The sequence below is a fragment of the Pseudomonas sp. GD03842 genome, assembly GCF_029841165.1.
GTDB lineage: Bacteria > Pseudomonadota > Gammaproteobacteria > Pseudomonadales > Pseudomonadaceae > Aquipseudomonas.
The window spans coordinates 1-57671 of the sequence record NZ_JAOCEA010000007.1 but is presented as its reverse complement, the minus strand read 5'-3'; the positions used below and the strand labels follow the sequence as shown (position 1 = coordinate 57671).

At 60.7% G+C, this 57671-nt stretch carries 49 protein-coding genes and 1 pseudogene (1 of these 50 running past the window's edge); 25 read left to right on the top strand and 25 right to left on the bottom strand.

Going from position 1 to position 57671, the window contains the following annotated elements; genetic code table 11:
• A protein-coding gene (locus tag N5D61_RS11815) for a DUF637 domain-containing protein (protein ID WP_347881577.1) crosses the window boundary here: on the top strand, positions 1-1931 show its end. The gene continues 7183 nt to the left of window position 1, outside the view; the window shows 1931 of its 9114 coding nt (coding positions 7184-9114); its start codon lies beyond the left edge, outside the window; it ends in the stop codon at positions 1929-1931.
• 391 nt (positions 1932-2322) lie between these two features.
• Here the strand turns inward: N5D61_RS11815 and N5D61_RS11810 are convergent, their stop codons facing one another.
• Entirely contained in the window at positions 2323-2919 is a 597-nt protein-coding gene (locus tag N5D61_RS11810) for an RNA 2'-phosphotransferase (protein WP_279892821.1), read from the bottom strand.
• A 141-nt stretch (positions 2920-3060) separates the two neighbouring features.
• Between N5D61_RS11810 and N5D61_RS11805 the strand changes: the two genes are divergently transcribed.
• The 7 genes and pseudogenes from N5D61_RS11805 to katG all read left to right on the top strand — a co-directional run bounded on the left by N5D61_RS11805 (position 3061) and on the right by katG (position 10349).
• Positions 3061-3333 carry a hypothetical protein gene (locus N5D61_RS11805; protein ID WP_279892819.1) on the top strand — a complete coding sequence of 91 codons (273 nt, stop codon included), beginning with the start codon at positions 3061-3063 and terminating at the stop codon, positions 3331-3333.
• 43 nt (positions 3334-3376) lie between these two features.
• A pseudogene (locus N5D61_RS11800) lies at positions 3377-4853 on the top strand (DUF637 domain-containing protein); the annotation flags it as partial.
• A 622-nt stretch (positions 4854-5475) separates the two neighbouring features.
• On the top strand, positions 5476-5799 hold the full coding sequence (locus N5D61_RS11795; RefSeq protein WP_279892817.1) for a hypothetical protein: 324 nt from the start codon (positions 5476-5478) through the stop codon (positions 5797-5799).
• A gap of 637 nt (positions 5800-6436) precedes the next feature.
• A complete protein-coding gene (locus N5D61_RS11790; RefSeq protein WP_279892815.1) occupies positions 6437-6712 on the top strand; it encodes a hypothetical protein in 276 nt (91 codons plus the stop codon).
• A gap of 433 nt (positions 6713-7145) precedes the next feature.
• Positions 7146-7523: a hypothetical protein gene (locus tag N5D61_RS11785; RefSeq protein WP_279892813.1), complete on the top strand. Its 378-nt coding sequence runs from the start codon at positions 7146-7148 to the stop codon at positions 7521-7523.
• Entirely contained in the window at positions 7504-7881 is a 378-nt protein-coding gene (locus tag N5D61_RS11780) for a hypothetical protein (protein ID WP_279892811.1), read from the top strand. The genes N5D61_RS11785 and N5D61_RS11780 overlap by 20 nt, the downstream gene beginning before the upstream one ends.
• 206 nt (positions 7882-8087) lie before the next feature.
• Entirely contained in the window at positions 8088-10349 is a 2262-nt protein-coding gene (gene katG / locus N5D61_RS11775; protein WP_279892809.1) for a catalase/peroxidase HPI, read from the top strand.
• Between the two features lie 81 nt (positions 10350-10430).
• On the opposite strand, the gene N5D61_RS11770 is transcribed toward katG, so the two are convergent.
• Complete coding sequence (locus N5D61_RS11770) at positions 10431-11387, bottom strand: alpha/beta hydrolase (RefSeq protein ID WP_279892806.1); 957 nt, start codon at positions 11385-11387, stop codon at positions 10431-10433.
• 147 nt (positions 11388-11534) lie between these two features.
• On the opposite strand from N5D61_RS11770, the gene N5D61_RS11765 reads away from it, so the two are divergent.
• Positions 11535-12434 (top strand): LysR family transcriptional regulator, encoded by a 900-nt coding sequence (locus tag N5D61_RS11765; protein ID WP_279892805.1) that lies wholly within the window; start codon positions 11535-11537, stop codon positions 12432-12434.
• A 103-nt stretch (positions 12435-12537) separates the two neighbouring features.
• Positions 12538-13170: a glutathione transferase gene (gene yfcF / locus N5D61_RS11760; protein WP_279892804.1), complete on the top strand. Its 633-nt coding sequence runs from the start codon at positions 12538-12540 to the stop codon at positions 13168-13170.
• A 380-nt stretch (positions 13171-13550) separates the two neighbouring features.
• On the opposite strand, the gene N5D61_RS11755 is transcribed toward yfcF, so the two are convergent.
• Positions 13551-15455 (bottom strand): sigma 54-interacting transcriptional regulator, encoded by a 1905-nt coding sequence (locus N5D61_RS11755; protein WP_279892803.1) that lies wholly within the window; start codon positions 15453-15455, stop codon positions 13551-13553.
• A 239-nt stretch (positions 15456-15694) separates the two neighbouring features.
• On the opposite strand from N5D61_RS11755, the gene N5D61_RS11750 reads away from it, so the two are divergent.
• The 7 genes from N5D61_RS11750 (at position 15695) to N5D61_RS11720 (ending at position 21696) form a co-directional block, all read left to right on the top strand.
• Positions 15695-16177, top strand: a complete 483-nt coding sequence (locus N5D61_RS11750) for an MSMEG_0572/Sll0783 family nitrogen starvation response protein (protein WP_062387355.1) — start codon at positions 15695-15697, stop codon at positions 16175-16177.
• A gap of 150 nt (positions 16178-16327) precedes the next feature.
• Complete coding sequence (locus tag N5D61_RS11745) at positions 16328-17305, top strand: Nit6803 family nitrilase (RefSeq protein WP_279892799.1); 978 nt, start codon at positions 16328-16330, stop codon at positions 17303-17305.
• A complete protein-coding gene (locus tag N5D61_RS11740) occupies positions 17292-18374 on the top strand; it encodes an MSMEG_0568 family radical SAM protein (RefSeq protein WP_279892797.1) in 1083 nt (360 codons plus the stop codon). Before N5D61_RS11745 ends, N5D61_RS11740 begins: the two co-directional genes overlap by 14 nt.
• A 69-nt stretch (positions 18375-18443) precedes the next feature.
• Entirely contained in the window at positions 18444-19016 is a 573-nt protein-coding gene (locus N5D61_RS11735; RefSeq protein ID WP_279892795.1) for an MSMEG_0567/Sll0786 family nitrogen starvation N-acetyltransferase, read from the top strand.
• Entirely contained in the window at positions 19009-20037 is a 1029-nt protein-coding gene (locus tag N5D61_RS11730; protein ID WP_279892793.1) for a sll0787 family AIR synthase-like protein, read from the top strand. Before N5D61_RS11735 ends, N5D61_RS11730 begins: the two co-directional genes overlap by 8 nt.
• A 1-nt stretch (position 20038) precedes the next feature.
• A complete protein-coding gene (locus N5D61_RS11725; RefSeq protein WP_108238597.1) occupies positions 20039-20359 on the top strand; it encodes an MSMEG_0570 family nitrogen starvation response protein in 321 nt (106 codons plus the stop codon).
• Between the two features lie 56 nt (positions 20360-20415).
• Positions 20416-21696: an MSMEG_0569 family flavin-dependent oxidoreductase gene (locus N5D61_RS11720; RefSeq protein WP_279892790.1), complete on the top strand. Its 1281-nt coding sequence runs from the start codon at positions 20416-20418 to the stop codon at positions 21694-21696.
• Positions 21697-21752: 56 nt separating this feature from the next.
• On the opposite strand, the gene N5D61_RS11715 is transcribed toward N5D61_RS11720, so the two are convergent.
• Together N5D61_RS11715 and N5D61_RS11710 are read right to left on the bottom strand one after the other, a co-directional pair.
• A complete protein-coding gene (locus N5D61_RS11715; protein ID WP_279892788.1) occupies positions 21753-23081 on the bottom strand; it encodes an endonuclease/exonuclease/phosphatase family protein in 1329 nt (442 codons plus the stop codon).
• Between the two features lie 42 nt (positions 23082-23123).
• Positions 23124-23924 (bottom strand): hypothetical protein, encoded by an 801-nt coding sequence (locus tag N5D61_RS11710; protein WP_279892786.1) that lies wholly within the window; start codon positions 23922-23924, stop codon positions 23124-23126.
• Between the two features lie 311 nt (positions 23925-24235).
• On the opposite strand from N5D61_RS11710, the gene N5D61_RS11705 reads away from it, so the two are divergent.
• The 3 genes from N5D61_RS11705 to N5D61_RS11695 all read left to right on the top strand — a co-directional run bounded on the left by N5D61_RS11705 (position 24236) and on the right by N5D61_RS11695 (position 27301).
• On the top strand, positions 24236-24967 hold the full coding sequence (locus N5D61_RS11705) for a GntR family transcriptional regulator (RefSeq protein WP_108238601.1): 732 nt from the start codon (positions 24236-24238) through the stop codon (positions 24965-24967).
• Between the two features lie 133 nt (positions 24968-25100).
• On the top strand, positions 25101-26390 hold the full coding sequence (locus N5D61_RS11700; protein ID WP_279892783.1) for an MFS transporter: 1290 nt from the start codon (positions 25101-25103) through the stop codon (positions 26388-26390).
• A 65-nt stretch (positions 26391-26455) separates the two neighbouring features.
• A complete protein-coding gene (locus N5D61_RS11695) occupies positions 26456-27301 on the top strand; it encodes an amidohydrolase family protein (RefSeq protein ID WP_279892781.1) in 846 nt (281 codons plus the stop codon).
• Positions 27302-27469: 168 nt separating this feature from the next.
• Here the strand turns inward: N5D61_RS11695 and N5D61_RS11690 are convergent, their stop codons facing one another.
• Genes N5D61_RS11690 through N5D61_RS11680 form a run of 3 tightly spaced genes read right to left on the bottom strand, consistent with a single transcriptional unit; the run spans position 27470 to position 33264 of the window.
• A complete protein-coding gene (locus N5D61_RS11690; RefSeq protein WP_279892778.1) occupies positions 27470-28888 on the bottom strand; it encodes an efflux transporter outer membrane subunit in 1419 nt (472 codons plus the stop codon).
• Complete coding sequence (locus N5D61_RS11685) at positions 28872-30038, bottom strand: efflux RND transporter periplasmic adaptor subunit (protein WP_279892776.1); 1167 nt, start codon at positions 30036-30038, stop codon at positions 28872-28874. The genes N5D61_RS11690 and N5D61_RS11685 overlap by 17 nt, the downstream gene beginning before the upstream one ends.
• Positions 30028-33264 carry an efflux RND transporter permease subunit gene (locus tag N5D61_RS11680; protein WP_279892774.1) on the bottom strand — a complete coding sequence of 1079 codons (3237 nt, stop codon included), beginning with the start codon at positions 33262-33264 and terminating at the stop codon, positions 30028-30030. Before N5D61_RS11680 ends, N5D61_RS11685 begins: the two co-directional genes overlap by 11 nt.
• A 217-nt stretch (positions 33265-33481) precedes the next feature.
• Here N5D61_RS11680 and N5D61_RS11675 point away from each other — a divergent pair, with 217 nt between their 5' ends.
• Positions 33482-33895, top strand: coding sequence for a hypothetical protein (locus tag N5D61_RS11675; RefSeq protein ID WP_279892772.1), 414 nt, complete (start codon positions 33482-33484; stop codon positions 33893-33895).
• A 111-nt stretch (positions 33896-34006) separates the two neighbouring features.
• Here the strand turns inward: N5D61_RS11675 and N5D61_RS11670 are convergent, their stop codons facing one another.
• From N5D61_RS11670 to N5D61_RS11635, 8 genes are all read right to left on the bottom strand, one after another.
• On the bottom strand, positions 34007-35398 hold the full coding sequence (locus N5D61_RS11670; protein WP_279892771.1) for a HAMP domain-containing sensor histidine kinase: 1392 nt from the start codon (positions 35396-35398) through the stop codon (positions 34007-34009).
• Positions 35376-36059: a response regulator transcription factor gene (locus N5D61_RS11665; RefSeq protein ID WP_108238608.1), complete on the bottom strand. Its 684-nt coding sequence runs from the start codon at positions 36057-36059 to the stop codon at positions 35376-35378. The genes N5D61_RS11670 and N5D61_RS11665 overlap by 23 nt, the downstream gene beginning before the upstream one ends.
• A gap of 158 nt (positions 36060-36217) precedes the next feature.
• Positions 36218-37111, bottom strand: a complete 894-nt coding sequence (locus tag N5D61_RS11660; protein ID WP_279892769.1) for a formate/nitrite transporter family protein — start codon at positions 37109-37111, stop codon at positions 36218-36220.
• Positions 37112-37277: 166 nt separating this feature from the next.
• Positions 37278-37922 (bottom strand): bifunctional nicotinamidase/pyrazinamidase, encoded by a 645-nt coding sequence (gene pncA, locus N5D61_RS11655; RefSeq protein ID WP_279893072.1) that lies wholly within the window; start codon positions 37920-37922, stop codon positions 37278-37280.
• Between the two features lie 5 nt (positions 37923-37927).
• Complete coding sequence (locus N5D61_RS11650) at positions 37928-38893, bottom strand: D-2-hydroxyacid dehydrogenase family protein (RefSeq protein ID WP_279892768.1); 966 nt, start codon at positions 38891-38893, stop codon at positions 37928-37930.
• Between the two features lie 133 nt (positions 38894-39026).
• A complete protein-coding gene (locus tag N5D61_RS11645; protein ID WP_279892766.1) occupies positions 39027-39680 on the bottom strand; it encodes a DUF1345 domain-containing protein in 654 nt (217 codons plus the stop codon).
• Positions 39681-39788: 108 nt separating this feature from the next.
• Positions 39789-41132: a glucarate dehydratase gene (gene gudD / locus N5D61_RS11640; protein WP_279892764.1), complete on the bottom strand. Its 1344-nt coding sequence runs from the start codon at positions 41130-41132 to the stop codon at positions 39789-39791.
• Positions 41133-41197: 65 nt separating this feature from the next.
• Positions 41198-42547 (bottom strand): MFS transporter, encoded by a 1350-nt coding sequence (locus N5D61_RS11635; RefSeq protein WP_256600783.1) that lies wholly within the window; start codon positions 42545-42547, stop codon positions 41198-41200.
• 327 nt (positions 42548-42874) lie between these two features.
• Between N5D61_RS11635 and N5D61_RS11630 the strand changes: the two genes are divergently transcribed.
• Positions 42875-43588: a FadR/GntR family transcriptional regulator gene (locus N5D61_RS11630; protein WP_108238613.1), complete on the top strand. Its 714-nt coding sequence runs from the start codon at positions 42875-42877 to the stop codon at positions 43586-43588.
• A 27-nt stretch (positions 43589-43615) separates the two neighbouring features.
• On the opposite strand, the gene N5D61_RS11625 is transcribed toward N5D61_RS11630, so the two are convergent.
• Positions 43616-44728 (bottom strand): alpha/beta fold hydrolase, encoded by a 1113-nt coding sequence (locus tag N5D61_RS11625; protein WP_279893071.1) that lies wholly within the window; start codon positions 44726-44728, stop codon positions 43616-43618.
• 218 nt (positions 44729-44946) lie between these two features.
• Here N5D61_RS11625 and N5D61_RS11620 point away from each other — a divergent pair, with 218 nt between their 5' ends.
• Positions 44947-46032 (top strand): sugar diacid recognition domain-containing protein, encoded by a 1086-nt coding sequence (locus tag N5D61_RS11620; RefSeq protein WP_108238615.1) that lies wholly within the window; start codon positions 44947-44949, stop codon positions 46030-46032.
• 20 nt (positions 46033-46052) lie between these two features.
• On the opposite strand, the gene N5D61_RS11615 is transcribed toward N5D61_RS11620, so the two are convergent.
• From N5D61_RS11615 to msrB, 5 genes are all read right to left on the bottom strand, one after another.
• A complete protein-coding gene (locus N5D61_RS11615) occupies positions 46053-47003 on the bottom strand; it encodes a VTT domain-containing protein (RefSeq protein WP_279892759.1) in 951 nt (316 codons plus the stop codon).
• A gap of 102 nt (positions 47004-47105) precedes the next feature.
• Entirely contained in the window at positions 47106-48545 is a 1440-nt protein-coding gene (locus N5D61_RS11610; RefSeq protein WP_108238617.1) for a catalase, read from the bottom strand.
• A 343-nt stretch (positions 48546-48888) separates the two neighbouring features.
• A complete protein-coding gene (gene msrA, locus N5D61_RS11605; protein ID WP_279892757.1) occupies positions 48889-49608 on the bottom strand; it encodes a peptide-methionine (S)-S-oxide reductase MsrA in 720 nt (239 codons plus the stop codon).
• A gap of 27 nt (positions 49609-49635) precedes the next feature.
• Positions 49636-51456, bottom strand: coding sequence for a cytochrome c biogenesis protein DipZ (locus N5D61_RS11600; RefSeq protein WP_279892755.1), 1821 nt, complete (start codon positions 51454-51456; stop codon positions 49636-49638).
• A gap of 43 nt (positions 51457-51499) precedes the next feature.
• Complete coding sequence (gene msrB, locus N5D61_RS11595; RefSeq protein WP_108238620.1) at positions 51500-52018, bottom strand: peptide-methionine (R)-S-oxide reductase MsrB; 519 nt, start codon at positions 52016-52018, stop codon at positions 51500-51502.
• Between the two features lie 171 nt (positions 52019-52189).
• Between msrB and N5D61_RS11590 the strand changes: the two genes are divergently transcribed.
• Together N5D61_RS11590 and N5D61_RS11585 are read left to right on the top strand one after the other, a co-directional pair.
• Complete coding sequence (locus N5D61_RS11590) at positions 52190-52912, top strand: response regulator transcription factor (protein WP_108238621.1); 723 nt, start codon at positions 52190-52192, stop codon at positions 52910-52912.
• Positions 52912-54411, top strand: coding sequence for a HAMP domain-containing sensor histidine kinase (locus tag N5D61_RS11585; protein WP_279892752.1), 1500 nt, complete (start codon positions 52912-52914; stop codon positions 54409-54411). Before N5D61_RS11590 ends, N5D61_RS11585 begins: the two co-directional genes overlap by 1 nt.
• A 60-nt stretch (positions 54412-54471) precedes the next feature.
• Here the strand turns inward: N5D61_RS11585 and N5D61_RS11580 are convergent, their stop codons facing one another.
• The 3 genes from N5D61_RS11580 to N5D61_RS11570 all read right to left on the bottom strand — a co-directional run bounded on the left by N5D61_RS11580 (position 54472) and on the right by N5D61_RS11570 (position 57394).
• Positions 54472-55104, bottom strand: a complete 633-nt coding sequence (locus N5D61_RS11580; protein WP_279892750.1) for a response regulator transcription factor — start codon at positions 55102-55104, stop codon at positions 54472-54474.
• 31 nt (positions 55105-55135) lie between these two features.
• Positions 55136-56494, bottom strand: a complete 1359-nt coding sequence (locus N5D61_RS11575) for a cache domain-containing protein (RefSeq protein ID WP_108238624.1) — start codon at positions 56492-56494, stop codon at positions 55136-55138.
• Between the two features lie 267 nt (positions 56495-56761).
• Positions 56762-57394 carry a LysE family translocator gene (locus tag N5D61_RS11570; RefSeq protein WP_279892747.1) on the bottom strand — a complete coding sequence of 211 codons (633 nt, stop codon included), beginning with the start codon at positions 57392-57394 and terminating at the stop codon, positions 56762-56764.
• Positions 57395-57671: the final 277 nt, after the last annotated feature.

The following is a 57671-nucleotide window of genomic DNA, read 5'->3' as shown; positions in this document are numbered from 1 at the left end:
CTGTCAATGTAATCAACAATAAGGGCAATTTAGGGGCTGCGCTAAAAGAAACATTCAGCAGTGAAGCATTAAAAAATGCGGCTATTTCGGGAATGGTCGCTGGATTTACTACCGGTGTCATCGACGCAAAGCTAGGAGGTACAACTAAGCCATTCAACAGCCTGACTAAAGGATTCGACCTAACAACAGTTGAAGGTGTTCGAGGCTTCGCACTTCATCTAGGCGCCCAAGGTGTAACGTCGGCAGTCATTGAAACGGCGGTTAAAGGCGGAAGCCTTAGTGATAACTTACTGGGAAATATTGCCAGTCAAGCCGGCGTTGTCGCTGCCGCTGTTGGATTCAGTCAGGTAGGTGACTTCGCCCAGAAACAGTACCTCACAGCGCTCGGAAATAACGACCCGGCTGGAATGGCTCTTTGGGGTGAAGGCGGTGCCGGTAGAGTCTTCTTACACGCGCTTATGGGTGGCGCAGTGTCAGCAGCAACGGGCGGGGACTTTGCGACCGGTGCTATAGCTGCAGGCGCCAGTCAAGCCTCGGCTGGTGCTTTGAAAGCAATGTTTGACAACAATCCCGAGTTGCGCCAGGGCATGGCTCAAATTGTGGGGCTTACAGCCGCGGGTTTGAGCGGCAACGATGTGAATAAGGCGGCTTGGATTTCATTAATGGCGGATCAATACAACCGCCAAATGCACCCGGATGAAATCCCGCTTATCAAAAAAGAAGCTGCCCAATTTGCTCAAGAAGCAAACATCAGCCCAGCGGAGGCTGAACAGAAACTTGCCAAGGCACTGGTGTACTACACCGATAGGGATTGGAATGGCCTGCTGACCCAGCAGGGAGAAGTGCCGAGCGACCTGACGCTGAAATATCTGGGAATAGCGCTGGCGCCTTTAGCGGGCACCTATGCTCCTCCTGGTGGAGACATACCATCGGTGGGGCCAGAGCGAACCTATTCATCGGCGGACACGATAGTGCTGCTCGCAAACTACCGAAGCAATCACGCGGCTGAGTATGCGGATAGCTCCATTAATTTACTGAATCTTCAAAGTATCTACTCCGGTGATCTCCTTGGCGAATACGCGGCGTTCTACAGGAACAATCTGGCCGTCACGCCCGATTTCTCTTCCGCCGCATCAAACGTGGCGAATTCGGCTAGCGGAGCCATCGCAGGTGCAAATGCTGGATTTACGGGCTCACTAGCGTCGGCCTGGGCAGCACTGATGAACCCTAGTGCCGTGACAAACGGCATCATGGGACTGTCCAAAAATCCGTTCGAAAGCTTGGGGGCAGCAGTAGAGACCAGTCAGACCAAGGAAGCGCTGGCGAAGTTGTACGACATGCAAGGGAATTATTTTGCGAGCGCCGAGATCAGGGCGCAAAGCGATGTAGAATTTGCGTTGAATTTTCTTCCAGCCAATCGTATAAAGACGCTAGCTGAATTAGGGGCTTTGACGAAAGCCGATGGCGCTTACTCCGCGTCGACAAGGTTTGAAGCGGCGGGTGGCGCGGAAGGCGCAGTTACCCTTGCTAATGCAGAGAGAGGGACGTTAACAGAAGCAAATTTTGCTCAAAATAAAATCAAGTCTGATCGATCCTTCAGTGAGGATGGGCAAAGGGTATACTCAGAGCTGGCCGGCACACCGATCAAGACAGTTGATGACTTGGCCGGCGCTTTGAGGGTTGGGACAATTAAGCCGAATCAGCTTCCCGTTGATTATGTAGATATGAATGGTACTCGCCTTATTTTGAATACGCGAACTTCTACCGCGCTTGAGCAGGCAGGTATCCCTCGAATTGAGTGGTTCGGGCGAAATCAGACAGGTGTTGAGGCTTATCCAGGTAAGACGTTCAATGATTTGGCAGCAGATCAGTTAAAAAATAACAAATTGCCGCCGACAGGCGCAGAGCAATTAAGGTCAGTGCGTCCATGAAAATAGGTCAGCCAAAATTAATACTTGATCCATATGAGTGGCTGCCAGGATATGGTGAGTCAAGAGTATCATTCCACTCCGTTGGCTCGGATGTAATACTTGGTATTGAGTATGAGAAGGAAGTTATAGTTGATAGCGAAGAGATTGTACTGACTTTAAGGCGGGAGGTTGCGTTCAAGTCTGTGCGGTGCTTTATTCGGGAGCCATTCCCTGGAGGTGCTATTTTTGAGTTTTATGGTGATCCAAGTGAGTTTCGGCTTGGTAAGTTGACCGAGTTTACAGACTCCGAATTAGTAAGGAATAACTTGAAAGCATGGCGTTCCGTGTCGAGTCACGAACCGCCGAAGTTCAGGCATTTCAGCATTCAGTTTTTGTCAGAGAATCTTGCTTTTCATGTGTTGGCTGTAGACGTATTTTTATCCGATGAGCTGTCGGGCAGTTGATTTTTTGAAATAAAATTAACGGGAACCGCTTCAGTTAACCAAACACTATTTTCAGCCTGAAAAAATTTAAATCCCTGTTGGTACATCCGCAGGGATTCAATCTTCAGAACCACTGGTTTACCGTAGCGCTGTCCGACCGCGATAGCCGTCTGAATCTCCTGCAATAGATGCACGTGGTGGCGTAAGCCTGCAATCAATCCTTGCTGAAGAATAGATTCAAGAAAGCGTGTTGCAGTGCCATGGTAGAGGAATTCTGGTGGTTCTTTCTCCACGTGTTGGAGGTTTACGTCTGCTGCTGAATGTCCCTGTGCGGCTCGAATACGCTGGCCATCGTCGGAGAGGGTAAAGCGTTTCTTGTCACTGCTATCTACTACTGTCTGAATTATTGCCTGGTCAAGTACGCGGCCTTCTTTCGCTGCGCCGGTAATCAAAGAGTTTATGTCTGCCCATCCTTCTGTGTCGAGTTGCAATCCGATAGTGTGAGGCTCATGGCGCAAGATATAGCTTAGAAACTTGCTTGTTTCGTTCAGTTGCTTGTTATTCATGATTGTCCTACACGTTTTTTATCGATTTTTCAGGATATAGTCGCAGTTTTTTTAATTACTGCAAAATTTTCCTTCCTTCGCTGCTCGCCTTGGTCGTAACCTGAGCGATCAGGGCATCGAGCATCTGGCCACAAATTTCTGTTGCCTCTTCGGTGGCTGGTCGATGGCTTCCAGTTGCTGCCGCCATTTCGGAGCAGGGCCACGCTTACGCACAGTGGTTTCCTGCTGCTGACCAAACAGATTTTCGAGTGTGGTCGAAAGGAGTCGGGCCAACTCTGGCAACGCCGCTATCTGAATACGCCGCTTGCCGGATTCTTGGGCTTGGATGGCCTGATGGGTCACGCCCAGCCGCTCGGCAACTTCTGTTTGGGTGATGCGGTGCTCTTTGCGCAGGCGGGCAATCCGCTCGCCTAGGTCCTTCGTTTACGCGATCCAAGAATGCCACGTCAGCCAAGTCACATCTGATATCACCGCAGGCGACTAAGCCTACCTGGTCGCAGGCGACAAGCTCGACATCCTGGCAGCAGAGGACAGCGACTACTCGCTCTACGACAAAGAGAAAAAAGGCTCCTTCGGCAAGAAGAAAACCCAACGCGATGAGGTGACCCAAGTCACCAACATCGGCAGCCAGATCACCTCCGGCGGCAACATGATGCTGGTCAGCGGAGGCGACCAGCACTATCAGGTGGCCAAACTCGACAGCGGTAAAGACCTGACGTTGAACAGTGGCGGGGCCATTGATTTCGAGGGCGTGAAGGATCTGCATCAGGAGAGTCACGCGAAGAGCAACAGCAGCCTGGCTTGGAACTCGATGTCGGGTAAAGGCAGCACGGACGAAACCCTGCGTCAGAGCGAGTTGATCGCCAAAGGCAACTCGGCGATCAAGGCGGTGGACGGCCTGCACATTGATGTGAAGCAGGTGAATCAGCAGACCGTCAGCGAAGCGATTGATGCGATGGTCAAGGCTGATCCGAACCTTGCTTGGCTCAAGGATGCGGAGAAACGTGGGGATGTTGACTGGAAGCTGATTAAAGAAACCCACGACGCCTATAAGTACAGCAACTCGGGCTTGGGGTTGGGGCGCAACTGGCTATCGCCATCTTGGTCACGTATCTCACCGCCGGTGCGGCTAGCGCTGCAATTGCCTCGGCAGCAGGTGCAACCGCAGGCTCCGGAAGCGCAATGGCCGCGGCAACAGTCGGGACAGCGGGTACGGCCACAGCAGCCGCCACTGCAGGTACCGCTGCGGGACTTGGAAATGTAATTGCAACTGCCGCACTGACGCCAATGGCGAGTAATGCGGCTGTCAGCGTGATCAACAACAAGGGTAATCTCGTTGCCGTCATCCAAGACGTGACCTCTAAGGATGCCCTCAAGGGGTACGCCATTTCGGGCGTCACGGCGGGTATGACCGCTGGTTATTTCGATGAATGGACTGGCACCACTACCGACCCTGTAACAGGAAAAATCACCACTAATTTCAGTACTTGGAAAGGTATTGCTCAGTTCGCCACCAACCAAGGTTTGCAAAATAGCACGTCGATAGCGCTGAGCAAGATCATGGGTCAAGGTGGTGATCTGGGCTCTGCCCTGCAGAGCACTTTATTTAACACCCTGGCGGCGGCGAGCTTCCATGCGGTGGGGATTACATTCCATCTGCTGACGGCAGTCTGCAAAAGATCATGGTTCACGCCGTTGTCGGTGGCTTATTGGCCCAAATCAGCGGTGGCGATTTTAGGACTGGGGCGCTGGCGGCTGGGGCTAATGAAGCTGTGGTGGCCGACCTTAATAAACTGGTTGAGGGTGATCCGAATTTATTGAGCATGAGCTCGCAATTGGTTGGCTTACTTGCCGCGTCCACACAGAGCAATGCTAGCGGTGACAGCCTTAAAACCGGTGTATGGGTCGCGCAGAACGGTACCCAGTACAACTTTGGCGATCACCTGCCTCCAGGGCTGAGCGAATATGGCCAAGCGGCAACTTCCCTTATGGAGTACATGCAAAATCGGGGAGCGTCATCTAATGAAATGGATCAGGCCGCACGGGCACTCTCGCAAGGCCAGGGATTTGAAGGCGTTCAGCCAGCGACTGAGTTCGTCAAGGCGTGGAGCGAGTTCATGGCCGGAGAGCTTTCTGGCCTCGGATTAGCCGCTATAGTTGGGAAGGCCGGTTCGTGGTTTGCAAAAGCAACGGGTGAGGCGGTAGACGGTGCTACTATTGGGGCAAAAGGGGTAGATGCGGCTGCGACGGACGGGACGAAAGCAGCGGCAACGGAAGGAACGTTTCCAGACGAGGTGCTTGCGGGGAAGAGACCGCATCAAACGACCCCTGGAACGGGGATCGTGACGCAGGAGAGGTACAACCCAGCGACTGGAAAATTAGAAAACTCTGTAATTGAGTACGACCAGTATGGTCGGCAGGTTAAAAGGACGGATTACACTAATCACGGATATGGTAATTAAGAAAAGCCTGCGGAATATCATTCCGACCCCCACATCCATATTTATGAATATGGTCCGGGCTATGGCTCCAATGGGAAAGAGACGAGGATCAATAATGATTAGTCTTCCAGAATTAAATGAATTGCTTGTCGCTCACAACTGCTTGCATGCAATTAGCATCCAGTTGAATGTGGATAATATGAGTTATGATTTGTCTCTATCTATTTCGGCCTCTGAAAAGGTAGGGGCTGATGTTATACGTATCAGATTCATTGATATTAGCCAATTTGCGTCTCATGATTTTGGCGGTGGATTAACCCAGCTGATGCACATGAATGTTAATAAGCTGGATTCTGGATTGGATAGGATGCGTTATCAGTTGAGTGAGCTTGAAGATAAAAAAATGTCGTTTTGCTTCTCATCATTCTCACTTGGTTAGCGATACCAAAGATGAAGCGAAGTTTTTTATCTTGCCGCCGCGGATGACTTGGCTGCAATGACAGGACAATGTAACTTGCCAGATGGCAACACAGTCGGTGTCCCTAGGGTAGATATTTGTACAAGGCAGCAGCTTATGGAGCAATCTCGGCCAAGTTGCCATCAATGTGATTGCCGATACGTTCTCTGCGGTTATCTACAACAACGTGGGGGATGCTCTGGTCGAGGGTAGGTCTGATCGCAATGAGAGGGTGCAGCAGCCCCCGGTCGAATTCAGAAAGCTATCGATTACCTAGCCAGCCCTAAAGTAAGTGGTGGACCCAAGGTGCCGTCTGTTTTAGAAGTCTTTACCAATCCGCCGCAAGGGCTGTTATTCCGGCAGAATGTATTAGTAAACCGGGGCGAGTAGAAAGAAGTGTCATATTTTATCTGACGGGTACAGATCCAGGTGCGAAGGGCAGTACCTAAATAAGATCGATGCCTGTCGGCTGGGCTCTTATCCCAGGGCCAGAAAATGGTTACTGGATTTCGATTAAGAATGGCCAGCCGATTAATCCAGCAACTGGAGGAACGGGCACGAAAGGGGAAACACATGTACCCTATCCCCCAGACACTATTCCGCCAAAAAGGTAAAGTACATGATAAATGGTAATGATTTGCATGAGATCACAGGCTCAATAATGACGGGGTTGATTGTCGGTATTGGGTCGCAGATTTTGCTATTTGACAATGGCTCGACAATTTTAGTGCGGTGTAAATATATATGCATTGTGGCGGGTGATGTCACTATTGGTGATGGAGAGGTGCTCAGTACTGCAGTAAATGTTTTTCCATTGTTAAATAATAAAGTATTGCGAACTGGTTTGGGTCTGACTGTTCTCTTTTTATGCTTTTTGAAAATGGTAACAGTTTAAAAATAGTCCCTGATGCCAACGGTATGGAATCGTACGTCTTAAGCACTAAGCTTGGGGTGGTTCCTATTCTGTGTTTTTAATTTTTCACTTTATTTCAAATGGTGAAAATCCAGATGTTGGTGAGGGTGGTCAATGTTGTGATGCTTTGGAACTAGGGAGAATTTCATTCACTAATAATTTTGGGTTGAACAAAGTTGCAGGGGTGGAAATCGATTTTTGATATTGATACTAATGGTAAAATTCTCTTGGTATCTATTGTTGCTTATTATTTAAGCCGATTATTGATGAATTTTTTTCTTCTTGGTTCTTGTGTTTAAGTGGGCGGGATAGGTTTGAGATGGGGTAATTAACATAATTTTCAGTTCTGGGTGAATCTTCGTTTTTATTGATCGCAAGTAATAACCAATATCAGGTAGTTATAGGTGGTAACGACATGCAAGCATTAAGGAAAATCGGTTTTTATACACTATTGCTAATCGCCATTACCGCCTGCACCAACCAAAAATTCAAACCCGAATACCAATCCCAAATCCACACCATCAAAGTCCTCCCCGTGGTCTGGTCAACCGACAACATCACCTACATGGGTCAAGAGCAGGCATGGGGCGCGGCGCTGGGTGCGGGTGTGGGGGTTGCGGCGGGGGCGGCGGTCAAGGCTTCTCATCTTGGCACGGCGGCACTTTCGGGTGCCGGGTTTGCAGCGGGGATGAAGGCGGGGGATCTTGCTTCGATGTCGACGGTGCAAGCCATTGTCTACAACATGAACGCCGCCAATATCAATTTGGGGGGATATGGTCAGAAAAGGATTTGAAGAACGACTGGTCGCGACAGGGCGCTTCAAGGTGGCGGGTGAACAAGAGACCGCGGACGCTGTGCTCCAACTGACAGTAAATAATTGGGGCTTTGCGCTGACTCAAGGGTTTAGCATCTTGGTCTATCCCACCATCAATGTCACCGGCGTCCTAAAGCGCGGCGATGAACTGGTCTGGCAGCGTACGGAATACATCACGCCATTCAACGGCGCGAATACCTACGGTTATACGCCTCTTCGTTATCGCACCGAGCCTGAGCTGCTGCGTACGGCATTGAACGGGGTTTCGCAGATTGTCGATGAGGCGCTGGTCAAGGATTTGTCACCCTCCACAACCCCCAGCAGCCAAATCCCCTGAAAGCCCCTCTCTATCACCCCCCAACACTCCGCCTATTAGACCTCTCGGCGATCAGTACTACGCTAGTTAGCGTCGGCGCAAGCCGCTGCGCTTGACCCTGATAAGGCGATAACAACAAGCACCCTGTGCGACTGAGCTCAGTCGTCTGTTCCCGGCCTGCTTTGCAGGGGCGACGGGAGGGTGGATCCGATCAAAGGTAGATCATCATGGCTAATGAATCGAAGTGCCCGTTCAACCACGCTGCTGGCGGTGGGACCACGAACCGCGACTGGTGGCCGAACCAGTTGAACCTGAACATTCTTCACCAGCATTCCTCGCTGTCCGATCCGATGGGCGAGGGCTTTGATTACGCGCAGGCGTACAAGAGCCTGGATTTTGCGGCGGTCAAGCGCGATTTGCAGGCGCTCATGACGGACTCCCAGCCATGGTGGCCTGCCGATTTCGGTCACTACGGGCCGCTGTTCATCCGCATGGCCTGGCACAGTGCCGGGACCTATCGCACCGGGGACGGGCGCGGCGGGGCGGGTTCGGGACAGCAGCGGTTTGCCCCGCTCAACAGTTGGCCGGACAACGTCAGCCTGGACAAGGCGCGGCGGTTGATCTGGCCGGTGAAGCAAAAGTACGGCAACAAGATTTCCTGGGCGGACCTGATCGTGCTCACCGGGAACGTTGCGCTCGAGTCCATGGGCTTCAAGACGTTCGGGTTTTCCGGGGGACGCGCGGACGTCTGGGAACCGGATCAGGACGTTTATTGGGGCTCGGAAACCACGTGGCTTGGCGGCGAGGAGCGCTACGGCGCCCACAAGGACATGGAGCAGCCGGGGCAGGGCGATCTGGTTGCTGAGCCTGCTAAACATGGCGAGGAGCAGAGCCGCACTGCGGGTGATCGGAATCTGGAAAAGCCGCTCGCTGCGGTGCAGATGGGCTTGATTTACGTCAACCCGGAAGGCCCTGATGGCCACCCGGATCCGGTCAGGTCGGCCATCGACATTCGCGAAACCTTTGGCCGCATGGCGATGAACGACGAGGAAACCGTTGCTCTGATCGCCGGCGGGCATGCGTTCGGTAAAACCCACGGCGCGGGCCCGGCGGACAACGTCGGGCCGGAGCCGGAGGCGGCGGGGCTGGAGGAGCAGGGCTTTGGCTGGCGCAATAAGTTCGGCACCGGAAAAGGGGGCGACACGATCACCAGCGGCCTGGAAGTCACGTGGACGTCAACCCCGACAAAATGGAGCAACCAGTACCTGGAGAACCTCTTCGATTTCGACTGGGAGCTGACCAAAAGCCCGGCAGGCGCTCATCAGTGGCGGCCCAAGGATGGCCGTGGGGCCAACACCGTGCCCCACGCCCATGATCCGAACAAGCGGCAAGAGCCGCGCATGCTGACGTCGGACCTGGCGCTGCGTTTCGATCCGGCCTACGAAAAGATTGCCCGTCGCTTCAAGGAGAACCCCGAGCAACTGGCCGATGCTTTCGCCCGCGCCTGGTTCAAGCTCACTCACCGCGACATGGGCCCGTTGGCCCGTTATCTCGGTCCGGAAACACCCACCGAAGAACTGCTCTGGCAGGACCCGCTGCCCGCGCCGCAGGGACAGTCGTTGGACGACAGCGACGTCACGGCCGTGAAAGAAAAGGTATTGGCATCGGGACTCAGCGTTTCTCAACTGGTGTCCACGGCCTGGGCAGCGGCCTCGACCTTCCGTGGTTCGGACAAGCGGGGTGGGGCCAACGGCGGGCGGCTGCGTCTGGCGCCGCAAAAGGACTGGCCGGTCAATCAGCCTGCGCAACTGGCGAGCGTGTTGCAAACCTTGGAGCGGATTCAGGGCGAGTTCAACGGCGGGCAGGGCAAGCACCTGTCCCTCGCTGATTTGATTGTGATCGCCGGCAACGCGGCGGTCGAGCAGGCGGCCCAGGCGGCCGGTCAACAGGTGACCGTGCCGTTCGCGCCAGGCCGGGTGGACGCCTCGCAAGCGCAGACCGATGTGGAATCCTTCGGGTTTCTGGAGCCGATTGCCGATGGGTTCCGCAATTACCTCAAGGGCAAGTACAACGTGTCCGCCGAGAAGCTGTTGGTGGACAAAGCGCAGTTGTTGACCCTCACAGCGCCCGAGATGACGGTGCTGCTGGGTGGCCTGCGAGTGCTGGGTGCCAATGTGGACCAAAGCACACACGGCGTCTTCACCTCACGGCCCGGGGTGCTGACCAACGACTTCTTCAAGCATTTGCTGGACATGGGCGTGGAATGGAAACCTGTTTCGGCGAGCAACGATACCTTCGAGGGACGTGATCGCACGACTGGCGAAGTGAAATGGACGGGCACGCGGGTCGACCTGGTCTTCGGCTCACATGCCCAGTTGCGGGCCATTTCTGAGGTGTACGGCAGCGATGATGCCCACGGCAAATTCGTGAAGGATTTCGTCGCGGCCTGGACCAAAGTGATGAACCTGGACCGTTTCGATCTGCGCTGATCGCGCTTTGAGTGGGACGCAAATGAAAACGCCTCCGTTCGGAGGCGTTTTCGTAGGCGCTGAGCAGACGTATGACACCTGTTATGGCGTGACGTTGGCGTCCAGGAAACGATGGATCTGATCGCCGATTTCGTCGACATGGGTCTCCAGCGCAAAGTGGCCGGTGTCGTAGAAATAGACCTGTGCCTTGGCGATGTCACGCTTGAACGCGGTGGCGCCCGGCGGCAGGAAGAACGGATCGTGCTCGCCCCACACCGCCAGCAACGGTGGCTGGTGCTTGCGGAAATACGCCTGGAACTCGGGGTAGCGTTTCACGTTGTTGGCGTAGTCCTTGAACAGGTCCAGCTGGATTTCATCGTTCCCTGGCCGGGCCACGAAAGCGGCATCCAGGGTGTAGGCCTCGGGGGCGACGCGGTCCGGGTCTTTGACGCCTTGGGTGTATTGCCATTTGATCGAGGGCGCGCTGAGGAAGTCGCGCAGCGCATCGCGATTGGCCTGGCTCGGATCGTTCCAGTAGCGTTGAATCGGGCTCCAGCCGCTGCTCAGGCCCTCTTCGTAGGCGTTGCCGTTCTGGGTGATGATGGCGCTGATGCGCTCAGGGTGCGCAACCGCCATGCGCCAGCCGACCGGTGCGCCGTAGTCGAACACTTCGAGGGCGTATCGCTTCAGGGAGAGTGCTTCGGTGAAGCCGTCCATGGTTTTGGCCAGGTTATCGAAGGTGTAGGCGTAGTGCGCGCGATCCGGGCTGTCCGAAAAGCCGAACCCTGGCATGTCGGGGGCCACCACGTGGTAACGGTCCGCCAGTTTGGGAATCAGCTCGCGGTACATGAAGGACGACGTTGGAAAGCCGTGCATCAGCAGCACCGTCGGTTTGGCAGGGTCGCCAGCCTCGCGATAAAAGATCTTCACGCCTTGCACCTCCACAAAGTGATGGCTCACCTTCGGCTGCGGCGAGGGTTGGGGGGCGGCCTGGGCGCTGGCGCCGGTCAGCATGGCGACGGTGAGCGTGGTGGAGGCCAGCAAGCGATTCAGTTTCATGGCGGTACTCCTGCAATTGGCTGTGCGGCCCAAGCCGCGTTATGGATGGAGCCGTTGGTGACTCGTTGAGGGCCATGTTGCAGCTTTCCAGGAATCAGCAGAATCCCTTAATCTTGGGAACCGACTTACCAGAAAATGGAAGGATGAATGGATCGCTTCGAATCAATGGCGATGCTCGTAGCAGCCATCGACAACGGCAGCCTCTCGGCAGCCGGGCGGGTAATGCATGTGCCGCTGCCCACGCTCAGCCGGAAAATCACCGAGCTGGAGGCTCGATTGGGGACCCGCTTACTGATTCGCGGGACCCGCAAGCTGACATTGACCGATGCTGGCGTGGCCTATGTCGCGGCGGCGCGGCGGATACTCGAGCAGGTGGACGACGCGGAACGGGAAGCCGCGGGAGAGTTTCAAACCCCCAAAGGCGAACTGGTGATCACTGCGCCTGTGTTCTTTGGCCGTTTGCATGTGCTGCCGGTGGTCACGGACTTCCTGGCGCTGTACCCCGAAATCAACGTGCGGTTGCTGTTGGTCGATCACAACATGCACCTGATCGACGAGCACGTCGATATGGCAGTGCGCATCGGCAAACTGCCTGACAGCGCGCTGTACGCCACCTATGTCGGCCCGATGCGCTCAATGGTGTGTGCCAGCCCGCACCTGCTGGCGACCCATGGCGTGCCGACGGTCCCTGACGATTTGCGCAGGTTTCCGATCGTCCGGGTCGCCATGCCCGTGCCGACGCCGGGTTGGCAGTTTCGCTCACCGGACGCTGGGGGTGTGGTCGACATTCCGGTTTCACCGCGATTGGCGGTGTCCACGGCTGAGGCCGCGGTGCAGGCCGCGATTCGTGGGGTCGGCGTGGTAAACCTGATGCGTTATCAAGTGCTTGAGGCGATCCAGGCCGGCCAACTGAAACCGTTGCTTGAGCCCTTCGAACTCGATCCATCGCCCATTCACCTGTTGCATGCCTCGCGAGGCCAAATGCCGTTGAAGATGCGCTGTTTTCTGGACTTTGCCCGACCCAGGCTACAAGCAATACTGGCATGAGCGCGCCGCATTCCCGTCGGGAATGCCCCCATGAAAAAGCCGAATTTCCCTTGTGCCGTGCATTCTCGTAGCGTGGCGTTTCCCTTGATATGGAGTCCATGCCGTGAACGAAGCCCCGCTGCGCCTGTACGTCGATGCCCGATTCACCAGCCCCTATGCGATGTCGGTGTTCGTGACGCTGACAGAAAAGGCAATTGACTTCGAACTGATCAAGGTCAACCTCGGCACCCAAGAGCAATCGGCCCCGGACTATGCCGAACTGTCGCTCACCCAGCGTGTGCCTACGCTGGTGCACGGTGGATTCGCGCTCTCGGAGTCGTCGGCGATCATTGAGTACCTCGACGAGCGTTTTCCAAGTGTGCCGGTCCTGCCTCGGGGGCTTGAAGACAAGGCCCGGGCACGGCAAATCCAGGCCTGGTTGCGCTCAGACCTGATGCCCATTCGAGAAGAACGCTCGACGCTGGTGATTTTCTACGCACAGGCAGCCGGGCCATTGTCCCCCGAGGGTCAGGCGGCCAAGGCCAAGCTGATCCATGCCGCGCAGGCCTTGTTGGCAGACGGGCGTCAGCATCTGTTCGGCGACTGGTCGATCGCTGATGTGGAGTTGGCAGTGATGCTGAACCGGTTGCTGCTCAACGGCGACGAGATGCCTGAGCCTTTGAGGCAATACGCCCGTCGTCAGTGGCTCAGGCCCAGTGTCCAGGCTTGGGTGAACGTGCAGCGTCCCTCACTTTGAGCGGTCATCGGGGCTGGCGATCGAGTCAGCCTTGTTTTAATGGAAGCCTTGGTCGGGCTCATCTGATCTGTATTTTTATCGAATATCTGGCGCTGTATTGAAACAGATCCAGCCCCCACAATTACAGTCATCCCCGGTCACGATAATGGGACCGACCCACGCGAACGGGCGCCATGAACGCGTCTGTATCGCGCACATCGAGAGGTGATTTTCATGGGCAAGATGACGCTGTTTCTTCTGGGCTTTCTGGCGCTGACGATCTCCATCGGCCTGCTGGCCACCATCCCGCCGGGCTGATGGCGGAGCTCGGTACTTAACGCTGTGGTCCAAGAGAGCTCGTTTAGGCGGGCGCATCCTTGCTGAGCGATTCAACGATGCGTTCAACGCCATTCCATCCCCAGGCGCTTCAGGCGCGAGGCCAGTGTCGTCGGCTTGACCCCCAACAACTCCGCCGCGCCCCCTTTGCCGAACAGTTTGCCGTTGGCTGCCTGCAAGGCAGCCTGCAGGTTGCTGCGTTCCAACTCGTGCATTTGCGATTCCGTCAAAAAGCCGCCCGAGGGCAGGGGGGCACTCGCTGACGGGCTGACGGCCTTGGGTTCGTCCGGCAAATCCAGGTTCAGGTCCGCACCGGTCGAGGTGATCAACCCCCGTTCGATCACGTTCTGCAACTCGCGGATATTGCCCGGCCAGGAGTAGTTCTGCAGCCGTTCGATATCGCTGTTGCGCAGTCGCCTGCCTGGCATGTTCAGGCGTTTGCTCACTTGCTTGAGAAAATGCGCGGCCAGCGGGGCGATGTCCATCGGGCGGTCGCGCAGGGCTGGCGACTGAATCGGGAACACGTTGAGGCGGAAATACAGGTCTTCGCGGAAATGCCTGGCCCCCACTTCCTGCCGAAGATCTCGGTTGGTGGCGGCGATGATCCGCACGTCCACCTTGCGCGTGCGTTCCTCGCCGACCCGTTCGAACTGGCCCTCCTGCAACACCCTGAGCAGCTTGCTCTGCAACTCCAGCGGTATTTCGCCGATCTCGTCAAGGAACAGCGTGCCGCCATCGGCCAGCTCGAAGCGCCCGACACGGTCCCTGACCGCACCGGTGAAGGCGCCCCGGATGTGGCCGAAAAATTCGCTCTCGAACAGCTCGGTGGGAATCGCAGCACAGTTGACCCGGATCAGCGGATGCGCGCTGCGCCGGCTGGCCTGGTGAATGGCGCGGGCGATCAGTTCTTTACCCGTGCCCGACTCTCCGTTGATCAGCACGCTGGCGTCGGTGGGGGCGACCACGTCGATCTGTTTGATGATCTTCAGGATCGGTGCGCTCTGGCCCACGATCTCGCGAAAGTTGTGCTCGATGTGGATTTCTTCTTGCAGGTAGGCGTTCTGGTCCTCCAGCCGCTGTTTGAGGACCTTGAGCTCTTCCAGCGCGGTTTGCAGCCGGGCCTCGGTGGTGCGGCGCTCGGTGATGTCGCGGAACACCACCACCGCCCCGGCAATGCGACCGTCGGAGATCACCGGCGTGCTGGTGAACTCGACCGGAAAGAAACTGCCGTCCCGCCGCCAGAACACTTCCTGCCGGCCCTCATGCACCACGCCATCGTGTACGGCCTTGTAGATGGGGCAGTCTTCCACCGGATAGTGGCTGCCGTCCTCGTGGCTGTGGTGGTGAATACGGTGGATGTTCTTGCCGATCATGTCTTTGACTTCCCAGCCGAGCATGCGCGCGCCAGCCGGATTGACGAAGGTCGCCAGTCCCTGGCTGTCGATGGCGTAAATACCGTCGCCCACGGAACTGAGCAGCAACTGGTTGTCGCGTTCGGACTCCTGAAACAGGTTGAGGATGTTGCGCCATTCGATCAGCCCGCCACGCATCGTGCGCTCCGTGTGGGCCTGGTCCTGTTGGTAGCGCTGCTGGCTCGCTTCGCGCATCACCAGAATCAGCTGTGGCTTGCCCTTGACCTGCAGCGTGGTCGCGGAAATTTCCAGCTCGATGCGTTCGCCGGTCTTGATGTTGCAGCTCAAGTCATCCGTCCAGCCGCGACCCTTGTCCATCACCGCCTGGGTAAACACGATCAGGTCCGCCAATTGGTGCCCGAACAGTTTGCTGACCGGCATTTCCAGCAACGCCTGGCGCGGATGACCCAGCAGCTTGCAGGCGGCAATGTTCAGGTCGCCGAAGTGGTCAGCGAAAGGGTCGAGCAGGGCGATGGCCTCGGCGCAATGCTCGAACACCATGTGCCGCGAGGAATAGGCCAGGTCGGCCCAGCCAATCAGCGAATCCGGTTCGTTCATGACTACGAAATCTCGTGGTTGGACGGTACGAATAATCGTAGTTCTACGGGATTGCGTAGCCAGCGAAAAGCATCAGACAGCGCCCAATTAACCGGATCAGATCGCGATTTCCCGCGAAATCAACATGTTAGGGCGGTCGCTCGGGCTGCGGATTTTTCTGGCACGGCGTTCGCTGTGGTCAGGGTGTCACCCGGTGATCGAAACAGACCACCGACACACCCTGAGAACGGAGCGACGACATGCCAAGCGTAGACATCAACCACTATCAAGACGGCGACTTTCTGGTCAATTACGAAGAGAAGGTGTTCGAGGACGTCAAAGCCGAACCGGGCGAAAAAGCCTTGCTGACCTTCCACACCATCGCCTTCGAAGGGTCGATCGGGCTGGTCAACATGCTCCAGGCCAAGCGCCTGCTGCGCAAAGGTTTCGAAACCAAAGTGCTGCTCTACGGACCGGGCGTGCAACTGGGTGTCCAGCGCGGCTTCCCGACCCTCGGCGCCGAAGCCTTTCCGGGCCACCTGGCCGTGAACAATCAGATCAAGGCGTTCATGGCTGAAGGGGGCGAGGTCTACGCCTGCCGTTTTGCCCTCCAGGCGCTGTATGGCCAGACCGAGAAGGCGCTGATCGAAGGCATCCGCCCAATCAACCCGCTGGACGTGATGGACCTGCGCCTGCTGATGCGTCGCGAAGGCGCGATGATCATCGATACCTGGACGGCGTAATGCGCTGATGATCGTTCCCACGCTCCGCGTGGGAACGCATCCCGGGACGCTCCGCGTCCGTTGTGCCGGCGCAGAGCGCCTGGAGCGGCGTTCCCACGGGGACCGTGGGAACGATCAACACAAATCCGAGAGCCGCAGGAAATACCTGACATGACCACCATCCGCGCCGCCGCCGTTCAGTTCAGCCCTGTGCTGTACTCCCGCGAAGCCACCGTCGCCAAACTGTGCCGTACCCTGCTCGAATTGGGCCGCGAGGGGGTGCAATTCGCGGTCTTTCCCGAAACCGTGGTGCCGTATTACCCCTATTTTTCCTTCGTCCAGCCGCCGTTCGCCATGGGCAAGGAGCACCTGCAGCTGCTGGAGCAATCCGTCACCGTGCCTTCCGATGTCACCCGCCAGATTGGCGAGGCGTGCCGAGAGGCGGGCATTGTCGCCTCAGTGGGCGTGAACGAGCGCGAAGGCGGCACGATCTACAACGCCCAGCTGTTGTTCGACGCGGACGGCAGCTTGATTCAACACCGGCGAAAGATCACCCCTACCTATCACGAACGCATGGTCTGGGGGCAGGGCGACGGCGCTGGCCTGCGTGCCGTGGACAGCGCCGTCGGACGCATCGGATCGCTGGCCTGCTGGGAGCATTACAACCCGCTGGCGCGCTACGCGCTGATGGCCGATGGCGAGCAAATCCACGTCGCGATGTTCCCCGGCTCCCTGGTTGGGGAGATCTTCGCCGAACAGATCGAGGTCACCATTCGCCATCACGCGCTGGAATCCGGCTGCTTCGTGGTCAACGCCACCGCCTGGCTCGATGCCGATCAGCAGGGCCAGATCATGCAGGACACCGGCTGCGCGTTGGGTCCGATATCCGGCGGCTGTTTCACTGCGATCGTCTCGCCGGAAGGCAGGCTGCTGGGCGAGCCGTTGCGCAAGGGGGAGGGCTGGGTGATCGCCGATCTCGATTTGAAACTCATCGACAAACGCAAGCGCATGATGGATTCAGTGGGGCATTACAGCCGTCCCGAATTGCTCAGCCTGCTGATCGACCGCACCCCCACCGCCAAGCTGCACGAGCGCCATGCGCACCCCATGATGCCTGCCCGCGAGGAGCTCGATCATGCAGACCAGTGAATTGCTCGCCGAGCTGCAATGCCATGGCGTCCGCTGGCCGGCCGCCCAGAACGGCCTGTCGCGCAAGGGCGGTGCCGGGCCATCGGACCATAAGGCGCTGACGGTGGAGGGACGGACCATGATGGTGCCCATCCTCAATCAAGCCTCGCAGAATTCTCCCTACCAGGCGCAACCCAGCGCCGATGGCAGTCTGGCGCTGATCTTCCGCGAGGGCGTGCAAGTCGGCCAGGTGAAGATGCCGGGGGTGCCCAACTTCTACAGCCGCAGCACCGCTGACGGCATTCCCTACTGGAAAATCGCCACCTTGCACAGCGCCGATGTGCTGGCCACCACGGTATTGCAGCACTGCATTCGGTTCAATGATCGCAGCACGTCCTGCCAGTTCTGCGCCATCGGCCAGTCGCTGGCGGCGGGCAAGACCATTGCCCGCAAGCGCCCGCAGCAACTGGCCGAAGTGGCCAAGGCGGCCGTCGAGTTGGACGGGGTGAAGCACATGGTCATGACCACCGGCACCCCCCAGACCCCGGATCGCGGTGCTGCGATTCTCTGCGAGTCGGCTGCCGCCGTGACGGCTGCGGTGGACCTGCCGATCCAGGCCCAATGCGAGCCACCGGATGACGACCGCTGGTTCCAGCGGCTGGCCGACAGTGGCGTGGTATCGCTGGGCATGCACTTGGAAGCCGTCACCGACGAGGTGCGCCAGCGGATCATGCCTGGCAAGGCCGAGGTGCCGCTGAGCCGGTATTTCGAGGCGTTCGAGGCGGCGGTCAAGGTGTTCGGGCGCGGCCAGGTCAGCACCTACATCCTGGCGGGCCTGGGTGACAGCGAAGAGGCGATCACCGACATGAGCGAGCGCCTGAGTGCCCTGGGCGTCTACCCCTTCGTGGTGCCTTTCGTGCCCATCGACGGCACGCCGCTGGCCCATCACCCCAAACCCGACAGCGCCATGATGGCCCGTCTCTACCCGCAGATCGGGGCCAGCCTGCGCCGCCACGGATTGCACTCGGACAACATCAACGCAGGCTGTGCGAAGTGCGGGGCGTGTTCGGCGTTGAAACATCATGAATAAAGGCGCGACCCATCGCTTTTTGTAGGAGCGCGCTTCTGCAGGCGGTATTCATTCCACGGGAGACGGATCATGAACAATCTGGCCTTTGCCCTCGTCGACAGCACGTTCGAACCCTTTCGTGCCGGCGAACTGGTGGTCAAGCCCGCCACGGAAAACTGGGAGAAGCAGGCCTACTTCGCACTGCGCCGTGCGGTGTTTTCCGATGAGCAGCAATTGCTGGTGCACGACAAGGACAGCCACGACTTCCAGGCGATTGCCATCGTCGCCTTGGCCGGCAACTGTGGAATGGCCGATCAAGTGGTCGGTGCCGTGCGCATTTATCCGTCCTCGGAGGAGGCGGTGCCGAGCCTCTGGTTTGGCGGTCGACTGTGTGTCGCCCAGGCTTACCGACGGCACAGCATGATCGGCAAGGCGTTGGTCAACGAGGCGGTGTCGCGGGCCAAGGAACTGGGCTGCGAAACCTTTCGTGCCACCGTTCAAGCGCCCAATGAGTCGTACTTCCATGGTTTGCACTGGCGGACTCTCGACCGACTGGACGTGCTCGGCCAGCCTCACTGCCTGATGCAGGCGGACCTGGCGAGTTACCCGTTGATGCCGCGTCAGGTCTCGCTGCAGCCATTGAAGGGGGCGCGTCATGGCTGAGCTCATCGACCTCGGCGCACTGCTCGACACCCTCCGCCACACGCCGGCGATGGCGTCCAAACAGGCGATCCAGCAGCCTGCGCAGGCGATGGCCGCGGTTGACCAACCTTTGAGCCGTGAAGCGCTGTACGCGTTGCCCGGCGACGACACCGCGGCGATTGCCTGCGGCGACCAGTTTCAACTGCTGGCCATCGAAGGCATGTTGCCCGGTTTCGTCAGCGCCGCGCCCTGGTTCGCAGGCTGGTCGGCGGTGATGGCCAACGTCAGCGACATCACTGCCATGGGCGGTCGGCCCACGGCGGTGGTCAACGCTTACTGGCACCACGATCAGGCGCAGTCGAACGCCATCCTTGCCGGTATTCGCGCGGCGTGCGACGCCTATGGGCTGATCCTCGCGGGCGGACACACCAGCCTGGCGGCCAGTCACCCGGCCGCATTGGCGGTGGCGATCACCGGGACCGCCAGCCGATTGCTGTCGACCTTGCACGTCAAGCCGGGGCAGGTCATCGCCATGGCCGTCGACCTCGAAGGCGTCTGGCACGCCGACAGCACGTACTGGAAAGCCTTCGAAGGCGTACCCGCAGAACGCCTGCGCAGCAAGCTCGAAGTGCTGCCGCGGCTGGCAGAGGCGCAATGGCTGCAGGCGGCCAAGGACATCAGTAACGCGGGGGTACTGGGCAGTCTGCTGATGCTGCTTGAAACCACCGGCTGCGGGGCCGACATCGACCTTCTGCGCCTGCCTTGCCCAGCCGACGGCGACCTGTTGCGCTGGCTTCAGGTGTTCCCCAGTTACGGCTTTCTCATGACCCTGAACGAGGCCGATTGGCCCAACGTTCAGGCCGCGTTCGCCTTCAAGGGCCTGCGCTGCGAACGCATCGGTCAGGTCACCGACACTGCCGAATTGAGTGTCCAGTACGGCCTGCAGCGCCGTGTCTTCTGGAACCTCCACGAGCAGCCGTTCACCGGCTTCAGCTACGCCCACCTCGATCTTTCACCGTTGTTCGTACACAAGGAGCACTGACATGCCCGCCGTCAACTTCAGGATTCGCTGGCCCAATGGCAAAGAGGCCGCGTGCTATTCGCCCTCGACCGTGATCTACGACCATCTGCAAGAAGGCGCCAGCTACCCGTTGGCCGATTTTCTCCAGCGTGTGGAAGGTGGGTTGAACAACGCGTCGGAGCGGGTGAAACAAGTCAAAGGCTTTTACTGCAGCTCGGCGATGGACACCCTCGGCATGCTTAAAGGCCAGGCACAGGTGCAGGAGGACGGGGCGGTGGAGGTGCTCAGCATGAGGACAGAAGGCGGTGGCCGAGTGACTGGGGCCGGGTGGAGTTCTTTTTGATTAAACCCAGTTCCTCTGTCCTTCATTTCAACCACATATTCTTTGGAGCCATGACCATGCCCAGCTCGATCACCCCCCTCAAAACGCCGCACCACAGCGTGATTATCGTTGGCGGCGGGCAGGCCGGCCTGTCGGCCAGCTATTACCTGCAGCAGCAGAACGTCGACCATCTGGTGCTGGAAAAACACAGCGTCACCCACACCTGGCGCGACCAGCGCTGGGATGCGTTCAGCCTGGTCACTCCGAACTGGCAATGCGCGCTGCCCGGCTACCGGTACAGCGAAGAGCACGGTGGGCAGGACCCTCACGGCTTCATGAAGAAAGACCAGATCAATGATTACCTCGCAGGCTTCGTCAGGGCGGTCAATGCGCCGGTTCGCGAAGGGGTCGCGGTCAAGCGCGTGACCCCTCGGCCAGCGGGAGGCTTCGACGTGCAGACGTCCCATGGGGACTTCACCGCCGATCAGGTGATCTGCGCCTCGGGTGGCTATCACACGCCGATCATTCCGCGTCTGGCCGAGCGTCTGCCGGCGGGCATCACGCAAATTCACTCCGAGCAGTACCGCAATCCGCAGGCGCTGCCCGAGGGCAATGTCCTGGTGGTCGGCTCCGGGCAGTCCGGGGCGCAGATCGCCGAGGACCTTCATCTGGCCGGTCGCAAGGTGTACCTGGCCGTGGGCGACGCCCCGCGATGCGCACGCTTCTACCGTGGCAAGGACGTGGTCGATTGGCTCGCCGAGATGGGCTATTACCAGATCGGCGTGGATACCCATCCTTTGCGCGAGGGGGTGCGGGACAACACCAACCATTACGTCACCGGTCGCGATGGCGGCCGGGACATCGATCTGCGCAAATTCGCACTGGAAGGGATGGCATTGTTTGGTCGGCTGGACGGGCTGGTGGGCGATGTGCTGCAGTTTTCGACGAGCCTGGCCGACAGCCTCGACAAGGCCGACGCCGTCTACAACCGCATCAATGCCTCCATCGACGCGTACATTGCCGAGCAGGGCATCGAGGCGCCGGCGGGCGAGCGCTACGAGCCGGTTTGGGCGCCGTCCCAGGAACAGGCGCAATTGAGCCTGAGCGAAGCGGGCATCACCAGCATCATCTGGTGCATCGGTTTCACCCCGGATTTCAGCTGGGTCGATGCGCCTGTATTCAATGGCCGTGGCCATCCGGGCCATGTGCGTGGGGTCACGACGCAGCCGGGCTTGTATTTCCTCGGCTTGCCGTGGCTATACACCTGGGGTTCCGGCCGTTTCTCGGGCGTGGCGCGGGATGCGCAGTACCTGGTGGAGCACATCGCCCGGGTGCGGGCCAAGCACAAGGTGGCGTGAGCAGCCAGGGTGGGCGCGCCGGCAACGGTGCCGGGCACGCCCTAATGCGATGGATATCACAGGGGGAAGCTGAACTCGAAACTGGCGGCCAGATGGTCGGACGGGCCTGCTGCGCTCACGCGTCCCGTGGCCACCGGATCGATCGTTCCGTTGCTGACCGCGTAATCCAGCATGGAGGCGGGCTGCGTACTGGGGTGGGTCTCCGACGTCGGCAGGGCCAGTTGGGCAAGCTCGGGCGGCGAAATCCAGTTGCCTTGCGCCGTCGTGGGCCGCGGGTCTCTGTTGAAGTCGCCTGCCATCACGAAACGCGTCGGCGTGTGCCAACTGACCTCCCTGAGCATGCGCGGCGCGTTCGAGCCCCCGTTGGAAATGGCGTGGAAGTTAAAGGCGGTAACGGTGTGCCTTGGTGCGTTTCGCCAACGGATTTCGACGCCGAGCGCCGGTCGGTAGGAGGGGGCGTCGTTCCCGGTGGGCAAACCGTCGGAAACGACAACCGGGCTGACGGCTTCGATGTCGCTGCCACTGGCGACGAGGATGGCCAGATTCACCCGCAGCCGCTGAACGTCGAGAAAGAAGATCTGATATTGCTCGCCGCGTGTGGTACTGCCTGCTTGCCACAGGTAGTGACTGACCCTGAGGGTATTGCCGAACTGGTCCTGCGGGAAGTGGTCTGCGACGTGAGCCGCTGATGCGGGCGGCTGCCCGGCCTCTTGAAGCATGACGATGGCATTTTCTCGGGCCAGCGTCAGTACGAACGTGCGCCATTTGGTGTCGGTGGCTTCGGACGAACCTTGCATGTTCCACGTGGCCAGGCTCAGGGTTCTGGGCGTACCCGTAGACGAACGACCCACCTCGATGCGCGTGCCCTGAGCGTCGTTGATCACCCGCGCGTGGTGATAATCCCTCAACGCCCCTTGCAGCTGAATGCGCGACATCCACGGTCCGTAAGCTGCACCGACGATGATCTGCAGCATCCGCAACGCATCGGCGTGGTCCAGTGCCATCGGCCCCTGGGGCGCACGCAGGCCGTTCATGATGAAGCTGTGATGCAGGTGATAAAAGCTGAGCAGTACCGGGAACGTGCCTTGGGGGCGCACACGGCTGATCAGGCTGATGAAACCCGCGTCGTTATAAAGCCGACTGAACAGCGAGGTGAGTGTCTGCGCGAGCTGGAATTGCATTGGCTCGTTGGCGCTGCGCATGTAGTGGAAGGACAAGGTGTAGGTCAGGTAGGCCGCGCTGTGGCGAGCGTCTTCCGGACTGGACGAAGCTAACTGGACAATGTCGGTGATCACCACTTCGAGCTGAGTTTCAAAGGAATTGAACCCGTCAAGCGTCAATAAGTGTTGATCGATGTAATCGCGGATAGTTGAGCGAATCGGCATGCTGGATCTCGCACTAAAGGGTTATCGGTGAATGCCTGTCGTTTATCGAGAGAACACGACATTGAGTTCGCCGTTATGCGAGGCGGCCGAAGGGCTGGCCGTGCTGCAGGTCAAGGAATGGCTCAGCGCGGGCGGGCTGATCGCGTTGCCGTCATAGCCGTACAGTTCCAGCGCGCCGGTGTTTCCGGCAAATACCAGCTTGAGTAGGCCGTTATGAATCGTGATGCCGGGCGAATGCTCATACGCCTGGTCGATCAAAAGCACGCGCCGGCTCCATTTGAAGCCGTCGTATTTCATCATCCCGAAGCGTCGGTCTCTCCGGTCCCGGTAGAACAGGTGAATCATGTTTTGATAGGTGATCGCTACCGGGCTCAGGTGGGTCATCGCCGGGCCGTCGCTGCCGGTGGGGACGATCGAGGAGCGTGTCCATTCCATCATGTCCGATGACGACTTACGGAAGATGTTTTCGCTGTCGGGCACTGTGCAGAACATATGCATGACGCCGTTGAGCGCAGCGAAAGTCGGTGTTTCCGATAGGTCGCCGAACAGGCGAGGAACAGCGACAAAGCGTTTCGAGACTTCATTGTAACGGCACACTTTCATGTGCTGCTTGTTGTTTGCGTAGATCAGGTACAACCCGTCGTTATGGCTCACCAGTGCCGGCACGATACTGCTGACAGCGTCGACTCCGTCTACAAAATCCCAACCCAGTGCGCCGCGCTTACTGATGACTTTAACGTTGCCGAGTTCTTCATCCAGGTAAGTGCAGTACATCAGCCCATGGTGCACGGCTGTTCGGCAGCCCCGATCGGAGGCCGAGTAGAGTTCAATTTCGTCGCTCAAGATGCCGTTGAGGTTATGGGTGTAATACAGGTGCATGAGGGTGTGATCCATCTATCAATGAGTGGGTCACGTAAACAGCCCCGTTGGCATCGGCCAATGGGCCATTTCTGCCGAGCAGGTCCGGCGTTCCGGACGGACAGCGAGGGAAATCCATGCAAGGTATGTAGGAACACGTCATCGACGTTCCACAAATGGATGGCGAACGCTAGCTGCCGGACGGCGCACGGCGGACCTTGACGAGCATCTGTAACGGAATGATACTTCGCTCAAATTCATATAGATGACTAGATAACTACAACAGCGAAGCCGCCATGAATCGTCTATCCAGTGATGTCCGCCTGCCGCTTTACCAACGTCTGCGTGATCAATTGGCCGAGCAGATTGCCAACAACCGCTGGCGCCCCGGTGAGGCCATTCCCACGGAGGCCGCGTTGTCCACCGAGTATTGCCTCTCCACTGGCACCGTGCGCAAAGCCATCGATATGCTGGTCAACGAGAATATTCTCGAACGCCAGCAGGGACGTGGGACCTTCATCCGCCGCCCTCAGTTCCAATCCTCGCTGTTCCGCTTCTTTCGCTTTCAAAGCATGGCCGGCGAGCGCCAGGTGCCGGAAAGCCGCATCTTGTCCATCGAGCCGGTGACTGCGCCTTCCGCCGTGTCGCAAGCGTTGGGCTTGCCGCTGGAGGCGCCCGTCATCCGCATGATCCGCCTGCGTCTGCTCGACGCCCAGCCGGTGCTCGCCGAAGAAATCTGGTTGCCTCAGGTGCAGTTCCAGGCCCTGCTCGAAAACGACCTGAGCAAAGAGGGCCCGCTGCTTTATCCGATCTACGAGACGCTGTGTGGCCAGGTGGTGGCCTACGCCGAAGAAACCCTCACCGCCGAGGCCGTAAACGACGTGCATGCGCGTCTGTTGCAAGTGCCCGAGGGCAGCCCCGTGGTGGTGATCGAACGCCTGGCCCGCAACTACGCCGGTCAGCCACTGGAGTGGCGGCGCTCGCGAGGGCATGCCAGCCATTTTCGATACAGCGTCGATATTCGCTGATTCAAAGATGCCTTGAGGGAAGGCGCTGCTCTTGCCCCAAAGGCCTCATGTTTGCCCTTGCTGTACACGCCAAGCCTGTCACTCAGAACGGGCCCCACAACAACTGCCGCACCTACGTATAAGGACAACAAGCATGTTCAACTGGTATCGACAAGTCACCCCACGGGAGCGCAAGACGTTCTGGGCCTGTTTCGGCGGTTGGTCGCTGGACGCCCTGGAAGTCCAGATGTTCGGTCTGGCCATTCCGGCGCTGATCGCCGCATTTGCGTTGAGCAAAAGCGATGCCGGGCTGATCAGCGGCGTTACCCTCGTCACCTCCGCACTCGGTGGCTGGCTCGGCGGCACGCTGTCGGACCGCTACGGTCGCGTGCGGACGTTGCAATGGATGATTCTCTGGTTTTCCTTCTTCACGTTCCTGTCGGCGTTCGTCACCGGCTTTCATTCGCTGTTGATCGTCAAGGCGCTGCAGGGCTTCGGCATCGGGGGGGAGTGGGCCGCGGGTGCGGTGCTGATGGCCGAAACCATCAATCCCAAATACCGCGGCAAGGTCATGGGCACGGTTCAAAGCGCCTGGGCGGTGGGCTGGGGCCTGGCGGTGGGTGTGTTTACGCTGATCTATTCCTTCGTGCCGGCGGATATCGCCTGGCGGGTAATGTTCCTGGTCGGCCTGTTGCCGTCCTTGCTGATCATCTGGGTGCGCCGCAACGTCGAAGAACCGGACAGCTTCCAGCGTCTGCAAAAAAACAACGCCACCGGTCAGAGTTTTTTCAAGTCCATGGCCGGTATCTTCCGACCTGAACTGCTGCGCGTAACCCTGCTGGGTGGCCTGCTGGGCCTGGGTGCCCACGGCGGTTACCACGCGGTGATGACCTGGCTGCCGACCTTCCTCAAGACCGAGCGCAACCTGTCGGTGCTCAACTCCGGCGGATACCTGGCCGTGATCATTTTCGCGTTCTGGTGCGGTTGCGTGGCCAGTGGCTTCATGATCGATCGGATCGGCCGCCGGATGAACATCGTGCTGTTCGCCCTGTGCTGCGTCATCACCGTGCAGTGCTACGTGTTTCTGCCACTGACCAACACGCAGATGCTGTTCCTGGGTTTCCCGCTGGGCTTCTTCGCCGCAGGCATCCCGGCCAGCCTCGGGGCGCTGTTCAACGAACTGTACCCGGCAGACGTGCGCGGGGCAGGCGTCGGCTTCTGCTACAACTTCGGTCGCGTGCTGTCGTCAGTGTTCCCTTTCCTGGTAGGGCACATGAGTGAGTCCATGTCCCTGGGTTCGGCCATCGGCATCGATGCCGGTATCGCCTATGGCGTTGCCGTGATCGCCGCGCTGTGCCTGCCGGAAACCCGCGGCCGCAGCCTTGAAAACAGCGCTGCTGACGCCACAGGCAGCGCGCCGCGCAGTGAAACCGCCAGCGCTTGATGTTTCCTTATGGCGGCGGGTTCGGTGACACCGCAACCTTCCGCCTCTTCCGATAGATGAGACCCATGTCCGACACCTTTCCCGCGTCGATCCTCGGTATCGACGGCCACGCACACGTATTCAGCAGGGAGCTGGATCTGACATCGGCACGACGCTACTCACCGGATTACGACGCCACGCTGGCGATGTATCAGCACACTCTGCACAGCCATGGCCTGAGCCACGGCGTGCTGGTGCAGCCGAGCTTCCTGGGCACCGATAACCGTTATTTGCTCGACGCATTGAAGCAAGCACCCGAGCAACTGCGCGGCGTGGCGGTGGTGGAGCGCGACATCGCTCGCGCCGAACTGGAGGAGATGGACCGCCAAGGCGTGGTCGGTATCCGCCTGAACCTCATGGGCAAGGCGCTGCCGGACTTTTCCGAGCCGCAATGGAAGGTCCTGTTCGGGCACGTCGCTGAACTCGGCTGGCACGTTGAACTGCATCGGCACGTGATGGACATCCCTACGCTGATCCATGGCCTGATGCCGTTTGGCGTGAAGATCGTTGTCGATCATTTCGGTCGCCCCGATGCGCGATCTGGCCTCGATCAGGCGGGCCTGCGTGAGATGCTGGAACTGGGCTTGAGTGGTCAGGTCTGGGCAAAGGTCTCTGGCATCTACCGGCTGGAAGGCACCCCTCAAGAAAACCTTGAGTTCGCTCGCGCGCTGCTCCCCTTGCTGCTGCAAACCTTCGGCCCGCAGCGGCTGGTGTGGGGCAGTGATTGGCCGCACACCCAGCATGAACAGCGGATCAGCTATGCCTCGGTGGTCGAGCAGTTGCAGGCGCTGGGCTGCACACCGCAGGTGATGCGCTCACTGCTGATCGAGTCGCCGCAGGTGCTGTTCGATTTCTCGGTGGTAGAGGCGTGAAACGCGGTCTGAATCGCGTCGCTGAAATGCTTCTGCCGAAGGCGTAGGAGCGCGCTTGGTCTGGGCCGCACTCGGACGATGGCGTCAATTCAGACACAGTGATGTTGAAGGATAGATCGCATTCGTCCGAGTGCGGCCCAGACCAAGCGCGCTCCTACTGGGCTGCGCTCAGTGACCTGATGTCCATCCCCCACCCAACGCCACCGCCAACCCGACGCTGGCCTGCAACCGACTGGTGTCCACTTCCTGCAACCTTCGCTGCGCCTGCAACGCATTGGTCTGCGCCGTCACCACGTCCAAATAATTCACAGCTCCCGCCTCATAGCTGCTGGTCGCCATGCGTTCGGCGCTTTGTGCGGCCTGCACGGCGGCTTGCTGGTCCTGGGATTCCTGCTCCAGGTCACGCAACTGGCCCAGGTTGTCTTCCACCTCACGCACGGCTTTGAGCACCTGACTGTGGTACTGCGCGGCGGCTTCTTCGAATTCGGCTTGGGCTTGACGCTCGCCTGCGCTGCGGCGGCCCCCGTCGAAGATCGGCAGGTTGACCAGCGGCCCCAGCGCCCAATAGCGGTTGGCCGCCGCCAGCAGGTTGCCGCTGCCTTGGGTCTGGCCGCCGAGCAGACCGGTCAGACTGAAATCGGGATACCACGCCGCTTTTGCCACGCCAATGTTGGCGTTGGCGGCGAACACGCGACGCTCGGCGGCGGCGACGTCGGGCCGTTGTTGCAACAGGCTTCCAGGGAGCGCCTGGGGGATGTCAGGCTGCTTCAAGGGTTCAGCATCATGGACAAGCACGAAGTCGCTGGGCAGCACGCCCACCAATTCGGCGATGGCGTGTTCACTCAGGTTGCTCTGGGCCTTCACATCGTCCAGTTGCGCCCGGGCCTCGGCCAGTTGGCTTTGGGCGCGGGTCAGGTCCAGCACCGAGGCGATCTTGCCTTCATAGCGGTCGCGGGTCAGTTGCAGGGCCTGGGTGTAGTCGTTCAGTGAGGCTTGCAGAATTCGGCTTTGCGCATCCAGCCCACGGGCCTGAACGTAGAGCGTCGCCAGTTGCTTTTGCAGGCTCAGGCGCGCGACGGCCAGGTCGTCTGCGGAGGCTTGAGCCTGGGCGTCACCCGCTGCCACCTGGTTGCGAATCTTGCCCCATAGGTCCGGGTCGAAATTGAGGCTAAAACCGGCCGTGTCGCTGTTGTACACCGAAGGCTGAGCGTTGCCGCGCAGGGGCCTGCGGTCCGACTGCCGCTGACGCAACGGCGCCACACTGGCGTTCACCTGCGGGAACAGCCCGGCGTGCAACTGGCTGGCATAGGCCACCGACGCGTCGTAATGGGCAAGGGCCGCTTTCAAGTCGGGGTTAGCGTCCAGTAACCGGTGTTGCAGGCGATCGAGTTGCGCGTCCTGAAACACCGCCCACCATTGGCGTTGCAACTGATCGGCGGGTTTTGCCGGACGCCACGGCCCTGCGTCTTCCTTGAAGTGCGCAGGCATCGGGACGGCAGGGGGCGCGTAGTTCGGCGCCAACGAGCAGCCTTGCAAAGTCAGCGCGCCCACCATGGCAAGCGCGAGGTATTCAAGCCTTGGGCGCATGCGCACCTCCGACGTCGGCCAGTTGCACCGCATCATTTTCACGCAGGGCATCGGGCGGGTTGTCGATGACCTTGTCGCCGGCCTGCAGGCCTTGATCGATCACCAGCCGGTCGCCCAGGTCCATGGCAATGTGAATGTTGCGCAGGTGCACATGACCGCTGCTGTCCAGGGTCGCGACCTGCGTGCCCTCGGCCCGGAAAATCAGTGCACTGGCCGGAATGCTCAGACCCTGGCTGCTTGCGGCGACGGGTAAGGTGGCATCGGCGTAATCACCGGGGAGCAGCGCGCCATCGGGGTTATCGGCAACGAACTGTGCCAGCAGCGTGCCGGAACGGGGATCGACCGCCGTGGAATCCCCCAGTAGCGTGGCCTTGTAGGTCTGCCCCGGGTGTTCTGGCACGCTCAACTGCACCGACAGGCCGGGGTGGATGACGCTGGCGTAGTTTTGCGGAATTGGCACGTAGAGGCGCAAGCGATGGGTGTCGGCCATGCTGAACAACGGCGTGCCGCCACCATCGTCGGCCTTGATCAACTGGCCGATGTCAGTGTTGCGTGCGGTGATCGTACCGGTAAATGGCGCCCGAATGGTTTTGTACGCCGTCAGGTCATTCAGGCGTCGGTAATCCGCTTCAGCGGCCTGTACATCGGCTTTCGCAGCCGTGGCAGCAGCGACCTTTTCATCCACTTCCTGTTGCGACACCGAATGCGTGGCGAGCAGGTGTTGCCAACGTTCGGCGGTGGTTTGAGCGATACGTGCGTTGGCCTGTTGCTGAGCCAGATGGGCGCGGGTCTGCGCCAGTTGCTGATCCAGTTCCGGGCTGTCGATGTGGGCCAGGACCTGACCGGCCTGCACCGGCGTGCCGATGTCAGCACTCCAGTCTTTCAGGTAGCCGCTGACCCGAGCGTTGATCGATGCCTTGCTCCAGGCCTCCAGCCGTGCTGGCAGTTGCAGGATGTCGCCCTGAGCCTTCCGTGATGGCGAGACCACGGTAACCACTGGCATGGACTGGCTTTCGGTCCAGGCCGCGACGTCATGGTCATGACGGGTGCGTGCTGCCAGGCCGTTGGTGACCAACAGCGCCGCCAGGGTCAGGCCGCCGACGCCGGTCAGCATCAGGCGTTTACGCGAAGGGGTGTTTTCAGACGACATGGGGTGTTTCTCCATCCAGTGCACGTGGGGCGGCAGCTTGAGGTTTCGAATGACGGTGCACGAGGCTGAACACCACGGGCACGAACAGCAGGGTGGCGGTGGTGGCGAGCATCAGCCCACCGATCACCGCACGGCCCAGCGGCGCGTTTTGTTCTTGAGAGAGGGCCAGGGGCAGCATGCCGATGATCATCGCCAGCGCAGTCATGCACACCGGCCGGAAGCGGGTATAGCCACCTTCCAGCGCTGCGAGCAGGGCGTCGCCGTGTTCGGCCAGACGTTCTCGGCAGAAGCTCACCACCAGAATCGAGTTGGCGGTCGCGACGCCCATGCACAGGATCGCCCCGGTCAGCGCCGGCACCGACAGCGAAGTCCCACTGAGAAACAGCATCCAGACAATACCGGCCAGCGCTGCCGGTAATGCCGTGATAATCACGAACGGATCGATCCAGGATTGGAAATTGATCACGATCAGCAAGTAGATCAGCACCACGGCGCCGAGCAGACCGACGCTCAGGCCGCTGAAGGCTTCATGCAGCGCGTCGATCTGGCCGTGCAGGCTGATCACCGCGCCTTTGGGGCGAAGGTGGGCCATGCCGTCGATGACCTTTTGTACGTCCCGGGCCACGCCGCCGAGGTCGCGGCCTTGCACGTTGGCGAACAGGTCCAGGGTTGGCTGAATGTTGTAGTGGGTGACGACCGCCGGGCTGTCGACCCGTTTGATCGTGGCCAGGGCACCAAGAATCTGTGACTGGCCCGTGCTGCCGGTGATCGGCAGGGCTTCCAGCGCCGGCAGGCTGTCCAGCCGGTATTGCGGGGTCGCGGCGACCACCGAATAGGACACCCCGTTCTTCGGGTTGAGCCAGTAGGTCGGCGCCACTTGTGAGGTCCCGGCCAACGAGGCGCCGAGGCTGGTGGTCACGTCTTTTTCGGTGATGCCCAGTTGCTTGGCACGCAGGCGATCGACGTTCACCTGCATCGAGGGGTAACCGGTGGACTGCTGAATGCGCAGGTCGGTGATCCCGGCGACGTGTTGCAGACGGCGCTGCAACTCCAGCGCATAGGCGCGGTTGGCGGCATCGTCGCGGCCGGAGATTTTCACGTCCAGCGGCGCCGGGTTGCCGAAGTTGAGGATCTGGCTGCTGATGTCCGCGGGCAGAAACGCAAACTGACTGCCGGGAAAACTGCGTGGCAGGGCCTCGCGCAGGCGTTTGACGTAGTCCTCGGTCGGTGCGTGGTGCGCTTTCAACGTGACCTGAATGTCGCCATCCTGTGGGCCGATCGTGCCGCTGCTGCTGTAGGCCATGTCGATGCCACTCAGGGGGATGCCGATGTTATCGATCACCGTGTCCAGTTCGTCGGCCGGGATGATCTCGCGGATGCGTTGTTCGATGCGGTCGAAGGCCGCAGCACTTTCTTCGATCCGCGTCCCCAGCGGCAGACGCACGTGCAGCGACAGGGCGCCCGCGTCGGTGGCCGGGAAGAAGTCTTCGCCCAGGCTCGGCAGCAGCGCGAAGCTCGCCAGCACGCAGGCGAGGAAGCCGAGCAGGAAGGCTTTACGGCGCTTCAGGGCCAGGCCCAGCAATCCGTAATACACGTCGCGAACGTTCGAGAAACGCTGCTCGAATCCCTGTTGGAAGCGCAAGGCAGCACGCAGGATGGCGTGGCGCTGGCGGCCATGCTGGTCGCCTTCATGGTGGTTGATGAAGGCATCTTCCGGGTGATGACCGGGGCCGCTTTCCAGCCCGTGAGGTTTGAGCAGGAACATCGCCAGCGTTGGCACCAGAGTGCGGGACAGCAGAAACGAACTGCCCATGGCGAAGATCACCGCCAGCGCCATCGGGCGGAACAGGTAACCGGCAATGCCTTGCAGCATGAACATCGGCACGAAGACGATGCAGATACACAGCAGCGATACGAACGCCGGGCCGACGATCTGCCGCGCGCCGTCCATGATCGCGTCTTTCACCGCCTTGCCTTGTTCCAGGTGCCAGTTGATGTTCTCGATGGTCACCGTGGCGTCGTCCACCAGAATCCCCACCGCCAGGGCCAGTCCGCCCAGGGTCATGACGTTGAGCGTCTGGCCGGTGAGCGCAAGCAGTGCGATCGCCGACAGCACCGCCAGCGGAATCGAGGCGGCGATGATTACCGTCGAACGCCAACTGCCAAGGAACAGCAGGATCATCACGCTGGTCAGCAGCGCGGCAATGATGCCTTCCCGCGCCACGCTGCCCACCGACTCCTTGACGAACACCGAGGCGTCGCCCAGCAGTGAGGTTTTCAGCTCGGGCGGCAGGGTCTCGTTGATCAGCGGCAGCATGTTGCGGATGTCATCGACAATCGACAGGGTCGAAATGTTGCCGTTCTTCAAGGCGGGCATCAGCACCGCGCGACGCCCATCGACCCGCACGATGTTGGTCTGCGGCGGCGAGCCATCCCGCACGTGGGCCACTTGGCCGATGGTGATCAGCGCGCCGTCGACGGTCTTGATCGGCAGGTCATTGAGTTCGTCGATGGCTTGCGGGCTGTTGTTGAGCAGCACCGTGTATTCATCGGTGCCCATTTTGGCGGTGCCCACCGGAATGATCTGGTTGCCCGCTGCCAGTGCATTGCCGACGTCTTGTGCCGACAAACCTTTCGCGGCCAGCGCCTGTGGGTCGAGGTCGAGGGTGATCTGGCGCTGCTTGCCGCCCATCGGCGTCGGCATGGCCAGGCCCGGCACGGCGCTCAGGGGCAGACGAATGCTGTTCTGCACCAAGTCGCGAATCCGCGCCTCCGACAAGGTCGGGCTGGAAAAGGCCATTTGCAGGATCGGCACCGTCGAAGCGCTGTAGTTGAGGATCAGCGGTGGGGTGATCCCGGCGGGCATCTGTTTGAGTACGGTTTGTGATACCGCCGTCACTTGCGCGTTGGCGGTGCGGATATCGACGCCCGGCTGAAAGAAGATCTTGACGATGCCCATGCCAGGCAGGGATTGCGACTCGATGTGTTCGATGTCGTTGACGGTGGTACTGAGCGAGCGCTCGTAGGTGTAAATCACCCGGCCGGCCATGGCATCCGGGGACAGTCCGGCGTACTGCCAGACCACCGCCACCACGGGAATGCCAATGTCGGGGAAGACGTCGGTGGGCGTCTTGAGGGCCGCCATCGGTCCGACAATACAGATAAGAATCGCCAACACGATGAACGTGTATGGCTTGAGCAACGCAGTCTTGACCAGCCCGAGCATGCCGGAAACCTCCCATTTCGACCCGTTCGAAAGAGAGGCAGTCTTGATGCAGGGACCTAACACGCCGCTTTCAGCCAGATGAACAAACCGTTAGGAAGGCGCGCAAGGAGCTTTCATGGGGCATTCATTTGTCGTTCATCCGGGCCAGTCGCAGGCTGATCTCATCGAAGTCCACCCTGGACCACAGGGCGCTTTTCAACTCGCTGAGGATCGTGTCATGAACGCCAAATCATTATTGCTGTTACCTGTGTTGGGTCTGGTCGCTGCCTTGTCCGGGTGTGCGGGGCCGATGCCAAAAGCCGACCCGAATGAAGCCTGGATCGGTTTGCAGGAAGAACCTTCGGGGACGTTGCTGGCGGAAGACGTGGACGGCAAGCGCCTGAATGACGGGCGCTACTTCGACGTCAAGCCGGGCGCACACACCCTGGATGTGGACTTGATCGTCGAAGGCACGGGTAACAACGATGACCAGATGAACTGTGAAGCGGGCATCACGTTCAGCCAGTTCAAGGCGGGCGAGCACTACACACTCGTAGAATCGAGCCTTGGCGAAGAATACCGGGTCCGGTTGGAGGATGCCCAAGGCCATCAGTTGGGGCACACCAAGGACTTCACATGCATGCCCGGCTGAGCCGCCCTACTTGATCCATGTCCTGTCGAGCCCAGGGTGCCAAGACCTTGGGCTTTTTTTGCGCGTTGAGCGGTTTTCGGCAACGGTCACCGGCGGCGTGGCGTCTCGTGTTCACCCCAACGCCAGCACCTGCCTACACTCCAATACCAGGCTCGCGCCGCCCGACGGGCTGCTGCCGATGCGCAGTTTGAAGCCGTGCAGATTGACGATCGCTGCGACGATCGACAGGCCCAGCCCGAAACCACTCTGCTGGTTGCCGGTTTCGCTGCGATAGAAGCGCTTGAACACCGCTTCGCGCTCGGCGTCCGGGATGCCGGGGCCGGTGTCCTGAACTTCGATGAAGGGTGTTTCGCCCTCGGCCCGCGCAATCATCAGCACTTGGCCACCTGGCGGGGTGAATTTGATGGAGTTGCTCAACAGGTTCGATAACGCCTCGAACAGCAGTGCCCGGTCGCCCACCAGCGGGGGAAGGTCGTCGGCGATTTTGAGTTGCAATGAAATGCCGCCTTCTTCGGCCAGCGGCAGGTAAAAATCGAACAGCTCCTGCAGCAGTGACACCGGGTCAAGTTGGCCGAAAGCGGACCTTCGCTGGTGGTCTTCCAGCTCGGAGATGCGCAACAGCCCGCGAAACCGCGCCATGAGGGTGTCGGCGTCGGCGATGACCTGGGCCATCTGCTCCCCGTGGGGCGAATCCTCCGCCGATTGTTGCTGTATGCGGTAAAGCTGCGCACGCAAACGGGTCAGCGGGGTGCGCAGGTCGTGAGCGATGTTGTCGCAGACACCCTTGACCTCGTTCATCAGGCGCTCGATGCGGTCGAGCATGGCGTTGACGATGTCCGCCAGCATGTCGATTTCATCCCGCCGGTCCGACACGGGCAAGCGCCGGGTCAGATCCCCCGTCACGATGGCTTCGGCGCTGGCTTGAATGGCGCCGATGCGCTGCAGGGGTTGTCGCCGTAGCAGATGCCAGCCCAGCGCGCCGGGAATGATGGTCAAGGAGATACCCCACAACAGCGCGCGAAGGATCAGGGTGGTCACGGCGAACAGCGAGCCGTTGTCCCGCACCAGCACCAGCCAGCGGTTGTCGAGGGTGTGAATGGCCACCGCATCGCAACTGGCCCTGGGCAGGTCCGGATCGTCCGATTGGATGCACGTGTCGAGTTCTTGAATCTGACCGTTGAGGGCCAGGCCTTCGGGGATGCTGTCGATCGGACCGCTGATGGGTTTGAGGTCATTGTCGAACAGCCCGTAGGCGTCCACGGTGCGGATGTCGAATTTGTCGCTGGTGCGCAGCGCATCGTCCAGTTGCTTGCCCTCGAAGCGGGAAAACAATTGCTGGCGCTGCATCAGTGAGTGGCGGGCGAGGGTGTTCAGGTAGTTGGTGACTTCCCAGTACAGCACCCCCAACAGAATGCTGCTCCAGGCCACGAAAAGGAAACTGTAGAGCGCCAGCAGACGGCTGCTGGAGGAGCGCCAGCCCTTAGACGGGTTCGGCAATGACATAACCTGAGCCTCGAACGGTACGTATCAGCGGCGTCAGGTTAGGGGGATCGATTTTCTTGCGCAAGCGGCCGATGTGCACGTCGATGAGGTTGGTGCCTGGGTCGAAGTGATAGCCCCAGACCTCTTCGAAGATCATCATGCGGGTGATGATTTGTCCGCTGTTGCGCATCAGGAATTCCAGCAGTTTGTATTCGGTCGGCAGCAGGTTGAGCTGCTGTCCGGCGCGGCTGGCTTCACGGGTGATGAGGTTGAGTTCAAGATCGCTGACCTTGAGCATGGTTTCCGCCTGGGTGACGGGGTTGCTGCGGCGCAGCAGGACTTCCACCCGAGCGGCCATCTCATCGGAGGCGAAGGGTTTGGACAGGTAATCGTCACCGCCCGCGCGCAGGCCGCGAACGCGTTCGTCGACGTCGGACAGGGCGCTGATCATCAGGATCGGCGTGGCGATGCCCAGCGCGCGCATGGTGGTGACGATGGCCAGGCCGTCCACTTCAGGCAGCATGCGGTCCAGGGTGATCAGGTCATAATCGCCGCTGACGGCGCGCACCAGGCCCTCGCGGCCATTGTCGACCCAGTCGACGGACAGGCCGTGGCTGCTTAACTCGGCGACGATTTCCCGGGCGGTCACGGCATCGTCTTCGATGGTCAGAATTCGGGTCATTGGATTACCTGGAGCAGGTTGCAACGGGAGACTTCATTCTGCCTTTAAACGTAGCCGGGATTTCTTAAAAATAATTTAAGTACTGGGCGGTATCGATGGAGTGGGACCATCCTTCCTGTTGCAGCGCGGCGTGCTCCCGCTGCGCTGCAACAGCGCGTTCACACCTCGTTGGCTTTTGCCGACCGCTTGGGCTCTCGGGCCGAAGGTGAGTCTTTCTTCGGCGCGTCGCTCTCGCTGCGAATCTGTGCATGGCTGAGCAAGGCGAAGATAAAGCTCCCCCCAATGATGTTCCCGGCCAGCGTCGGCCCGGCGAACACCTGCCAGAACTCACGCCAGCTCAATTCCCCGGCGAACACCAGATATGAGACCTCGGCCGAGCCCACGACGATGTGGGTGAAATCCCCCAGCGCCATAAGGTAGGTGATCATCAGAATGATCCACATCTTGGCGTTTTCCATGGAGGGAATCATCCACACCATGGTGGCGATCATCCACCCCGAGACAATGCCCTTGGCGAACATCTGGGTCACGCTGTTTTCCATGACCTTGCGGCCGATCTCCAGAAACGCTTCATCGGTCTTGCCGTCGAAAATCGGCAACTCCAGCATGACGTAGGCCACCAGCAGCGTGCCGCACAGGTTGCCGATCAGCACGGTGGTCCACAGGCGCAGTAACCGCCCGAAGTTGCCCAACGTCGGTTTGGTCATCACGGGAAGCACGGCAGTGAGGGTGTTCTCGGTGAACAGTTGCTGGCGGGCAAGGATCACCGCCAGAAACCCCGCGCTGTAGCCGACGCTGGCGATCACTTTGAAAGCTTCGCCGTCCGGCAATCGGGAATTGAGCAGCCCCATGGCCATCAGCGACAGGCCCATGGTCAGCCCGGCGGCCAAGGCCGACCAGAACAACGCTGCCACGTTGCGCTCCAGCTCCTGGTCGCCCTGCATGCGGATGGTTTCATGCAGGACCGCCGCGCGTGGCGGCTGGTTTTCATCGATGTCGCGTTCTTCTTCGGGGGTGAGGCCGGGGGTCTTGCCGTCTTCTTCGTTTGCCATGGCGCAATCTCGCGGAGTGTCGTGCTGCTGCTTCAGACACGCGGCGTCGATCGTCGTTCGCTGACAGGTCTCGTTAAAGCATGCGGGACGGTTGCGCGATCCGTTCAGGGGCAGGGGATGCCTGGCAAGGCGCGACCGTCGACACCCAGAACGCTGCGTCGGGCGGTCAGCCTGCCAGGTCGGTGCTGTGGATGCGCGCCACCCCCGCTGCCGTCATGTCCCGCCACGCCTTTTCCAGCGATCCATCCAGGTCGATCGCTTTGCAGGCGTCGGCGATGACCCAGGTGTTGAACCCTGCAGCCCGCGCATCCAGCGCCGACCAGGCCACGCAGAAGTCCAGCGCCAGCCCGACCACGAACACGCTGTCGATGCCGCGCTCTTTCAGATAGCCTGCCAAGCCGGTCTGCGTGGTGCGATCGGCTTCGACGAACGCCGAGTAGCTGTCGATGCCTGTGTTGCAGCCCTTGCGCAGAATCAGTTGCGCATGCGGCGCATCAAGCTCGGCATGCAGCGCGGCACCCTGGGTGCCTTGAACACAATGGTCCGGCCACAGGGTCTGCGCCCCGTAGGGCAGGGGAACGCTGTCGAACGGTGCCCGTCCGGGGTGAGAGGAGGCGAAGGAAATGTGCCCGGCCGGGTGCCAATCCTGGGTCAGCACCACGTTTCGGAACTGGGCGGCCAACTGATTGACCCGGGGCACCAGCGTATCGCCATCGGCCACCGCCAGCGCACCGCCGGGCATGAAGTCGTATTGCATGTCGATGACCACCAGGGCCGCACGTGGGTCGGAAGGCAGTCGGGAGAGGGGCATAGTCATCAGGCGAGCGTCCGGATGGGGGCACCGGCGTGCCAGGCTTGAATGTCTTCGATCATCTGGCTGAAGAACAGGCGGTAGTTATTCTCCGTCACGTAACCGACATGGGGCGTGGCCAGCAGATTGGGCAACGTGCGGAACGGATGATCGGCGGGCAACGGCTCGATGCTGTACACGTCGAGTGCCGCACCGGCGATTTTTTTCTGTTGGAGGACTTCGACCAGTGCGTCTTCATCGACGATCGGGCCCCGCGCGGTGTTGACCAGATACGCCGTTGGCTTCATGCGATTCAGCGATTCGGCGTCCACCAGCCCCCGGCTGCGGTCGCTGAGGACCAGGTTGACCGAGATGATGTCCGACTGTTCGAACAGCTCTGCCTTGCTGACATAGGTGGCGCCGTGTTCGGCCGCGCGTTCAGCCGTGAGGTTTTCGCTCCAGGCGATGACGTTCATGTCGAAGGCCTGAGCGTAGCGTGCGATCTTCTGGCCGATGCTGCCCAGGCCGACGATCCCCAGTGTCTTGCCATACAGGTCGCTGCCGATGCCGATCTGCCAATGGCCTGCGCGCAGTGAGTTGGCTTCGTCGACCAGGTTGCGGGTGACGCCCATGATCAATGCCCAGGTCAATTCGGGGGCCGCGTATTTATAGCTGTCGGTGCCGACGACCGTGATGCCCAGGCGTGCGGCAGCCTTGAGGTCCAGCGCCGCGTTGCGCATGCCGCCAGTGACCAGCAGCTTCAAGCCAGGCAACTGGCTGAGCAATGCCTCATCGAACAGCGTGCGTTCGCGCATGACGCAGACCACGTCGAAGTCTTTGAGTCGCGTTGCCAGGGTGGCGGTATCGGCAGGGTAGTCATGAAGGAAGCTGACGCGGGCGATGGGCTCGAGGACGGTCCAGTCCGCTGCCGCCTGCGCAACGCCTTGCCAGTCATCGATCACTGCGACGTTCAGTGTGGAACCCTGGGTCATTTCGGTCAGGCCTCGTGGTGTAAGCACATTGGAATTGTGGGCGCCAACATACGCCTCGCAGGCGCCAAGTGGAACCCCGATTCGGCGGGGGCAGCCGGTGGCAGGGCGGGTGGGCACGGCGTCGTCGGCCGCCTCAGTTGAACAAGCCCGCCGCGATATTGATGGAAAACCCGAGTATTGAGGTGTTGAACAGAAAGCCGATCAACGACTGCGCGAGGACCACCTTGCGCAAGCTGCGCGTGGCGACCCCAACGTCCGAGGTCTGCACGGCCACACTGATGGTGAAGGAGAAGTACAGGAAGTCCCAGTAATCGGGGTTCTGCTCGCCATCGGCAAAGCGCAGGGCCGCGTCTTCACCGCCCCTGGTATAAAACATCCGCGCATAGTGGAGGCTGAAAATCACCCCGATCAGCAGCCAGGACCCCACGATGGTCACGCCGGTGAAGGCGTAATGCAGCGCTTTGTCGCCGGACGGCATGTCCTTGATGCCGGACAGCTCAAGCACGATGGCGGCGAGGCTGGCAATCGCCGCCACGCACACCAGCACCAGCACCCAGCCGGCGTTTTCATCCTCGACTTCGGCAATGCGCCGCACGTCCTCGGCGTTGGACCTGGCCGTGCGCAGCATAATCAACGCCATGTAGATCCATCCGGCCACGTTCCAGGCAATCAGGAAGTCGCTGGTCAACGTCATGCCAGGGGCGACGAGGACGGAGGCAATACCGGCAGCGATGCCCAAGGCAACGGCCAGGGTCAGGCGAGGGTGGGTCTGGGTCAGGCGCGTCATGGGCGGGCTTCATGCACGGAGATGCACAGAGCCTAGCACGGCGGCGTGGTAGCAGGCGCGGGCAGGGAACCACGCGCCGGCGGGACCAGGGGGCGAAGCACCGCGCGCTCAGCGAACCAGGCAGGGCTGCTTGTTGTTGAATTGCCAGTTGGGGATCAGGCACTGCATTGCCACGCTGTCGTCCCGGGCGCCCAGCCCCATGCTTTTGTACAGCGCGTGGGCCTTGTGCACCTGATCCAGATCGATCTCGATCCCCAGTCCCGGCTTTTCCGGCACCTTGATGTGGCCGCCGATGATCTGCAGCGGTGCCTTGGTCAGGCGCTGGCCGTCCTGCCAGATCCAATGGGTGTCGATGGCGGTGATCTGGCCCGGCGCAGCGGCCGCGGCATGGGTGAACATGGCCAGCGAGATATCGAAGTGGTTGTTCGAATGCGAGCCCCAGGTCAGGCCCCACTCGTTGCACATCTGCGCCACCCGCACCGAACCCTGGAGGGTCCAGAAGTGGGGATCGGCCAACGGAATGTCCACCGATTGCAACTGGATGGCATGGCCCATTTCCCGCCAGTCGGTGGCGATCATGTTGGTCGCGGTGCGCAGCCCGGTGGCGCGACGGAATTCGGCCATCACCTCACGGCCTGAGTAACCGTTTTCCGCGCCGCAGGGGTCTTCTGCATACGCCAGCACGCGGTGCTGATCGCGGCAAAGACGAATCGCTTCTTTCAACGACCATGCGCCGTTGGGGTCAAGGGTGATGCGTGCCTCTGGAAAACGCTCGGCCAGAGCCGTCACGGCCTCGATCTCGGCGTCTCCACTGAGCACCCCGCCTTTGAGCTTGAAATCCTCGAAGCCGTAACGCTCGAAGGCCGCTTCGGCCAGGCGCACTACGCGCTCGGGTGTCAGGGCCTCCTCGTGGCGGAAGCGGAACCAATCATTGTCGGCCTCTTCTTCGGTGCGGTAGGGCAGGTTGGTTTTCTTCTGGTCGCCGACATAGAACAGGTACCCGAGCACTTTCACTTCGTCACGCTGCTGGCCTTCGCCGAGCAGAGCGGCCACAGGCACGTCCAGATGCTGCCCGAGCAAATCGAGTATGGCAGCCTCGATGCCGGTCACCGCGTGAATGGTGATGCGCAGGTCAAAGGTTTGCAGGCCGCGGCCGCCGGCGTCTCGCTCGCTGAAGGTCCGGCGCACCTGGTTGAGTATCTTCTGGTAGTTGCCCAGGGTGTTGCCGACCACCAGCGAGCGGGCATCTTCGAGGGTCTGGCGGATTTTTTCGCCGCCGGGAATTTCCCCGACACCGGTGTGGCCGGCGTTGTCTTTCAAAATGACGATGTTACGGGTGAAGTAGGGCCCGTGCGCGCCGCTCAGGTTGAGCAGCATGTCGTCGTGACCCGCCACGGGGATGACCTGCATCTCGGTAATGACGGGTGTGCTGCCGGTAGGGTGTAAGGACATGACTCGATCCTTGTATAGGCGAGGCGCCGCCAGGCGGCACCGTGGGTCGGTAAAAAGGTGATGGCTCAGGAATGGCTATGCGTGACGTCAGCGCTGGCCAGCGGCTCGCCACCCGGCTTGCGGGTAGTGCGCACCGTGAACACCAGGATCGCGGCGATGATCGAGGTCGCGGTCAGCCCATACAGGCCGCCTTGAATCGAACCGGTCTGTTGTTCGAGAAGGCCGAAAGCGGTTGGGGCGACGAAACCGCCCAGGTTGCCCAGTGAGTTGATCAGGGCAATCACCCCCGCCGCGATACGGGCGTCCAGATAGCCCTGGGGGATCGGCCAGAACAGCGACGACGCCGATTTGAACCCCAGCGCGGCAAAGCAGATGGCGATGAAAGCGAACACCGGCCCTCCCGTCGTGGACATGAACATGCCCGCCGCTGCAATGAGCAAGGCGCAAGCCACCCAGGCTTGCTGGTGCTTCCACTTGGCGGAGAGCGAGGCGAACCCGTACATGGCGACGATGGCAATGAACCAGGGGATCGAGTTGAACAGGCCAACCTGGAAGTCGCTCAGATCGCCCATCTTCTTGATGATGCTCGGTAACCAGAACGTAGCGGCATAGATCGTCAATTGGATGAAAAAGTACATCAGGCAAAACAGGATGATCTGCGGGTCCTTGAGCAACTGACCCATGGACAGCTTCACCGGACTGGCCGCTTCACGCGCGCGCTGCTCGTCGTCGATGGCCGTGGTCAGCGCGTCCTTTTCTGCCTGCGTCAGCCAGTTGGCGTCTTGCGGCCGGGAATCCAGCCAGAACCAGACGAAGAAACACAGGCCCACCGAGAACATCCCCTCGATGAAGTACATCCATTGCCAACCATGCATGCCCAGGCCCTCGATCTGCAACAGCAGGCCGGAGAGGGGGCCGGAGATCAGCGACGCGAAGGCCGACCCGCTGAGGAAGATCGCGATCGCCTTCCCACGTTCGACGCCCGGCAGCCAGCGAGTGAAGTAATAGATCACGCCGGGGAAGAAACCGGCTTCTGCCACCCCAAGCAGGAACCGCAGGATATAAAAGTGGGTTTCGTTCTGGATGAAGGCCATTGCGGCGGCGACCAGCCCCCAGGTGAACATGATCCGGGTGAGCCAGAGACGCGCGCCGACTTTTTGCATGAGGATATTGGAGGGGACTTCGAACAACGCATAAGCGATGAAGAACAGCCCGGCGCCGAAGCCGTAGGCGGATGCGCCGATGCCCAGGTCATGTTCCATGTGGCTACGCACGAAACCGATGTTGACCCGGTCGATGTAGTTGACGATGAACATGATGACGAACAGCGGCAGCACATGGCGCTTGACTTTGGAGACGGCCGTCTGGAGGACGGAGGGCTCGGCATCATCCAGCGGGGATGAGGATGTGTTCACTGGCGTAACTCCCACTCATTATTGTTATGCGGGTTGTCGTGCAGGGCAGGGTGAGGCCCTGTTGCCAGTCATCATACAAGTAAAAGTACCGGCTGCAAGGCGAATTTGCTGGTCATTCTGCAAGTTGACCAGCAGACTAAGTCGGCTTGTATGACAAGTTGAACGACCACTGATGGCGCGTTACAAGCCCGGTACCGGCAGGGCTGCGTGGAGGTCTCGTTCAGCCATCGGAAGCCGATTACCCGAATTCCAGGCACGCTTTTTTCAGCAAAACAGACAAGTATTCACGCGTTGCAAAACGATCTTCGACAGCCAGGACCGCCGCCCATGCCAACACCTGCCCGACTTCCGAAACTCCGGCGACAGCACAGCCTGGCCACCGATCTGGTGACCGACCTGAGTCAGCGGATCCTTTCCGGGCATATCGCCGCAGGCGAAAAATTGCCCTCGGAACACGAGATGGTTCGCGAGCACGGCGTCAGCCGTACGGTGGTGCGTGAAGCGATCTTCAAATTGCAGGCGTCAGGATTGGTGGAAACCCATCAGGGCAAGGGCACCTTCGTTCTGCCACGGTCCGCGTCCGGCGGCCTGCACCTGAAGGTCGAAACCGTGTTTACCGTGCGCCACATCATCGAGCTGCGGATGGGGCTGGAGACCCAGGCCGTGGCACTGGCCGCTCAACGACGCACGCCTGACCACCTCGCTGCAATGCGACAGGCCCTGGATGACTACCAGGATTTGCTGGCCAAGGAAGACAGTTGCGTGGAGGCGGACCGTCGTTTTCACTTACTGATCGCCGAGGCGACGGGCAATCCTTACTTTCTCGACATCCTGCAGAACCTGGGACAGGCCATCATTCCGCGCAGCGGTATCGGCTCCAGCGAGCGGGCAGGCACTCGGCTGACCCACCATGCGTACCTGGCGAACCTGGAGCACGAAGCGATTCTCGCCGCGATCGGCCGCCAGGACCCGGACGCCGCCCGCGCCGCCATGTGGACGCACCTGAGCAACAGCCGCGAGCGCCTGGCCCCGGCGGATTAACCAGCGGGCCTAGTGGGGCATGCACGGTTAACGGGTGCTCTCCAATACCCCCATCAACACCCCCATCTGCCAATCGAAATAGGGATTGAACGTCAGCCTTGCGAAAACTTTCCCCGGTTCGCGATGCCCCCAGTCCGAATACCAGACCGGTTCTCCATCCAGGCATTTCTGCATGGCAGCGGCTTCTTGGCCATTCCAACAGATGCGCTGGCTGCCGTCCTTGCCGTAGAGCGGATCTTGCGGTGAAAACATCAGCCCCATGTGCGAGAACTGGGCGATCCGGTAGGCCGGGAGGTCGTCGGTGCGCACCTTGACCCGCGGGGTGCGGGCGGTCATGGCTGGGGAAGCGCCATACCAGATCAACCGACTGGCCGGATGGCTGAACCGGGTGTTGAAGCTGTCCAGTACATAGGCGGTGTCCAGCACGGAGTCGTGTTGGGTGATGGCCACGAACACCGGCTTCTCATAGTGGCGAGTTTCCAAATGTTCCTGGGCGAGCAGCGCACTGCGGTAGAACTGTGCAAAGCCGTTGGTGGGCACGTTCAGGTAGCGGACCGGTGTCTGCATCGGGCGGTTACCGTCGCTCGGGCTGGCCAGCCAGGGACGGAACCAGCCGATGTATTGGGTCAGCCAGGCGTAGGTGTTGGCAGGGCGGAACGCGGGAGAGAACAGCACCAGGCCGGCGATGTCCGAGCGGTCGTAGGCGTAATCCAGCACCAGGTTGGCCCCGGTCGAAAAACCACCCAGGTACACCGTCGACACCTCGCGCTGCAGGGCGGCGGTCTGTTCGCGGACCACCTGCTGCCACTGTTCGAGCGTCACATCGAGCATGTCCGACGGCTTGCTGCCGTGTCCCGGCAGCAGCACCGTACGCACCAGGAAGCCCTGATCGGCCAGCGCCTGGCCCACATCATGGAAGGACCAAGGCGAATCCCCCAGCCCATGCACCAACAGTATCCCGCGTTTGGCCACGCCATTCGGTCGCCACTCTTGGGGTGCATTCCATTCCAGTTCTGCCCCATGGTCGCGGGTCTGGAAGTCACGGTGCTGTTGGAGCCAGGCGACGGTTTGCTGGCGATACTCGGCGAAGCTCGCTTGGCCTAGGGGCACGTCATTGGACGCACAGGCGTGCAAAGCCAGGAACGAGAGAAGGGCGAGGGCGTGTCTGGGCAAGATGGCGTGATCTCATTGCAATTTCAGTGCTCTCCCTGCACTGTGCCATGACCTGGGCCCGGCAGGTAGCTTAACTGCCCGCAGACGTGTCGGAACCCGGTGTCCCCCTCAGGCAGACCCTGTGAATCAAGACCACGCCATGACTCAGACGCATCTTCAATCCCTGTATCGTCCGGACATCGCTCATGTTCGCCCTTGATCATGCCTTGGCCCAGGACATCGTCGACCGAGCGATGGCCATCCTGCCGTGCAACGTGAACGTGATGGATTACCTGGGCATCATCATCGGCAGCGGCGAGGCCGAGCGTCTGTACACGCGGCATGAAGGCGCGCAATTGGTGTTGGCCAATCGCCGGGTGGTGGAGATCGATTCCCATACCGCCAAGCGACTGAGCGGTGTGCGGCCGGGCGTCAACCTGCCGCTGATGCTGGACCGGCAACTGGTGGGCGTGCTGGGCATTACCGGTGAACCGGACCAGGTGCGGGTCTATGCCGAGCTGGTGAAGATGACCGCGGAAATGTTGATGGAGCATCGGCGGCAGCAGGCCGATCAGCAATGGCGACATCAGCGCAGTGAGGACCTGCTGGCGCGTCTTTTACTGGGCGACAACCCGGGGCATCTGATCGATGAAGCGGAGCAATTGGGGTTGCAACCTCATTTGACTCGCCAGGCCGTGGTGATCGAACTGCCTGACGGTGCCGGGTACGCCGGTCAATTGGCCGCGTGGCTCAACGGGCGTTACGCCAACAGTTGGTGCGTCTCTTGCGAACCCCAGCGCGTGCATTGGTGCAGGGCGGCAGGTAAAGACCGTGAAGACGCCTTGCTGCTCGAGCAGTTCGACGAGCAGGGCTGGCCGGTGGTGCGCATGGCGACGGCAGAGCCTTCTGCCGATTTGAGCGAGTTGCGCCATGCCTGTGCAGCCGCGCGGGACCTGCTGGAATACGCCCGCGTCGCACAACCTCAACAACGTCTGTTGCGGCTGGCCAGCCACCGTCTGGCGGTGCTGTTCTGGCGCCATCGTCACGATTGGCTGGCCGAGGGGGTGGCCGAACCCTTGAAGGGGCTGCAAGGCCATGCTCAATTGCTGGATACACTGCGTGCCTGGTTCGATTACAGCGGGGAAAGCCAGGCCTGTGCCGACGCCTTGGGGATTCACCGCAACAGCCTGCGCTACCGTCTGGAAAAAATTGCCGAGCTCAGCGGCTGTAACCCTTACCGCACCGATGAGTTGCTGCGTCTGTACGTCGGCATGCAGATGATGCCTCGCTAGCGTCAGCTCGGGCTTGCCGCTCAGGCCGCTGCAGGCTTATCGACGAGCGCCGGTTCCCCTTCGGCCTCGCGCCAGGCATCCAGTCCACCCACCAGGGCCTTGCCACGGGTCAACCCCCGAGCGCGCAGCCTTTCCGCCAGTAACGCCGCGGAAAGCTCGTTGGGGCAGGCGCAGTAGAACACCATGTCGACATCGGTCAGTTGTTCGACCCACGGGTCCAGCGGCTCTTCCAGGCTGATGGAAATCGCGCCAGGGATGCCGTCCACCACGTGGGTGTGGAAGGTAGGGCGCACATCGATGATGACCGGCGGCTCGTCTGTGTCGCGCAACGCCAACAGCTGCGGCACGGTGATGCGCGGGATTCTGGCCGTGCGCCGGGCCAGGCGACGACGCTTCCAGTACTTCCAGCCGATGAACAGGCCCAACGCGAGCAGCACGCCGCCAATGGCCACGGGCACGTAGCCGGTCAGCCAACTCAGCACAGGAATGATGGCATCGGTGAAGAGCATGCCCAGCAGCAACGCGGACCCGGCCCAGATGAACGAGCCGGCCAGCGAATAGCGCATGAACTGCGCGAATGGCGTGGCGTTCATCCCTGCCACGGTGGTGACCAGGGCGCCGGCGCCCGGCAGGAATTTGGACAGCAACATCGCCCGTGGCCCGACGCGGTCGTAGACGTTGAGGCCTTGACGAATGCAGGTGTCTTGAGAGAGGGAGATCTTGCAGATGGATTTCAGCAGCACGGCGCCGTAGCGTTTGCCGGCCAGGTACCACAGCGAATCGGCAATCAGGCAGGCGAGCATGGCGATCAGCACGCCGGCGCCCAGCAGCGGTTTGCTTTGCATCGCCAGCGCACCGGTGACGATCAGGGTCGGATAGGCCGGCACCGGCAGGCCGATCTGCTCCAGCAATACGTTGACGAAGACCAATAGCAGGCCGTGGCTTTCATTCAATTGCTGCAGTTCGTTCATGGCGAAGACTCGGATCAACGAACGCCGCCGGGCAGCGTTCGAGGCAAAAAGGGCTTCATTAACGTGGACTGAAGCCCCTTTTGTGTCAACGCCGACGAGGCGTTATCCGCCGAGTTTCTCGATCGCGGCGGCGACGCCCGCGCCATACGCCGGGTCGGCCTTGGTGCAGTTGTCGATGTGGCGTTGCTTGACCAAGGCCGAGGCGCCATTGATGGCACGCGCGGTGTTGTCGAACAGCACCTGCTGTTGTTCGGCCGTCATCAGGCGGAACAGCGCGCGCGGTTGCGAGTAATAGTCATCGTCGTCTTGGCGGAAGTCCCAGTTGGCAGCCGCGCCATGCAATTGCAGCGGCGGCTCGGAGAAGTCCGGTTGTTCCACCCACGCCCCCTTGCTGTTCGGCTCGTAACCGATGGTGCCCCCCGCGTTGCTGTTGACCCGCATCTGGCCGTCGCGGTGGTAGCTGTTGACCGGGCACTTGGGCGTGTTGACCGGAATCTGATGGTGATTGACCCCCAGCCGGTAGCGCTGGGCATCGCCATAAGAGAAGAGCCGCCCCTGGAGCATCTTGTCCGGGGAGAAGCTGATGCCGGGCACCACATTGGCCGGGTTGAACGCCGCCTGTTCGACATCGTGAAAGTAGTTGTCGGGGTTGCGGTTGAGCTCCAGCACGCCGACCTCGATCAGCGGGTAGTCGGCATGCGGCCAGACCTTGGTCAGGTCGAAGGGGTGGACCCGGTACGTGCTGGCGTCCTGTTCAGGCATGATTTGCACGAACAGTTTCCACTGCGGGAATTCGCCTTTTTCGATGGCTTCGTACAGGTCGCGCTGATGGGTTTCGCGATCATCGGCGACCAGGCTCGCTGCTTCCTGGTCGGTCAGGTTTTCGATGCCTTGCTGGGTTTTGAGGGTGAATTTGACCCAGAACCGTTCGTTGTTCGGGCTGATGAAGCTGAAGGTGTGGCTGCCGAAGCCGTGCATGTGGCGATAGGACTTGGGCAGGCCGCGATCGCTCATGACCACCGTCACTTGGTGCAACGCTTCAGGCAGTGAGCTCCAGAAATCCCAGTTGTTGTCGGCGCTGCGCATGTTGGTGCGCGGGTCACGTTTGATCGCGTGGTTGAGATCAGGGAATTTCAGCGGGTCGCGCAGGAAGAACACCGGCGTATTATTGCCCACCAGGTCCCAATTGCCTTGTTCGGTGTAGAACTTGACCGCGAAACCGCGGATGTCGCGCTCGGCGTCGGCCGCCCCACGTTCGCCGGCCACGGTGGAGAAGCGGATGAAGATGTCAGTCTTCTTGCCGATCTCTGAAAACACTTGGGCCTTGGTGTAGCGGGTGATGTCGTGGGTCACGGTGAAGGTGCCGAAGGCGCCCGAACCCTTGGCATGCATGCGCCGCTCGGGAATCACCTCACGGTCGAAATGCGCCAGCTTTTCCAGCAACCAGACATCTTGCAACATCAGCGGGCCGCGAGGGCCGGCCGATTGGGAGTTCTGGTTGTCGACGACGGGTGCTCCCGCCACGGTAGTCAGTTTATTCATGATCAGGCTCCGGTTTAGAGAGGTTCAGTGTCGAGGCATCCTTCGCGGCTGTATTGGACGCTCGTGCGCCTCTTTTCAGTCCTGCAGGGCCATCCATGACTGCTCTGGGGAGCTGTCACAGGTCGCACAGTCACTGCGGTGAAGAAACAGCGGGAAGGACTCAACCCAGGCAGGGCCCGATGAGCGTCGTACGGGGCGGGTGTTAGGAAAAAAAATGAAGGCTGGAAGATTGTCCATTTCGCTCCTCCTATCAAAAAAAAAGACGCCCCAGAGGGCGTCAAAAGAGGAGAGCGTGGGCGCACGGCAGTCAAGGCCTTTGCGTGGCGTTTCAGGGTGTCCCGTGCTATTTCGCCGTCTGGAGCAGCACGGGCTGTTCGCTGTAGCGGGTGGCGAACAACTGCTTCAACTGACTGACCTTGGGTAAGTCATTGACCACGATGTAGGGGTAGGTCGGGTGAGTGGTGAGGAAGTTCTGGTGGTAATCCTCTGCCGGGTAGAAGCCGTTGTAGCGCTCGATTTGGGTCACGATGGGCGCGCCAAAGGCTTTCGCTGCATCGAGCTGGGCGATATAGGCCTGGGCCACGGCTTGCTGCTCGGCATTTTCCGGAAAGATGGCGGAGCGGTATTGGGTGCCGTGATCCGGGCCCTGGCGGTTGAGTTCAGTCGGGTTGTGGGCGACCGAGAAGAAGATCTGCAGCAACGTGCCGTAACTCAACTGCGAAGGGTCATACGTGATCTCGACCGACTCGGCGTGCCCGGTATCGCCCTCGCTGACTCGCTCATAATGGGCGGTGTCGGCGCTGCCACCGGCGTAGCCCGATACCACTTGCCGAACGCCCTGAACATGTTGGAACACGCCCTGAACGCCCCAGAAACAGCCGCCGGCGAGCACCGCCTTTTCGGTGCCGGCGGTGCTGACCCTTTCGTCTTTCTGCGGCGGGGCGATGCTCACTGCGTCTTCACCGGCAAACGAGCAGGCGGCGGTTTGCAGCACGACCACGCCGAGCGCCAGACGCAGGCTGTTGCGACGTAGACCGGATAACGCAAGGCTGAACGTTTTCATATCAAGCACTCCTGAGCTGCACGGGGATCAACCGAAAGTGAAGGCGTAGGCCGACACTCCCGGATCACTGAATTCGATGGTGAAGGTGTGATCGGCGACGTCGCCGGGCTGGCGGACCAACTGGTAAAGGCGTTGCTCGGCCACGATCCCGCTGCCGTCAGGGGCGACGTCGCTGCCGTGTGCATCGCCCGGTGCCTTGCCGTCGAGCGTGACCTTGAATCGCACGGGCTTGCCATCGCTGCCCGGGCCCAGGACCAGGTGCAGGTCCCGGGCGTGAAAACGGTAGACGATTCGGCCATGGGCAGCGTCGAGGCGGGCGCGCTCGGCGCCGATGTTCCACTGGCCCTCCAGCCCCCAACTGTTCAACGTCAGATCCTGCGGGGTGCTGTAGGGGGCGCTGCGGTCGTGGCTCGGGCCACCGGGGGACACGAAGCGTTCGGCACGTTCATAGCCCAGGTAGGTTTCCGGGGACTTCGCATCGCCCAGGTCAGCAGCCTGCTGTACGCCCTGGCCATTGGCGTCGATCAAGTCATCGGCCACTTGACGACTGCCCGCCTCGCGCAGCAGTGCCTGGATGACCCGCTCGGATTCGTCGTAAGCGCCTTCGCCGAAGTGGTGGTAGCGAATCCGGCCCTGGGCATCGGCGAAGTAGTGGGCCGGCCAGTACTGGTTGTCGAACGCCCGCCAGATCCTGTACTCGTTGTCGATGGCCACCGGGTAGTCGATACCCAGGTCCTTCATGGCGCGGGTGACGTTATTCACGTCACGCTCGAAGGCGAACTCCGGCGCGTGGACGCCGATCACCACCAGCCCCTGGTCACGGTATTTGTCCGCCCAGGCTTTGACATAGGGCAGGGTGCGAAGGCAGTTGATGCACGAGTACGTCCAGAAATCGACCAGCACCACTTTGCCCTTCAATTGTTCGGCAGTCAGCGGCGCCGAGTTCAGCCACTGCACGGCACCCTCCAGTGGGGACAACTGGCCTTCGACCGGTAGGGCCGACGTGCTGCTTATCGCGGCCCTCATCATCGCACCGGAAGTCTGCATGCTGGCGCCGGCCGGGTCTCTACCGGGGATGTTCTGCGCCATCATTGCCCCGCCCTGCAGGGCCCCATTGCCCTTATCGTCGCTGGCCAGTCGACCGACGAGTGCCTGCTCCAGGCCGCCCGTCGACGCGGTGGACACGCGGGCGAGAATGCCGGTGTCCAGCCCCAACGCAATGGCGCCGACACCGGCGAGCATGGCCGCACCCAGGCCCCGACGAATCCACTCACCGGCACCCAGCGAGCGCTTCATTGCCTTGAACACTTGGCCGCCCAGCAGCAGGGCGAGGGCCAGCGAAGTGGCCGCACCCGCAGTGTAAGCCAGCAACAACAGGGTGGTACCGACACTGGCCCCCTGGAGCGCTGCGCCGGTCAGGACCAAGCCCAGGATCGGACCGGCACAAGGCGCCCAGAGCAGGCCGGTCGCCACGCCGATCATCAATGAGGCCCACGGACGGGGGCGGGCGTCCACGCAGGCGCGCTCGGACAGTCGGCTGCCGGCGGCCACCAAGGGACGTGTCAGGCGCTCGGCAAGTTTGGGCAACAGAAGCGTCAGGCCGAACAACGCCACGAAGGCCAGCGCCAAGCCTCGGCCATACTGGTTGAGCTGGACCACCCAACTGCCGCCCACCGCCGCGAGGGTGGCGACCAGCGCAAACGTCAGCGCCATGCCGACCAGCAACGGCAGGCCGCTGCGCACGAAGGGTTGCCCGGTGCGGGCGAACACGAACGGCAGCACCGGCAAGATGCAGGGACTGACGATGGTCAGCACGCCGCCGAGGTAAGCGAGGAGGATCAGAAGCATGGGGCGGTTCCTTCAATCGATGTTCGGGTGTGAATGACGCGGGTCACGCGCCTGCCCCGGCAAACGTCATCGCCAGGCCGTTCATGCAGTAGCGCAATCCAGTGGGTTTCGGGCCGTCGGTGAAGACATGCCCCAAATGCCCGCCGCAGCGTCGGCAGTGGACTTCCTTGCGCAGCACGCCGAACGAGGTGTCCGTTCGCACGGCGGTGGCGTTGTCCAGTGGCGCCCAGAAGCTCGGCCAGCCGGTATGGCTGTCAAACTTGGTGGTCGAGGCAAACAGCGGCAGCTGGCAACCGGCGCAGGCAAAGGTGCCCGTGCGGTGTTCATCGTTGAGCGGGCTGCTGTAGGGCCGCTCGGTGGCTTCGCGACGCAGGACCTGAAACTGCTCGTCGCTGAGCAAGGCGTGCCATTCGGCGTCGCTGTGGCTGACTTCGAAGCTGCCCACCGGCCCGTCTTGCGGCACGAGGGTTTCACCGTCGGCCCACTTGGGCAGTAGGCCCAAGGCAAGGGCGGCGCTGCCAATGCTTCCACTGATTACCAGAAACTGTCGTCTTGAAACCATGTTCGACTCCTCGGCACGGCCCGCTGACACGGGCGACTGCGATGAGCCAAGGTTAGGCGGGCGCTGTTCCCCGAATCCTCACCGAGAGTTAAACAATTCGTGATAACTCAACGACGGCAAAATCGGCACAATGGGTGCCATCGTGCATCGCACTGGCGAGGTTTGCTTTTCATGGATCAGCCCAAACGCATTCTGGTGGTCGAGGACGACAGTCATATCGCCGACCTGATCGGCTTGCACCTGCGGGACGAACAATTCGAGGTGGTGCACAGCGCCGATGGCGAAAAGGGCTTGCGCCTGCTGGAACAGGGCGGCTGGGATGCGCTGATCCTCGACCTGATGCTGCCGGGCGTCGACGGGCTGGAGATCTGCCGCCGCGCCCGGGCCATGACGCGCTACACACCGATCATCATCACCAGCGCCCGTTCCAGCGAAATGCACCGCATCCTTGGCCTTGAGCTGGGCGCCGACGATTACCTGGCCAAACCCTTTTCGATGATGGAGCTGGTCGCCAGGGTCAAAGCCTTGCTGCGCCGGGTGGATGCCATGGCGCGCAACCTGAAAATGGACGCGGGCAGCCTTTCCAGCGCCGGGCTGTTCATCGATCCGCTGACCCGTGATGCTTCCCTGGACGGCCGCTCGCTGGACCTGACGCCTAGGGAGTTCGATCTGCTGTATTTCTTCGTGCGCCAACCCGGCAAAGTGTTCTCGCGCCTCGACTTGCTCAACTCGGTCTGGGGCTATAACCACGAAGGCTATGAACACACCGTCAACACGCACATCAACCGCTTGCGGGCCAAGATCGAAGTCGATCCGGCCCAGCCGTTGCGCATCCTGACGGTGTGGGGGCGGGGGTATAAATTTGCCGGCCCGGGCGACGCAGGAGAGGCGTGATGAAGATGACCCTCACCCAGCGTTTATCGCTGGTGTTCGCGCTGTTGCTGCTGATCTGCTGCGGCACCTCCGTGCTGCTGCAGGTCCGCTCCAACAAGATGCACGAATTGGAAGTGGTCCAGGGCCTGTCTCGCGACCTGGCCCAGCACATCGCCCGCGACACCCAGTTGATGGACGCCAATGGCCTGAAGCCCGATGCCGTGCGCGAGCTGTTCAGCCAACTGATGCTGGTCAACCCCAGTGTCGAGGTGTATCTGCTGGATGGCGAGGGCAGGGTCGTGGGCGATGCAGCGCCCAAGAACCGCCTGGTGCGTGACCGCGTGGATCTGGCACCGATTCGCCAACTGCTGGCCGGGGCGCCGTTACCGATCCTGGGGGATGACCCACGCAGTGCGCAAACGCGCAAGGTGTTCAGCGCGGCGCCGCTGATGGTGATGGGCAAACCGGCCGGCTTTTTGTACGTGGTGCTGTTGGGCGAGGCCCACGACCGCTTCGCCGAGCGCGGTGCCACCAGTGAGGCGTTGCGCACGGCGCTCTGGTCGATCGGCCTGATCGCCTTGCTGTGCCTGTTGGCGGGTCTGACCGCCTTTGCCTGGATTACCCGTCCCTTGCGACGTCTGACCGAGACGGTCAGCCAATTCGACATCAACGCCGCCCCCGTCGCCCTGCCGGCTTCGGGGCTCGAACCGGCCGGCCACGGCCATGACGAGATCGCCGTGCTCGCGGCGACCTTCGCACAGATGCAGAACCGCTTGAGCGAGCAATGGCAGACCCTCACTCGCCAGAGTCAGGACCGCCGGGAACTGGTGGCCAACATCTCTCATGACCTGCGCACGCCGCTCGCGTCGTTGCACGGCTATCTGGAGGTGCTGTCGGTCAAGGACGCGACATTGAGCTTGGAGGAACGGCGTCGGTATCTGGGCATCGCACTGGAGCAGAGCCGCAAAGTGGGAGGGCTGGCCCAGTCATTGCTCGACCTGGTGCGGCTGGAACATGGTTTCGTGGTGCCGGTGATCGAGCGCTTTTCGTTGACGGACCTGGTGCAGGACATCTTCCAGAAGTTCGAACTGTCCGCCCAGAGCAAGGGCGTCAACCTCATACCCCACTTCGGGGCCTCCATTCCCGGCGTGTATGCGGACCTCGGGTTGATCGAGCGGGTGCTGACCAACCTGTTCGACAACGCGTTGCGCCATACGCCAGCGGGGGGCGAGATCCGCATAGCGCTGCAGCCCCGCGAGGCCCATGTCGATGTGACGGTCAGCGACACCGGGCCCGGGATTGCGCCCCCCCTGCGCGAAGGCCTGTTCCTGCGGCCGTTCAACATTGGCGGTGCGCGCCGAGACGGTGGGCTGGGATTGCGGATCGTGTACCAGATCCTGCAATTGCATGGGCTGCGGATTGAGTTGCTCGACGTTCAGGGGCAGGGCGCGACGTTCAGGTTTGCGCTGCCGGTCGATGAGGGCACGGCGCTGCAAGGGGTGCCGATGCCGGCGGGTTGAGTCGTCCTGGCCGTTTGTCGCCACACGGCCGAGGGTTGACGGCCAAGCGGCAGTGGCGCCTCAACGCACCAGCAACCCGTGCTCCATCGCGTATTTCACCAGCCCCGCCGGCTTGTCGATGTTCAGCTTGCGCCGAATGCTCAGGCGATGGGTTTCCACGGTGCGCACGCTGATCGCCAGATTTCGGGCAATCGTCTTGTTGTCCAACCCCTTGGCCAGCCCCACCAGCACTTCCACCTCACGGGGAGTCAGTTCGTTGTCGTCGACTTTTTTCGACACCAGCTTGAGGGTCACTTCCGCGCTGTAGAAGGTGCCCCCCGTGGCGATGGCTTCGATGGCCGCGACGATTTCCCGCGACGGTGCGTTTTTCAACACGTAGCCACTGGCACCGGCGCGGATCGACGTGGCGACATATTCCTGGTTGTCGTACATGCTCAGAATCAGAATCTTGATCCTGGGGCAGCGCTGACGGATCAGCCGGGTCAACTCCAGGCCGTTCATGTCTTGCAGGCCGATGTCCACCAGCAGGATGTCCGGCTTGACGTCTTCACACATCGCCAGGCCTTGCGCCGCGTTCTCGGCTTCGCCCACCACTTCGAACAACGGCCGCGTGGAAAGCAGCGCGCGTACACCGTCGCGGACCAGGGAATGGTCGTCGACCAAGGCAATGCGGATGGGCTGGCTGGCGCTCATGCGAGGCGGGGTTCCTGTCTGGGTGGATGGATCAGGCGGCGATGCTCACCGGCATGACCACGGTCAACTCGCTGTGTCCGGGCACCGAATACAGGTTGAGCTGGCCGTGGAAATGCTCGACGCGTTCGCGAATATTACGCAAACCGATGCCCCCCTGTATCTCCTGCAGGTGGTTGACGTCCACCTTGAAGCCGACTCCGTCATCGCGCACCGTCAGTTGGACCTGTCGCTTGGTGCCGCGCAAGTCGATGAAGACGTTCTGGGCATGGGCATGACGTTCGACGTTGGTCAGCGCCTCTTGAAGGATGCGGAACAAGGCCACGGGGGCGCCTTCGGCCAGCTTCAGGTTGCCCAGATCGTGGCGATAGTGAATGGTCAGCCCGGTTTGCTGTTCGAATTCGGCAACCAGTTGCGTGACCGCTGCCGCCAGCCCCAGGGTGTCGAGCAGGGAAGGGCGCAAGTCGTGGGAGATGGTTCGGATCTCGCCGATGGCTTCACCCAGCCGCTCGGTCCCTTGGCGCAAGGTGTCGAGGCCGTTCGGGTCATTGCCCTCCAGTTGCAGACCGGCCAACTCCAACTGGAATTTGATTGACACCAGTACCTGGCTGATGCCGTCGTGCAACTCACGAGACAGCCGCGAGCGCTCTTCCTCTTGCAGATTCATGATGCGTTGGTTGAGCAACTGCAACTTGCGGTCCGCTAGCCGGTGTTCGCTGGCGTTCAGTGTCAGGCCGCAGATGAACACCAGCAACACCGCGATCAGCGCCACGGCGCCGATGTCGAGCATGGTGGCGTAGATCCCCCGTGCCACTTCATGACGCGCCTGTTGGGTGGCGCGCTCGACGTCCTCCAGATAAATGCCGGTCCCGAGCATCCAGCCCCAGCGCTTGAGCATGACCACGTGGGCGAGTTTGTCGGTGACTTGTCCAGTGGAGGGTTTTTCCCAGGCGTAGTGTTGGAAGCCGTCGCCGGACTGAGCACTGTTCAGCAGGGCCCGGATCACCAGCAGGCCTTGGGGATCGGTCATGTTCCAGAGGTCCTTGCCGACCAGCGCGGCTTGTCGGGGGTGCATCAGGTTGCGGCCGTTCTGGTCATACACGAAGAAATAGCCGTCGATGCCGAAGCTGAGTTTGGCGAGTTCTTCGAGGACTTGCTGTTTGGTCCGATCGTCGTCACGGCCACTGTCGTAGATCGGGGCGAGGGCGCTCATGGCCATTTCGACGTAGTTTTTCAGTTCTGCGCGTTTGCTGGCCAGGATGCTGTCTTCGATCAGTTGCGCTTGTTGTTCGCCCAGCCGCTGGTTCTGCACGATGACCAGGGCGCAGATGACGCAGACGGCGAGGATCAGCGGCAGGATGCCCAAGGCGACGATCTTGTGTTTGAGTTGCATGGGGCATCCGGGAAGCTGTTTTGTTATGGGGGGGTATTAGACACGTATTGATTCAGGCTGGCACCTGGCTCTTGCAGCGTGTTCGCTGGTGTCATCGGCCAAGGCCTGCTCAGCGTTCTTGTCTGCGTGGACCCTATCGTCCCCGGGTTGACGACGCTTCCAGCGCCGCCATCAGGGGGGGCGCTATGGCCCCATTCGTGCGCTGCTACGCCGCTGCATCTTCGAATGCTTCACGAACGGCCCCTTGTGTACCGCGCCCCCGAAACCTTACCTCCCGGATATAAACGTCAAGCGGCAAGCCAGCCCGAGGAACACCGCGCCGAGCATTTGATTGAATCGCTTGGCAATCCTGGCATTCGTAGCCAGCTTGCTCCCGACCTTACTCGCCAACATAATCACAGACCCGTTTACGAGCAAGCCCACGACGTTCAAGATGGTCGCGAATAGCAACATCTGAGCGATCATCGAACCTTTGGTCGGGTCAACGAATTGTGGAAAGAGCGCTAATACAAAGAGTGCCATTTTCGGGTTTAGCAGATTGGTCAGCAGACCTTGCCGGAAAATGCGCAGGAGAGGCGTGGGGGTCAGGGTTCCATCGGCCTTGAGCGGCGATGCAGCGGATGTAAAAACTTTCCAAGCAAGAAATGCAAGATAGGCAGCACCCACGAACCGGACGACGTCGTATGCAGTGGGGATGTTGACCATCAGTTGTGATAATCCCAAGGCCGCAGCCAGTGCGTGGCAGTAGGTGCCTACTTGGATACCTGCCAGCGACATGAACCCCGAAGCCCTGCCTTGGCTCATGCTTCGGGAAGCAATCAATAGCATATCCGGGCCGGGTGTCAGCGTAAGCGCAAGGCAAGCACCTGTGAAAAGTACTGCTACGGAGATATCGATCATAACGTCCACTCCCTGGTGCGAAGTCGTCTGTGCGAGATGCCGGATTCTACAAGACAGTGCTCCCTTTTAGGAGTTGCCACTTTGGCTCTGGTGTTAGAAAGGTGGGCCCGCCAAGTGTTGGATCAAATGGCGGTACCGATCATCAAAGCATTGGAGCCGTGGGGCCAGATGTAGGCGAGCTGATCCATTAGCGAGGGTGACGCTGATTCACTGTTCCGCTTTTTACAGCCATCAGTCACTTATTGGAGCCGTGGGGCCGGATGTCGGCGAGCTGATC

Excerpts from the sequence above, each read along its gene's own strand:
- N5D61_RS11810 (WP_279892821.1), bottom strand. The coding sequence starts at position 2,919 with ATGAATAACAAGCAACTGAACGAAACAAGCAAGTTTCTAAGCTATATC.
- N5D61_RS11795 (WP_279892817.1), top strand. The coding sequence starts at position 5,476 with ATGATTAGTCTTCCAGAATTAAATGAATTGCTTGTCGCTCACAACTGC.
- N5D61_RS11790 (WP_279892815.1), top strand. The coding sequence starts at position 6,437 with ATGATAAATGGTAATGATTTGCATGAGATCACAGGCTCAATAATGACG.
- N5D61_RS11785 (WP_279892813.1), top strand. The coding sequence starts at position 7,146 with ATGCAAGCATTAAGGAAAATCGGTTTTTATACACTATTGCTAATCGCC.
- N5D61_RS11780 (WP_279892811.1), top strand. The coding sequence starts at position 7,504 with ATGGTCAGAAAAGGATTTGAAGAACGACTGGTCGCGACAGGGCGCTTC.
- katG (WP_279892809.1), top strand. The coding sequence starts at position 8,088 with ATGGCTAATGAATCGAAGTGCCCGTTCAACCACGCTGCTGGCGGTGGG.
- N5D61_RS11770 (WP_279892806.1), bottom strand. The coding sequence starts at position 11,387 with ATGAAACTGAATCGCTTGCTGGCCTCCACCACGCTCACCGTCGCCATG.
- N5D61_RS11765 (WP_279892805.1), top strand. The coding sequence starts at position 11,535 with ATGGATCGCTTCGAATCAATGGCGATGCTCGTAGCAGCCATCGACAAC.
- N5D61_RS11755 (WP_279892803.1), bottom strand. The coding sequence starts at position 15,455 with ATGAACGAACCGGATTCGCTGATTGGCTGGGCCGACCTGGCCTATTCC.
- N5D61_RS11750 (WP_062387355.1), top strand. The coding sequence starts at position 15,695 with ATGCCAAGCGTAGACATCAACCACTATCAAGACGGCGACTTTCTGGTC.
- N5D61_RS11745 (WP_279892799.1), top strand. The coding sequence starts at position 16,328 with ATGACCACCATCCGCGCCGCCGCCGTTCAGTTCAGCCCTGTGCTGTAC.
- N5D61_RS11740 (WP_279892797.1), top strand. The coding sequence starts at position 17,292 with ATGCAGACCAGTGAATTGCTCGCCGAGCTGCAATGCCATGGCGTCCGC.
- N5D61_RS11735 (WP_279892795.1), top strand. The coding sequence starts at position 18,444 with ATGAACAATCTGGCCTTTGCCCTCGTCGACAGCACGTTCGAACCCTTT.
- N5D61_RS11730 (WP_279892793.1), top strand. The coding sequence starts at position 19,009 with ATGGCTGAGCTCATCGACCTCGGCGCACTGCTCGACACCCTCCGCCAC.
- N5D61_RS11725 (WP_108238597.1), top strand. The coding sequence starts at position 20,039 with ATGCCCGCCGTCAACTTCAGGATTCGCTGGCCCAATGGCAAAGAGGCC.
- N5D61_RS11720 (WP_279892790.1), top strand. The coding sequence starts at position 20,416 with ATGCCCAGCTCGATCACCCCCCTCAAAACGCCGCACCACAGCGTGATT.
- N5D61_RS11715 (WP_279892788.1), bottom strand. The coding sequence starts at position 23,081 with ATGCCGATTCGCTCAACTATCCGCGATTACATCGATCAACACTTATTG.
- N5D61_RS11705 (WP_108238601.1), top strand. The coding sequence starts at position 24,236 with ATGAATCGTCTATCCAGTGATGTCCGCCTGCCGCTTTACCAACGTCTG.
- N5D61_RS11700 (WP_279892783.1), top strand. The coding sequence starts at position 25,101 with ATGTTCAACTGGTATCGACAAGTCACCCCACGGGAGCGCAAGACGTTC.
- N5D61_RS11695 (WP_279892781.1), top strand. The coding sequence starts at position 26,456 with ATGTCCGACACCTTTCCCGCGTCGATCCTCGGTATCGACGGCCACGCA.
- N5D61_RS11690 (WP_279892778.1), bottom strand. The coding sequence starts at position 28,888 with ATGCGCCCAAGGCTTGAATACCTCGCGCTTGCCATGGTGGGCGCGCTG.
- N5D61_RS11685 (WP_279892776.1), bottom strand. The coding sequence starts at position 30,038 with ATGTCGTCTGAAAACACCCCTTCGCGTAAACGCCTGATGCTGACCGGC.
- N5D61_RS11680 (WP_279892774.1), bottom strand. The coding sequence starts at position 33,264 with ATGCTCGGGCTGGTCAAGACTGCGTTGCTCAAGCCATACACGTTCATC.
- N5D61_RS11675 (WP_279892772.1), top strand. The coding sequence starts at position 33,482 with ATGAACGCCAAATCATTATTGCTGTTACCTGTGTTGGGTCTGGTCGCT.
- N5D61_RS11670 (WP_279892771.1), bottom strand. The coding sequence starts at position 35,398 with ATGTCATTGCCGAACCCGTCTAAGGGCTGGCGCTCCTCCAGCAGCCGT.
- N5D61_RS11665 (WP_108238608.1), bottom strand. The coding sequence starts at position 36,059 with ATGACCCGAATTCTGACCATCGAAGACGATGCCGTGACCGCCCGGGAA.
- N5D61_RS11660 (WP_279892769.1), bottom strand. The coding sequence starts at position 37,111 with ATGGCAAACGAAGAAGACGGCAAGACCCCCGGCCTCACCCCCGAAGAA.
- pncA (WP_279893072.1), bottom strand. The coding sequence starts at position 37,922 with ATGCCCCTCTCCCGACTGCCTTCCGACCCACGTGCGGCCCTGGTGGTC.
- N5D61_RS11650 (WP_279892768.1), bottom strand. The coding sequence starts at position 38,893 with ATGACCCAGGGTTCCACACTGAACGTCGCAGTGATCGATGACTGGCAA.
- N5D61_RS11645 (WP_279892766.1), bottom strand. The coding sequence starts at position 39,680 with ATGACGCGCCTGACCCAGACCCACCCTCGCCTGACCCTGGCCGTTGCC.
- gudD (WP_279892764.1), bottom strand. The coding sequence starts at position 41,132 with ATGTCCTTACACCCTACCGGCAGCACACCCGTCATTACCGAGATGCAG.
- N5D61_RS11630 (WP_108238613.1), top strand. The coding sequence starts at position 42,875 with ATGCCAACACCTGCCCGACTTCCGAAACTCCGGCGACAGCACAGCCTG.
- N5D61_RS11620 (WP_108238615.1), top strand. The coding sequence starts at position 44,947 with ATGTTCGCCCTTGATCATGCCTTGGCCCAGGACATCGTCGACCGAGCG.
- N5D61_RS11615 (WP_279892759.1), bottom strand. The coding sequence starts at position 47,003 with ATGAACGAACTGCAGCAATTGAATGAAAGCCACGGCCTGCTATTGGTC.
- N5D61_RS11610 (WP_108238617.1), bottom strand. The coding sequence starts at position 48,545 with ATGAATAAACTGACTACCGTGGCGGGAGCACCCGTCGTCGACAACCAG.
- msrA (WP_279892757.1), bottom strand. The coding sequence starts at position 49,608 with ATGAAAACGTTCAGCCTTGCGTTATCCGGTCTACGTCGCAACAGCCTG.
- N5D61_RS11600 (WP_279892755.1), bottom strand. The coding sequence starts at position 51,456 with ATGCTTCTGATCCTCCTCGCTTACCTCGGCGGCGTGCTGACCATCGTC.
- msrB (WP_108238620.1), bottom strand. The coding sequence starts at position 52,018 with ATGGTTTCAAGACGACAGTTTCTGGTAATCAGTGGAAGCATTGGCAGC.
- N5D61_RS11590 (WP_108238621.1), top strand. The coding sequence starts at position 52,190 with ATGGATCAGCCCAAACGCATTCTGGTGGTCGAGGACGACAGTCATATC.
- N5D61_RS11585 (WP_279892752.1), top strand. The coding sequence starts at position 52,912 with ATGAAGATGACCCTCACCCAGCGTTTATCGCTGGTGTTCGCGCTGTTG.
- N5D61_RS11580 (WP_279892750.1), bottom strand. The coding sequence starts at position 55,104 with ATGAGCGCCAGCCAGCCCATCCGCATTGCCTTGGTCGACGACCATTCC.
- N5D61_RS11575 (WP_108238624.1), bottom strand. The coding sequence starts at position 56,494 with ATGCAACTCAAACACAAGATCGTCGCCTTGGGCATCCTGCCGCTGATC.
- N5D61_RS11570 (WP_279892747.1), bottom strand. The coding sequence starts at position 57,394 with ATGATCGATATCTCCGTAGCAGTACTTTTCACAGGTGCTTGCCTTGCG.